A 55,437-nucleotide genomic window follows, 5' to 3' on the forward strand; every position below is an offset into this window, starting at 1 on the left:
CGCTGTGGGTGCGCACCGGCGGACTCTCCGGCTCCCGCATCGCCGAGGTCGGCGAACGCGTGGGCGTACGCGTGCCGTCGGGCCCCCGCTTCGGTGTGGACGGCGCCTTCGAGGGCTACGTACGACTGCCGTTCACCGTGGGCGGCGCGGTTGCCGAGGAGGCGGCGGTGCGGCTCGCGGCGGCGGCCCGGCTGGTGGAGTCGGGGACGGGCGCGGGGTCGGGGGCGGAGGGGCCGCACACGTTCGTGGCGTGAGGAGTGGGGTGTTCGCGGGGCGCGGGGCAGGGCGTTCGCGGGGTGCCGCCGGGGCCCGGGTGGTCCTGCCGCCGCGTGCGAGGGGTGCGCCTGCCGCCGCGTGCGACCCCGGCTTTGGGACGCCCTGACGCCGTGCTCAGCCCTCCGCGACCGCCGGGGCCAGCGCCGCGTCCGCCGGGGTCGTGCGGACCGGGAGCAGGTTCAGGACGGCCCGCCGGTCCGCGTCGCTGGTGGCGTCGTCGTACGGGTCGGGGGTCGCCGGGACCTGGAGGCGGTGCACAGGGCCGGTGCCGAGGCGGGCGTAGCCGCGGCCGGGGGGCATGTCCGCCGTGGGGGTGGTGTGCGGCCGGGCGCCCAGGACCTCCTCGACCTGGTCGGGCGTGGCCGGGCCGAGCACCACGCGCGCGCGGGTGTGCTGGCACACGGCGTCCGTGAGGGCGTCCGCGCTGTCGAGCTGGTCGGCCACGACGACGGTGACGCCCGCGGCGCGCCCGTGCCGCAGCGGCACCTGGAGGAGCGTCTGCGGATCGCGGTGGCCGTCGGCGGCGGCCAGGTGGCCGAGGGTGCTGGGGCGGTCGAGGAGGATCCACAGGGGCCGCTTGATGTCGTCGGGCGGGGGATGGCCCGCCTGCCGCGCCCGGTTGGCCGCGATGAGCCGCCGTTCCGTCTCGTGCGCCGCCCACTCCAGGCTGGCGAGCGCCCCGGCGAGGCCGCACTCGACGGCGAGGACGCCGTCGCGCCCCGTCAGGCAGGCGAAGTCGCCGGTGCCGCTGCCCTCGATGATGACGACGTCGCCGTACTGGAGCGCCTGCAGGGCCACCGAGCGCAGCAGCGTGGTGGTGCCGCTGCCGGGGTGACCGAGGACCAGCAGATGGGGTTCGGTGGAGCGGCCGCCGGTGCGCCACACGACGGGCGGTACGTCGCGCTGCTCGTCGCCGTCCGCCACGGGCAGGGTGCGCTGCACGGCGGACGGGTCGGTGAAGCCCAGCACGGTCTCGCCGGGGGCGGTGACGAAGCGCTGGGCGGAGATGTCGGTGGGCAACGGCGGCAGCACGGTCACGGTGAGCGTGTTGCCCTCCTCGTCCCACGCGAAGTGGTACTCCCGGCCGCGCCCCGACTTGGCGTGCAGCAACTGCTCGATGCGCGCGCGGGATTCGGCCTCGCCGTCGGTGAAGTACGCGGGATAACGCAGCACCAGATGCGAGACGCGGCCGTTGTCGTCGAACGCGTAGTCGGTGAACGCCTTGTCCCACTCGCCGCCGTGCGCGAACAGCGGGCTCGGGTCCTCCGGGACGGAGAAGTACGGGACGAGTGCTTCGTAGAGCGACTGCAACCGCTGGACCTGGGCGTCGTCCGGGCCGGAGGGGGCCGGCGCGGTGCGCTCACGGCCGGTCCAGGCGGCGGCCGCCATCAGGCTGATGGCGGCGAGCAGCGGACCGTAGGGAATGAGCGCCACGACGAGGACCACGGAGGCCACCAGGAACAGCAGGGGGCCCCGCCGGTCCTTGGGGGTCTCGGACCACTTGCGCCGCCCGGCTCCGGCGAGGCGGCGCAACCCGCGCGTGATCGTGATCAGCGGGTGGAGGACGTCGGTGGCACTGTCGGCGGCCGACCGGGCGAGTTCGCGACTGCGCGCGATGTGCTCCCGGCTCCGGGCGATCTGGGCGCTGCCGTTGCTCAGGATGCGGGGGAGAGGGCGCCGAGCCACGTCGTTCTCCTGGGGGTGGTGGTGAGCGGTGAACCGTCGGAAACCGTCAGAACTTGATGCCGCCGAGCAGGCTCGCGAGGCTCGCGCCGCCGGCCTTGATGCTCGGGGCGATGGCGGTGCCCGCGAGGTAGAAGCCGAACAGCGCGCACACGAGGGCGTGGGAGGCCTTCAGCCCGTCTTTGCGGAAGAAGAGGAAGACGATGACTCCGAGCAGCACGACGCCTGAGATGGACAGGATCATGAGGTTTCTCCTGGTCGATGGGGACAGTCACCATGAGTTCTTCCAGGCTCACAGCATGTATCCATACGATAAAGGGTGCAAATGGGGTAAATTTCCGATATTTACCCCGAACGGCGGCGGCCTGATGGGCCGACTGTGCACGTCGGAGGGGGTTTCGGGGCGGGGGTCGTCACCCGACGTGATCTTTGCCGTCGACGCGGTCGGTCATGTGCCGTGACGGGCAGTACTCTGTCGATTCACTCGTACGGCTGCACGGCCGGGCCACCGGGAACCATCCGGGTCCGCCGCGCATCCGGTTCGGCCCTGTCCACGTGGTCCTGTCCGCGCGGAACACGAAAGGCGGTCATCACTGTGAGCGATGAACTCCCCGACACCGGGGGCGCCGCGGCCCTCGACCCGGAGGTCGTGGCGCTCGCGGGCAAGATCTTCGATCTGGCGCGGGCCGGTGACACCGACGCGCTCGCCGCGTACGTCGACGCGGGCGTGTCCGCGGACCTCACCAACGACAGCGGCGACTCGCTCGTCATGCTCGCCGCCTACCACGGCCACGCGGCGGCCGTGCGGGCCCTGATCGAGCGCGGCGCGGACGCCGGACGCGTCAACGACAAGGGCCAGACGCCGCTCGCGGGTGCCGTCTTCAAGGGCTCCGACGACGTGGTCCGGGCGCTGCTCGACGGGGGCGCCGATCCGGCCGCGGGCACGCCCTCGGCGATCGACACCGCGCGCATGTTCGACAAGACCGAACTGCTCACGCTGTTCGGCGCCGCCTGAGCGGGTAGGCGGTCCGGCAGCACGGGGGCGCCGGAAATGTGGTCGCGGCGGGCAGAACCGCTGGGTCATCATGACGACGTGATTCACGGACGCGACGTCGGGGCAGGTGTTGCCGCAGCGCGCGGACCGTGAGCGGCCCGACCCCGGACATGGCGTCCGGGAACCTCCGGGTCACCGACGAGAGGCAGAGGAAGATGGTCTTCAGCAAGCAAGAGACGTGGGGCGGCCCGACGTGTTGGCGCGCGGCCAGGTAGTGCGGATTCCCGGTTGCGTCGACGCTTGATGTGAGGCTGTTTCCCATGTTCGAACCGGTCATAGCGCCCAGCGGTACGCTGCTCGGCCTGCTGCAGCGGGGCCGCGGCGACGGCACCCTGCACGCCCTCACCGCGCCTCGGTCCGAGGCGCTCTCCGCCCTCGACCACTGTGTGCTGCACGACCCGCGGCACGACTGGCAGGTGGAGAACCGCTCGCTGTACTACGCGCGGCTCTACCTCGATCTGAACGGCGGGCTCGGCGCGATCCAGCGCCACCTCTTCGACCCCGACGACACGCACGACCCGGACGACTCCCGCACCGGGCTCGCGCTGTCCGTCCTCGGCCACCTCGCCTCGTACGACAGGCTGGACGCCCTGCGCCTGCTGCGCAGCTACGCCGAGTACGGGGCGAACTGGGCCTGGGCCCTGGACGAGCTGGCCCTGCGCGACGACGACGCGGGCCTGCGCGCCCTCGCCGGTCCCGTCCTCGCCCGCTTCGGCACCGACGCGGAGGGCGAGGCCGCGCTGACCGCGGCCGTGCGGGACGCCTTCGAGCCGCGGCCCTGGCGGCTGTGGGCGGAGGATCCGCGCCCCGAGATCGGCGGCCGGGTGCGTGCCGCCGCCGAGCGGGGCTCCTTCGACCGCTGGCAGCGCCAGCTCGCGCCCGCCGGACCCCGTCCCGGCTGGAGCGTGCGGGCCGTGCTCGCCTGGGCCCAGGAAGGGCTGGAGCGCGGCGCCGCCCTGCATGTGCCGGCCGCCCGCTGCCTGACCGCCGTCGCCGGGCCCGAGGACCGCGCCGAGATCGTCGCGGCCGCCCGCCACGGCGCGGACGCCGAACGCGGCGCGGCCTTGTGCTACCTGGCCGACGCCAACGATCCCGGCATCCTTGACCTCCTGGAGGAAGCGGCGCAGAGCCCGTCGCGCGTCGTCGTCGACATCGCGGCCGAGACGTTCGAGCGGATGCGCTCCGTCGCCGCCGTCGACCGGGCCCGGCAGTGGGCCGGACGCCCTGACGTGCTCGGTGCGGCCGCCGGCCGCCTGCTCGCCTGCAGAGGCGGCGCCCAGGACAGCCAGCTCGTGCTCGCCGCACTGCGCGAGGCGGTGCGCGGCGAAGGCCCGGACGCGCCGACCCTGTGGCCGCTCGTCGACGGCGCGGGCCGCCTCGGTATCGGCTGCGCGGCGCCCGTCCTGCGCCATGTCTACCGCGAGACCGCCTCCTCCCACCTCAGGGGCCGCGCCGCCCGCGCCCTCGCCGCCACCGACCCCTCCTTCGCCGCGGGCTTCGCCGTCGAGTGCCTGTGGGACTGCGAGGAGTCCACCCGCGAAGTGGCCGCCCGCCACGCCGAGACCGGCGACGCCCGCGTGGTCAACCGCCTCCGCAGGCTCGCCGCGGATCCCGCCGAGGAGGACGACGTGCAGTCGGCGGTACGGAGCCGGATCGGGCCGGACGCGCCTGCTGTGTGAGTGTGGGGCGGCGGGGGTGGGGGCGCTCCTCCCTCGCCGCTGCGTCTTGAGTCGGCCTTTCCGCGTCGCCGCCGTGTCTTGAGTCGGCCGTCCTGCGCTGCCACGCGGCCTTGAAGCAGCCCTCCCGCGCTGCCGCACCCTCTCGTAGTCCCCGCGCGCGAGGGCGCCCCGCCTCCACGTACACCCAGAAAACCGGGCCGTCCGCCGCACCCTCCACGCGCAGCAGCGCACCTTCCCCCGAGGCGCGGCCGCACCCTCGTGGTACGGAACGCCCCGCCTGGGGCGCAATGGCGGCATCCCGCGGAGCGCAACGCTCATGGGACGTTCCTCGTCAGGAAAGATCCACGTTGACGTGGGCACGCCCCGTCTGACGACAACACGGGTATGCGTGTCGTCATCGTCACCGAATCCTTCCCGCCCGACATCAACGGCGTGTCGCACTGCGCCCTGCAGACCGCGCGGCAGCTGGTCGCGCGCGGTCACGAGCCCCTCGTCGTCGCCCCCGCCACCGCGGCCGGTGTCGACGCCGCCGCCGACCCTCTGTCCCCGTGCCCCGTCGTGCGCGTACCCTCCCTGCCCCTGCCCGGATATCCGCAGGTCAGGGTCGCGTTGCCGAGTCGACGGCTGGCGGCTGCGCTGAGCGCGCACCAAGCCGACCTGGTCCACCTGGCCAGCCCGTTCGTGCTCGGCGCCCGCGGCATGGCCGCGGCGACCCGCAAGCACCTGCCCACCGTCGCCGTCTACCAGACCGACATCGGCGGCTACGCGCGGACGTACATGGGCCGGGGCGAGGCCACCGCCTGGCGCCGCATCCGCGCGGTGCACGCCGCCGCCGACCGCACCCTCGCGCCCTCCACCGCGGCCCTGACCGACCTGGTCGCGCACGGCGTGCCACGGGTGCGGATGTGGCCGCGCGGCGTCGACACCGACCGCTTCCGGCCGACGCTCCGCGACCCCGCCCTGCGCCGCGAACTCGCCCCCGACGGCGAACTGATCATCGGCTACGTAGGGCGGCTCGCCCCCGAGAAGCACGTCGAACTCCTGGCGCAGGCGTGCGGCCTCGACGGCGTCCGTGTCGTCGTCGTGGGCGACGGGCCGAGCGCGGGCGCCCTGCGCACGGCGCTGCCCGGGGCCACGCTGCTTGGCCGCCGCACCGGCGACGAACTCGCCCGGATCTTCGCCTCCTTGGACGTCTTCGTGCACACCGGCCCCCTGGAGACCTTCTGCCAGACCGTGCAGGAGGCCATGGCCAGCGGCGTTCCCGTGATCGCGCCCGCCGTGGGCGGACCGCTCGACCTGGTGGTCCCCGGGCGCACCGGCATCCTCGTGCCGCCCGGCGACGCCGCCGCCGTGCGGGACGCGGTGTGGGTGATGGCCGCCGACCCGGAGCTGCGGGCCGCGTACGGGGCCGCCGGACGCGCCGCCGTCCGGGGGCGGACCTGGGACGCCATCGGGGACCAGCTCATCGCGCACTACGAAGAGGTGCTCGCCGAGCGCACGGCGGTGGCGGCATGACCGCGACCCTGGGCATGAGCCCGCTCGCCACCGCACGCACCGCGCGGACAACCGGGCCGCTGCGCATCGTGCGACTCGCCAACTTCGTCACGCCGTCCTCGGGCGGACTGCGCACCGCCCTGCGGGAACTGGGCCGCGGCTACCTGGCCGCCGGTCACGACCCCGTACTGATCGTCCCCGGAGAGCGCGCCGACGCCGTCCGCACGGAACAGGGACTCGTCATCACCGTGCCCGGACCCGTGCTGCCCGGCACCGGCGGCTACCGCGTCCTCGCCGACCGGCGGCGCGTCACCCGCCTCCTGGAACGCCTCGCCCCCGACCGCCTCGAAGTCTCCGACCGCACCTCCCTGCGCTGGACCGGCGAGTGGGCGCGCCGTGCCCGGGTCCCGGCCGTGATGGTGTCCCACGAGGCCGCGGACGCCGTGATGCGCACCTGGGGGCTGCCGCCGGGCCTGGCGCGCCGGGCGGCCGACGCGCTCAACACCCGTACCGCGCACGCCTACGCGCGCGTGGTGTGCACCACGGCCTGGGCGGAGCGTGAGTTCGTACGGATCGGGGCGGGCAATGTCGTACGCGCGCCCCTGGGCGTCGATGTGGCGGACCGGCACCCCGGGTTGTGGGACCGACGGATACGCGACCGCTACGCGCGCGGGGACGACGATGTGCTCCTGGTGCTCTGTTCCCGCCTCTCCGTGGAGAAGCGGCCCGGCATGGCGCTCGACACGCTGGAGACGTTGCGCGGGCGTGGCGTACCGGCCGTGCTCGTCGTCGCGGGCGACGGGCCGCTGCGTTCCCGGCTCGAACAGCGGGCACGGGAGCGGCGCCTTCCGGTGACGTTCCTCGGCCACGTCGCGGACCGCGCCGCGCTCGGCGCCCTCCAGGCCACCGCCGACGTGTGCCTGGCCCCGGGCCCCTGCGAGACCTTCGGCCTGGCCGCACTCGAAGCCCTCGCCTGTGGCACCCCGGTGGTGGCCAGCGCCTCGTCCGCGCTGCCGGAGATCGTGGGCGGCGCGGGGGCGGCGGCCGCGGATACGCCCCGCATGTTCGCGCACGCGGTGCGGGCTGTCCTTGAACGCCCGGAGCATGTCCGACGGGGGGCGGCACGGGCGCGGGCGGAGTGCTTTGGGTGGGATGTGGCTGTGGGGGCGTTTTTGGCCGCGCATGGGGTGGATCGGATCGCTAGGGGGAGTGGCCCGGGTTCCGGCGGGCAGGTGGCACCCTCCGTAGCGTCCCCTTCGGCGGGGGACCCGGCGTCGGCGGCGGACGGCCTACGGGGTTTGCGCCTCGTGGTGGGGCCCGGCGCGGCGCCGGACGGGGGCGGTGGCCGATGAGGCCGGTGACGTTCGTGGCGCTCGGGGACTCGCTCACGCAGGGCGTGGGGGACCCTGTGGACGGCGCGTGGCGGGGCTGGGCGGCGCTGCTCGCGGCGGGCCTGGGGACGCCCCGACGGCCCGTGGAATTCCACAACCTGGCCGTCAGCGGCGCGCAGACCTGTGACGTGCACGGCCACCAGACGCCCCGGGCCGTGGCCCTGCGGCCCGACATCGTGTCCGTCGTCGTCGGCGTCAACGACACCCTGCGCTGCACGTTCGACATCCGTGCCGTCGCCCTGCGCCTCGACGAGGTGTACGGCGCCGTCACGGCGGACGGCGCGGCTCTGCTCACCGCCTGCATGCCCGACCCCGGCGCGATGCTGGGCCTGCCCGGCGCGCTCGGCCGCCCGCTGGCCCGACGGCAGCGCGCGGTCAACGCCGTCGTGCACGCGCTGTCCGCACGCCATGGCGCCGTCCACCTGCACGCCGCCGACGAGGAGTGGGTCGCCGATCGCACCCTGTGGAGCGCGGACCGGCTGCACCCCGGAGAGCGCGGCCACCGGGTGTTCGCCGCCCGCTTCCACGCGCTGCTGGCCACGGCGGGCCTCGCAACCGGTCCCGCTCCCGACACCGAGCCCGAACGGCCGCCGCCCGCCCCGTCGGCGATCCTGCTGTGGCTGGCCACGGCCGGTACCGGCTGGGTCGCCCGGCGCTGCACCGATCTGCTGCCGCAGTTGCTCGGCCTCGCCGTGGCGGAGGTACGGCACCAGGTGCGGGGTACGAGCGGCGGGCTGGACGTCCGGGACGCCCACGCCGCGGCGGCGGCACTCGCGGGGCTCGGGGCCGATGAGCGGCGGGTGGAGGCGGCGTGAGCCGGGCAGCCCGCCCGCGTCACCGTGAGGGTTGGCCAGCCCGCCGACCTCACCATGGGGGTCGGCCAGCCCGCCGACCTCACCGTGAGGGCCAGCCCGCCCGCCTCACCCCCGCTCCGACCCGAGCCCCGGCCAACCCCCCACCCCCACGAACCGCACCACCGTCCCCGGCACCGCCTGCGCCGCCGCCGCGAGGTCGCGTTCCCTGACGACACCCACGACCGGATAGCCGCCCGTAGTCGGGTGGTCGGCCAGGAACACCACGGGCCTGCCGTCCGGCGGCACCTGGATCGCGCCCAGGACCATCCCCTCGCTGGGCAGTTCACCGCCCACCGCACGCTCCAGGGGCGGCCCGTCGGTGCGCAGGCCGATGCGGTTGCTCGCTGAGGACACGCGGTACGCGCGCGTGGTGAGCGTCCGCAGGGCCGGGGCCGTGAACCAGTCGGCGCGGGGTCCCGGTGTCACCCGGAGGATCAGCTCGCGTGGCGGCCCGGGCTGCGGAACGGTGTCCACGCGCGCGTGGGCGACGGGCGCGGCACCCAGGGGCAGCACCGCGCCGTCCGTCAACGGCGGCGGGCCGAGCCCGGACAGCAGGTCCGTGGAGCGGCTGCCGAGGACCGGCTCGACGGCCACGCCGCCGCCGAGGGCGACGTAGCCGCGTACGCCGGAGACAGCGGGACCCACCTCCAGGAGCGCATCGGCGGGTACCCGCACCGGTGCGCCCCAGGCCACCGCGCGCCCGTCCACCGTCACCCGGCAGGGCGCGCCGCCGACGGCTACGGTGACAGCGCAACGCGGGCGCAGCGCACAGCCGTTGAGGGTGGTCTCCAGGACGGCCGCGTCGGCCGGATTGCCGACGAGGCGGTTCACCAGGGCGGCGGCGGTCCGGTCGAGCGCTCCGGAGCGCGGCACCCCGAGGTGCGCGTGCCCGGGACGGCCCTCGTCCTGCACCGTGGTGAGCGCCCCGGCCCGTACGACCGCGAAGGCCCGGTCGGTCATCGCCCCTCCGGCACGAAGCGCACCCGCGTACCCGGGGCCAGGAGCGCGGCCGGTACGCGCGCGTGGTCCCACAGCAGGGCGTCCGTCGACCCGATCAACTGCCAACCCCCGGGCGAGGAGCGCGGGTACACGCCCGTGTACGGCCCGGCGAGGCCGACGGAACCCGCGGGCACCGCCGTGCGCGGCGTCGCCCTGCGCGGCACCTCGGGCACCCCGCCGAGACCCGTCAGATAGCCGAACCCCGGCGCGAATCCGCAGAACGCGACGCGGAACTCGGCCGCCGAATGGACGCGTGCCACCTCCCGCACCGGCACGTCCCACAGCGCCGCCACGTCGGCCAGGTCCGGACCGTCGTAGCGCACCGGGATCTCCAGGACGTCGTCCGCGCGCGCGGGCAGCGGCGGGATCTCCCACGTGGGCAGGCGCGCGGCGAGCCGGAGCGGGGTGTCGGGGCCGTCGGGCCCGCCGAGGCCGTCCAGGAGCACCGTGCGGGCCGCGGGCACGATCTCGCGTACGACGAGGTCTCCGGCCGCGCGGCGGCGCAGCAGCTCGGCGTGCAGGGCCGCGGCGGCCGTGCCGTCGGCGAGTTCGACGAGCAGCGCGCGCTCGCCCATGGGCAGGACCCTCATGGGCGGCGTCGAAGGCGTGTCCCCTGACATCGGCGGGGACGCTGCCGCACGGACGCTCATGCGAACGCCTCCACCCGTACGCCCGCCGTTTCGAGGCGCGCCCTGACCTGCCGTGCGAGCCCCACCGCTCCGGGAGTGTCGCCGTGCAGGCACAGCGAACGCGCCCGGACGTCGATGCTCCGCCCGCCGTGCGAGGTGACGGCGGCGAACCGGGCGATGCCGAGGGACCGCTCGACGACGGCGTCCGCCTCCGTGATGACCGCGCCGTCGGTGCCGCGCGGCACCAGCGTGCCCTCGTCGGTGTACGCCCGGTCGGCGAACGCCTCCGTGACGATCGGCAGTCCGGCCTTCTCCGCGGCCTCCAGGAGACGCGACCCGGGCAGGCCGAGGACGGGCAGCCCGGCGTCGGCCAGGAGCACGCCGTCGACGACGGCGGCCGCCTGCTCCCCGTCGTGCACCACGCGGTTGTACAGCGCGCCGTGCGGCTTCACGTACGCCACGCCCGCGCCCGCCGCGCGCGCGAACACCTCCAGGGCGCCGATCTGGTACGCCACTTCGGCGGCGAGCTCGGCGGACGGCACGTCCATCGCGCGCCGCCCGAACCCCGCCAGGTCGCGGTACGACACCTGGGCGCCGATGCGCACTCCGCGCTCGGCCGCGCGCTCGCACACGCGCCGCATCGTGGCCGCGTCGCCCGCGTGGAAGCCGCAGGCCACGTTGGCGCTGGTGACGACGGACAGCAGCTCCTCGTCATCGGTGAGCCGCCACCGCCCGAAGCCCTCGCCGAGGTCGGCGTTGAGGTCGATCGAGGCCCAGGTCATGTGCGTATCGCTCCTGTGGATTCGGGTGCCCCGCGCGCGTGGCGGTCCGTAGTCCCGCGCGGTGGGGTTCTTGGCCTCGCGCGCGGGGGACGTGGTCCATGGCGCGGTGCCGTCGGTCAGGCGACGCGGTACTGCTCGTCGCGGGCGTCGGTGATGAACATCCGGCCCGGGGCGTGCGTGATCGCGAACGGCGGCCGCGACGCCATCACGGCCGCCTGCGGTGTCACCCCGCACGCCCAGAACACCGGGATGTCGTCGGGCTCGGCGTCCACCGGATCGCCGAAGTCGGGCTCGGCCAGGTCGGCGATGCCGAGGCCGCCCGGGTCGCCGCAGTGCACCGGCGCGCCGTGCACCGCGGGCAGCACGGCGGTCTCCCGGATCGCCGTGGCGAGGTCGCGGGGCGGCACCGGGCGCATGGACACCACCAGGGGGCCGCGCAGCCGCCCCGCCGCCCGGCACTGGCGGTCGGTGACGTACATGGCGACGTTGCGGCCCTGCTCGACGTGGCGCAGCGGCACACCGGCCGCCGCGAGCGACCACTCGAAGGTGAAGCTGCAGCCGATGAGGAACGACACCAGGTCGCCGCGCCAGTGCCCGAGCACGTCGGTGGGCTCGTCGACCAGCTCGCCGTCCTCCCACACGCGGTAGCTCGGCAGATCCGTGCGCAGATCGGCCCCCGGGGCGAGCGGCGTGGACCAGGAGCCCGCGTCGGTCACGTCGAGGACCGGGCAGGGCTTCGGGTTCCGCTGGCAGAACAGGAGCATGTCGTACGCCCAGTCGGCGGGGACGGACACCAGGTTCGCCTGGGCGTGGCCGGGCGCCCAGCCGGCGGTCGGCGCGCTGTGGCCCGAACGGAACGCCGCGCGTGCCTCTTCGGGGCTCACAGGAGCTCCCTTCCGCGCGTCTCGGGCAGCCCGAAGAGGGCGATCACGGCGAGCGCGTAACCGAACGCTCCGAAGATGAGCGCACCGCCCACGCCCCAGCTGTCCGCGAGGAAACCGACGGTCGTGGGGAACACGGCGCCCACCGCGCGGCCGGTGTTGTACGTGAAGCCCTGCCCCGTGCCGCGCACGGCGGCCGGGTACAGCTCGCTCAGGAAGGAGCCGAAGCCGCTGAAGATCGCCGACATGCAGAAGCCCAGCGGGAAACCGAGCACCAGGAGAAGGCCGTTGGCGTCGTCCGGGATGTTCGTGTACGCCGCGATGCTGGCCGCGGACAGGAACGCGAACAGCGCGATGTTGCGCTTGCGGCCCAGCTTGTCGGTGAGATAGCCGCCCGTCAGATAGCCGATGAAGGCACCGGAGATCAGGAACGTCAGATACCCGCCCGTGCCGACGACCGTAAGGCCGCGGTCCTCCTTGAGGTACGTGGGCACCCAGGTGGCGAGCGTGTAGTAGCCGCCCTGGACACCAGTGGACAGCAGTACCGCGAACAGGGTGACGCGCAGCAGCCCCGGCTTGAAGATCGCCGTGAACGAGCCCTTCTCCGTGCTCCGTTCGCGTTCGGCCGCCGCTTCCGGGGCGTCCTGCACATTGCGGCGTACGTAGATCACGAGCAGGGCGGGCAGCGCCCCGGTGAAGAACATGACGCGCCAGGCGATGTCGTCGTCCATGAACTGGAAGACCAGGGTGTAGACGATCGCGGCGAGGCCCCAGCCGACGGCCCAGGAGCTCTGGATCGCGCCGAGCGTGCGGCCGCGGTTCTTGGCGGTCGCGTACTCGGCGACCAGGATCGCGCCGACCGCCCACTCGCCGCCGAAACCGAGGCCCTGGAGGGCGCGGAAGACCAGCAGGGTCTCGTAGTTGGGCGCGAAGCCGCAGGCCACGGTGAACACCGCGTACGTGACCACGGTGATCATCAGGGCCTTCACCCGGCCGATGCGGTCCGCGACGACGCCCGCGACGGCGCCGCCCACCGCGGAGACGACCAGCGTGACGGTCGTGAACAGCCCCGTCTGGCCGCTGTTCAGGCCGAAGTAGGCCGACAGCGCGACCATGCTGAGCGGCAGCGTGAAGTAGTCGTACGAGTCGAGTGCGTACCCGCCGAAGGCACCGGCGAACGCGCGGCGGCCGCGCGGGCCGAGCGCGCGCAGCCAGCCGAACGCGCCGTCGTCGTCGGGTGGTTGATCCCCGCGTGGCTGGTCGGCCAGCTCTATCGCGGAAGGCGGGGGAGTCGTGCTCATGGGCACCTCACAGAGGGAGTGGGCGGGGCTGGAGGGTGCTTCTGAGGAGCGGGGGTGTGCTGAGCGGCGCGTGGCCGATGCCTCTGGGGACGGGGGCGGGGTGACGCCTGCCGGACAACGTAGAGGATTGTTCAACGATCCCTCAATACCCATGTTGTCTCGTTCTTGTATCTGCGGTTGAATCCGGGCATGGCTGAGGGGATGGCTGATCATGGCTGAACTGACCGGTCTCGCCGACGACCGCGCGCTCCTGGGGCGCACCAGCACGGCGGAGCGGGTCGCGGACATCCTCCGGAGCCGCATCGCCGAGGGGTACTTCCCACCCGGCACCCGGCTGTCGGAGGACAGCATCGGCGGCGCGCTCGGCGTCTCCCGCAACACCCTGCGCGAGGCCTTCCGGCTGCTCACCCACGAGCGGCTGCTCGTCCACGAACTCAACCGCGGCGTCTTCGTGCGGGTCCTGACCGTCGAGGACGTCGAGGACATCTACCGCACCCGGCGCCTGGTGGAGTGCGCCGTCGTGCACGGCCTCGGCCGCCCGCCGTACGCCGTGGACGCGCTCGCCGGAGCCGTCGCCGAGGGCAGGTCCGCCGCGAGCCGCCGGGACTGGAACGGCGTCTCCACGGCCAACATCCACTTCCACCGGGAGCTCGTCGCGCTCGCCGGGAGCGCCCGCACCGACGAGCTGATGCGCAGCGTCTTCGCCGAACTGCGGCTCGCCTTCCACGTGGTGGACGACCCGCGCCGCCTCCACGAGCCCTACCTGGTGCGCAACCAGGAGATCCTCGACGCTCTCCGGTCCGGTCTGGGCCCGAAGGCCGAGCGGCTGCTCGGGATCTACCTGGACGACTCGCTCCAGGGTCTTGTCGACACGTACGCGCGCCGGGTGGCGGCGGGCGGGGCCGGGGCGGGCTGACGCACGCGAGTCAGGCTGACGTACGCCGGAGGGCTGACGCGCGCGGGGAGGGGCTCGTCCGAGGGGCGGGCCGGGGTTCCGAGGCAGGTCGGGGCGGCGGGGCATCTGCGTCGTTTCGACCGTTGTCAGACCGAGGACCTAGTCTGTGCACCGTGACTTCGCCTGCCGTACCGGACTCCGTTCCGTCCCAGCTCAGCGCGGGGCCGCGGCCCGCGCCGGGCCCGGCCGCCGACGAGGGCCTGGCACGGCGCCTGCGCGCGCTCGCGTGCACCGCGCCGCTGCACGACCTGGACGCCCGCAAGGCGAACCTCGCGGGGGAGTATTCGGTGTACGCGATGGCGGAGGTGGCCCTGTCCGCCATCGACCTCGTCACGCTGAACATGGACTTCGACACCGGCGCCGACCACGACCAGGTCGTCGCCCGGCTGCTGCCCCGCGTCGCCGCCCAGGCCCCGCGCCGCCCCGTCGCCGAGCACGAGCGCGTCGCCCGCTGGGTCCTGGAGAACCTGATCAACGTGGGCAGCGTCGACCGCGGCTTCCGCGCGGTGTACGGCACTTTCGACCCGGATGGGACCTATGTCCGGCGGGACTACGACTTCAAGCTGATCGAGGAGGTTCCCGGGTACGGCGGCGGTGTCTGCCTGCGCACCACCGACGAGGCCGTGAACGTCCTCGTGGGCGCCCTCGACACCGACGTGACCAGCGCCCAGATCGCCGCCGAGGTGAAGCTGGAGGTCCTGATCAGCCGGGGCCGCCTCGCCGACGCCCAGCTCGCCGCCGAACAGGCGCGGTACCGCACCGTGCAGTACTCGGAGACCCTCCGCAGGGCCCTCGACGCGACCCGGCGCAACGTCCGCGCGGTGGACTGGCTGCAGTCCGTGCCGGACATGATCGCCGAGGCCCTGGACCACGTGGCCGACCGGTACCGCCACGAGAACGCGATCCTGACGAACATCCGCAAGGCCCGCGACGAGTCCGAGGACCCCGAGCACAAGCGTCGCGCCGCCGAGCTCGTCGACATCGTCAAGGACTGCATCCGCCGCCACACCCAGCTCCAGTCCCGGCTCCTCGAAGCGGGCCCCCTGTTCCGCGCCGAGCAGGACCGGCAGGCCTTCGCCACGCCCACCGCCCGCGCGGGCCTCGACCTGTACGGCCAGTTGGTCGCCCCGATCCTGCCGCTCCCCGCCGAGCAGGCGATCCGCGTGACCGACGCCTTCTTCGCGCGCGGGACCGGCCTGCGCACGCCCGTGTCGGTGCGGGTCGGCGACCTCGTCGACATACTGCTCACGCCCCCGCAGGAGCGCGAGCACCTGGGCGCGGAGATGCCCGAACCCGACCTCATCGCCACGCCCGACGACAGCCGCTTCAGCGAGGAGCAGCTGGCCAGTGCCATGGAACTGCTCGCGCTGCCGCCCGACGCGCCCCGCCGGCTCTCCGGGCTCCTTGCCGAAGCCCGCCGCCGCGACCCCGAACTGCCCTACCTGGTGGCCCTGCTGGCCGTCCACGCCGCGAGCCCGCCGGTCGGCACCGCCTACCGCCAGGGCGAGCAGCAACTGCTGTTCGCCGTGGACGACGGCACCGACCTCGACGACCCGGAGTTCGGCGGCGCCGACCTCATCGTCGGCACGGCACTGCTCGACGCGGTGGGGATGGCGGCGGACCGGACGGAGGCGGCCTGATGACCGAGCCGACCCCGCACCCCGGACGGACGGCCACGCGCACGACGTCGCGTCGGCCGCGGGCGACCCCGCACCACGTACCAGCGACCCCGCACCACGGACCAGCGACCCCGCCCCACGCCGATCCGACCACCACTCCGCCCCCGCACCACGTACGACCGACCGACCGCACCAAGGAGCCCCAGCCGTGACCGATCACCCCGCAGAGCACGCCGCGTGGGGCGAGCCGGACGCCGCCGCGGCCCCGGCGGCGGCACCCGCGGGCGCCGCCGTCACCCCGGCCGACGCCGCCGACGCGGCCCGCCTCGTCGCGTTCGGACTCCAGCCCAAACTCCAGCCCGCCCGCGACCAGGAGTACGGCGAACTGCTCCGTCGGTACCGCGAGGACCCGCCGTTCGCCCGCCTCGCCGACGCCGTCGCGGCCGGGCTCGGACTCGTCGTCCTGGAGGTGTCCCCGCGCGCGGGGATGGCGGTGACCGCCGCCGAGGACTCCGTGTTCGCCGTCCGCATGGGCGACTACGCACGCCGCGCCGCCGCCGACTCCACCGACCGCTTCCTGCACGGCCTCGCCCACCTCGCCGTCGCCGCCATGGCCTTCCCGCGCCCTGAGGACCTGGCCGACGACGGATACATCGGCCGCGTCACCGTCAACGGAGTGGACGCCTTCGTCCGGCAGGCCTGCCGCCGCCTGGAGGAGCGCGCCGAGGAGCAGGGCGAGAACACCGACCCGGCGTCGGACGCCCCGGGCCTGGAGTCCGCCTGGCGGATCTGGGCGCGCCGCAGCTCCACCGGCGCCACCAAGGACGCGCGCAGGCTCGCGGGATCGACCACCGGCATCGTCGGCAAGGCCGCCGCGTTCCTCACCGACTCCGGGTTCCTGCAGCGCACCGGCGACGACTCCGGAGGGACCTACCGCACCACCGCGCGCTACCAGCTCCAGGTCCGCGACATGGCGGGCACCGCCGCCATGGCCGAACTCCTGGAACTCGGCGTCGTGCCCGTCACCGACGGCTCCGCGACGCTGCTGCCCCCCGACGACACCGACGACCTGGAGCTGGCGGCCGACGCGGGCCTGCCGTTCCACTCCTGACGCACGCGGGACGGCAACCGGCCGCCCCGCCCGAAGCCCCCCCCAAGTACCACTGCCCTTCAACGTTTCACCACGTTTCGTCCCGCACGACTTACGACGAGAGTCCGCCGCCATGTACGAGCTGTCCCGGGTCCGCCTCTACTCCATCGGCCCTGCCGGTGCGCGCTACGCCGACACCGTGCTGGACCTGCGCGGTGTCGGCGACGTGGTGCCCGACCCCGCGCCCGCGCAGGCGGAGTTCTTCGAGGAGGAGCCCGTCGGGCCGCCGCGCCGCCCGGCGCCCGCCGGCGTGCTCTTCCTGGAGAACGGCGGCGGCAAGTCCGTGCTGCTCAAGCTGATCTTCTCGGTGATGTTGCCGGGCCACCGGAACACGCTGGGCGGCGCCAGTTCCGGCGTGCTGCGCAAGTTCCTCCTGGCCGACGACTGCGGACACGTCGCCCTGGAGTGGCAGCACACCCTCACCGGTGAGAGCCTCGTCGTCGGCAAGGTGAGCGAGTGGCGCGGACGGCAGGTCTCCAACGACCCGCGGAAGTTCGCGGAGGCCTGGTACTCCTTCCGGCCCGGTCCCGGGCTCAGCCTGGACTCGCTGCCGGTCGCCGAGGCCACCGCCGTACGCCCCTCCGTGGAGGGCGCGTCCGGCGCACAGGGGCGGCGGCGCACCATGAAGGGCTTCCGGGACGCCGTCATGGAGGCCACGAAGGCATACCCGCACCTCGAAGTGCACTGGGAGGAGATCCACGACCGCTGGAACGAACACCTCGGGGACCTCGGCCTGGACCCCGAACTGTTCCGCTACCAGCGCGAGATGAACGCCGACGAGGGAGAGGCCGCCGGCCTCTTCGCCGTCAAGAAGGACTCCGACTTCACCGACCTGCTGCTGCGCGCCGTCACCGACACCCGGGACACCGACGGCCTCGCCGACCTCGTGCACGGCTTCGGCAACAAGCTCGGCCGTCGCGCCGAGCTGATCGCCGAACGCGACTTCACCGCGGGCTCCGTGGACCTGCTCGGCCGCATCGTCGACGCCGCGGACACCCGGGCACGCGCGCGTGACGTGCACGCGGGCGCGGAACGCCGCACCCGCACCCTCGCCCGGCGCCTCTCCGCCCGCGCCGTCGAGGAGCGCGGCCGTGCCGCCGAACTGGCCGAGCAGGTCACCGCCGCCGCGCACACCGTCACCGCCGCCGAGCAGGCCCGCGGCCGCTCCGCGCTGATCGCCGCCGAACTCGCCTACCGGCACGCCTCGCTGGCCCTCACCGTCGCCGAGAAGGCCGCCGCCGCCCAGCGTCGCGAGCTCGCCGACGCGCGCACTCTGCACTCCGCGTGGCAGGCCGCCGAGGCCGTCCTGCGCCACCGTGCCGCCGCCGACCGCTCCGCGCGCGTGGCCGTCGCGATCCGCGAGGCCGAGCGGGACGCCGCCCCCGCGCTCGCCGCCCGCGCGAAGGCCGCCGCCGACCTCGTCCGCGCCCTGCACACCGCGGCCGAGGGCGCGGAATCCCTCGCCAACGAAGAGGAGGAGCGCTCCGCCGCCCTCCAGGAGACCGGCGAGGTCTCGCACCGCGACGCCACCACCGCCGCGACCGAGGCGCAGCGCGCCCGCAGCGAGGCCGGACACCTGCGCCAGCGCCTCAGCGAGGTCGAGCAGGAGACCGCCGAGGCGGTCCGCGCGGGCTGGCTCGACGACAGCACGCCCGACGCCGACCCGGCCCGCGCCGCACTCGCCGCCAGCGACGCCGAGAAGACAGCAGTCACCGCCTGGGACGAGGCCCGCGAGTCCGCCCGCCGGGCCGCCGACCAGGCCAAGGAGGCCGCCGCGGCCGAGGCCCGCGCCGAGCTGACCGCGGCCCGCGCGGAGGACGCGGCGACGGCCGCCGAGCAGGCGCACGACGCGGAGAGCCGCACCGCCGACTCCCTCGCGCAGGACGAGCGCCTCGCCGAACTCCTGGGGCTGCCGGGCGGGTCCGACGCGAGCGGGCGCGGTGGGGTGCCACAGCCGCGGCACGCCGGGGCCGGGACAGGAGCGGACGGGGGCGCCGTTGACGGGGCGGGGGAGCCTTCGGGAGCCGCCGCCGGGGGTGCGCGCGGCGCCCAGGGGGCGCACGGCGACCACGTCGCCCAGGGCGGAGGCACGGGCCCCGAGGCCCACCACGGCACCACCCCGGGCGACGCCGCCACGACCACCTCCGCGCAGGCCCTCGCTGCCCCCGTCGCCCCCGGCCTCACCTCCGCCGAGCTGGACCGCAGCGCCGACGACCTGAAGACCCTCCTCGACGACGGAGTGGCCGCCGCCGAACGGCAGTTGTTCGAGCTGCGGACCGCCGCCGCCGACGACTCCCGCATCCTCGGCGCGCTCGGCGACGGGGGCCTTCTGCCGCCAGGGCCGGACGTCCTCGCCACCGTCGAGTTCCTCGGCGAGCACGGCATTCCGGCCCTCCCGGGATGGCGTTATCTGGCCCAGGCCGTCGACCCGGCGGACCACGCGCGCGTGCTCGCCGCCCGCCCTGAACTGGTCGACGGCGTCGTCATCACCGACCCGGACACGCACGCCCGCGCGCGCGAAGCGCTCACCGGCGCCGCGCTGCTGCCGCGCTCCACGGTCGCCGTCGGCACCGCCGCAGCCCTCCTCGCCCCGGTGCCACACGCCGACGGCGCCGCCGAGGACTCCGGTGCCGTCTTCCTCGTACCGCCGAACCCCGCCATGCACGACGAGCACGCCGCCGATGAGGAGCGGCAGGCCCTGCGGGCGCGCACCAACCGGCGTGACGACGAGATCCGTACGCTCGCCCTGCGCCTGGCCAAGGACCGGGAGCTGGCCGCGCGGCTCGCCTCCTGGCGCTCCGGCTGCCCCGCGGGACGCCTCGCCGAGCTGGCCACCGCCGCCCGGGACGCGCGCGCGTTCGCGGAGGAGGCGGAGGCCGAGCTGGCCGAGGCTCGCACCGCACGCGCCGAGGCCGACGAGGCCGCGGCCGACGCCGCACGCGTGCGTGACGAACGCCAGGAGGGCGCCCAGCGCGCCCGCCGCGCCGCCGACGCGCTCGCCGGGCTCGCGTTCCGGCTGCGCGAGCGCGCGGGCTGGCAGACCAAGCTGCGCGAACTGGCCGACGACGCCGTGGAGTCGGAGGCCCGCGCCCAGTCCTGCCTGGACCGCGCCCGCGCCGCCGACGAGGACCGCCGCGCCGCCCAGCGCGCCGCCGACGACGCCCGCCGCACCGGGCGTGCCCTGCGTGCCGAGCGCGCCGAGATCGCGGGCGCCCCCGAGGACGTACCGCTGGACCAGGGCGCCCCCAAGACCTCGCTGCCCGCCCTCCGCGAGGCGTACCGCGCGGCCTCGCAGCTCTACGAGAAGGTCGGCGTCGGCGCCGACCTGCGCGCCGAACAGGCCCGCGCGGAGAGCGACGAGAGCGCCGCGCTCGCCGAGCTGGACCGGCTCAGCAACAAGGTGCGCACCCGCGCGGCCCAGCTCCTCGAAGGCACCGACGGCGCGGACGGGCCCTCCCGGCAGGCCGCCGCCGCCCGCGCGGAGGCCCAGGTCCAGCTCATCGAGTCGCGCGCCTCCACCGCAAGCGAACAGCTCGGCCGACTGCGCGGTGAGGCCGAGCGGCACGCCCCCGAGGACGGCGATGCGCACACCGAGCTCCCCGAAGAGCTCGTGCCCGCCGACGCCGAGCAGGCCCAGACGCTGCTGCGCACGGCCACGACCGAACTGGCCACCCACACGGAGGCCTTGGGCCGGGCCAAGGAGGCGCACGCCGCGCTCCTGCACACCCACCGCGCCACGGAGGACGCGGCCGGCGGGTTCGACGAGACGTCGGCGCTCCTGCGCGACCTGCTGCGCGAGCACCACGACACCGAGGACGAAGAGCGGCCCGCGCCCTACCCCGGCACCCTGGAGGAGGCCCGCCAGGCCGCCGCCGAGGCCCGCCGCTCGCTGCGCGGCTGCGCCGCCGACCTGTCCGCCGCCGAGTCGGCCGTCCGCGAGGCCAGCGACGTGCTGGTCCGGCACGCCAACTCCACCCGGTACGAGCAGGTCCGCACCCCCGCCCGCCAGCAGATCCGCGAACTGCCCGCCTCCGCCCTGCCCGAGCACGCCAAGAAGTGGGCCGACGCCTTCGCGCCCCGCCTGCGCGTGCTCACCGACGAGCTGGAACAGCTGGAGCGCAACCGCGACAGCATCGTCGACCGCCTGCGCGGCCTGGTCGAGTCGGCGCTCGCCACGCTCCGCTCCGCCCAGCGCCTCTCCCGGCTGCCCGAGGGCCTGGGGGAGTGGTCCGGCCAGGAGTTCCTGCGCGTCCGTTTCGACGAGCCCGACCAGGCGACGCTCACCGAGCGCCTCGGCGAGGTCATCGACGAGGCCACGCGCGCGGCCGTGAAGAAGAACTCCGACCTGCGCAGGGACGGCATGTCGCTGCTGCTCAGGGGAGTTCAGGCCGCCCTCGAACCGCGCGGCATCGCCGTGGAGATCCTCAAGCCGGACGCCGTCCTGCGCGCCGAGCGAGTCCCGGTCGGGCAGATGGGCGACGTGTTCTCCGGAGGCCAGCTTCTGACGGCCGCCATCGCCCTGTACTGCACGATGGCGGCCCTGCGCTCGAACGACCGGGGCCGCGACAAGCACCGGCACGCGGGCACGCTGTTCCTCGACAACCCGATCGGCCGCGCCAACGCCACGTACCTCCTGGAGCTCCAGCGCGCCGTGTCGGACGCCCTCGGCGTCCAGCTGCTGTACACCACCGGCTTGTTCGACACGACGGCACTCGCGGAGTTCCCGCTGGTCATCCGGTTGCGCAACGACGCGGACCTGCGCGCGGGCCTGAAGTACATCAGCGTCGAGGAGCACCTGCGGCCGGGCCTGCCTCAGGAGCAGCAGGCCCCGGCCGGGGAGACGGTGCACGGGGAGATCACGGCGACACGGATGTTCAAGAAGCCAGCCGCTGGATGAGCCAGTCGTGGAACGCGCCGATGTGATGCTCGGTCGGCACCAGGACACCGCCCTGCCGGTACGCGCGTGAGCCCATCGCGGGCTGCGTGCGCTCGCATGCTGCGAAGTCCTGCTCGTTGACCCGGTGGAACAGCTCGACGGACTTCGACAGGTCCGCTCCGGCGGCGACGACGTCGGGTGCGTACAGCCAGTCGCACTCGACCACCGTGCGGTCCACGGCCAGCGGGAACATGCGGTGCAGGATCACGTGGTCCGGGACGAGGTTGACGAACACGGCCGGTTTGACGGTGATCGCGTAATAGCGGCGGTCCTGGTCCTCGGAGACATCCGGCAGCCGCCCGAAACCCGGTGAACCGTCCACTGTGAATCCGCTGACGTCATCCCCGAAGGCGGCACCGTGTCCTACGTAGTACTGCGCCGCGAAGCCGTCGGCGAACTCCGGCAGGACATCCGTCAGCTCGGGATGGATGGTCGCGCAGTGGTAGCACTCCATGAAGTTCTCGACGATCAACTTCCAGTTGGCGCGCACCTCGTAGCGGACACGGTGGCCGAGCGCCAGGTCCTGGGTGCGGTACCGCTCGATGGACGCCGGGTCACCCAGGCGTTCCCTGGCCTCGCCGATGACCGTGTCCTCGAAGGACGGCGGCGAATCGGCCAGGCACACCCAGGCGTAGCCAAGCCACTCCCGCAGCGCGACCTCGACCAGGCCGTACGCGGTGCGGTCGACGTCGGGCATCCGCGTCAGGTTCGGCGCCGCGATCAGACGACCGTCCAGGTCGTACGTCCAGGCGTGGTACGGGCACTGGAGGCTGCGCCGGACCTGGCCCGCCTCGTCCGCGCACAGGCGGGCGCCACGGTGGCGGCACACGTTCAGGAAGGCGCGCAGGCCGCCGTCGCGGGCACGGGTGATCAGGACGCTCTCACGGCCGACCTGGACGGTGCGGTACGCGCCCGGGCGGTCGAGGTCGGCGGCGCGCACGGCACAGCACCACAGGGCCTCGAACAGGCGCTCCTGTTCCTGGAGGAAGACGTCGGGGTCGGTGTAGTAGTGGCCGGGCAGCGTCGCGATGAGGCTCGCGGAGACCTCTGTCGTCACGTCCGTACTCCTCAGACGGGCGCCGCGGCGGGCGCGGTTCGCTCTGACGGGCGCCCCAGGGGCGCGGGCCGGGTCAGACCGGCGCCGTGGCGGGCGCCGGATCCAGCGGGCCGGTGATCCGGCGGGGGTCGAACAGCTCGATGGGGTGCTGCGTGGTGCCGTCGAGCGCCAGGTCGGCGACGATCTCGCCGACCACCGGCACGAACTTGAAGCCGTGCCCGGAGAAGCCACAGGCCACCGTCACCGACTCCGGGTGAGCCGGATGCCGCGTGATGACGAAGTGCTCGTCGGGCGTCGTCGTGTACATGCAGGTGGCGGCCTTCAGGAGGCGCCCGGGGAGCAGCGGGATGTGCCGCGCCATGTGGCCGGCCATCGCCGCGACCTCGTGCGGATGGACCGTGCGGTCGATGGTCTCCGGAGTGCACACACTGCCGTTCCGGAAGTACGCGACCTTCACCCCGAGGTCGGGGCCGTCGATCGACGGGAACCCGTAGGCCTGGACACCCGCCTGGTCCTCCCAGACGTAGATCGGATGGTGCTCCGGCAGAAACGGGCCGACGCCGCCCGTCGGTTGGAACCAGTACATGATCTGCCGCTCGATGGTGAACGGCACCCCCAGGTCCGCGAGCAGCCCCGGCGCCCACGCGCCCGGACAGATCACCAACTGGCCCGCGGTGTACGTGTCGTCGGGGGTGTGTACGCGCACCCCGTCCCGGTACGGCTCCCAGCGCGTCACCGGCTCCTCGAAGTGCAGGTCGGCGCCCTGGCGGGTGGCGAGCTGCAGATGCGCGGCGACCGTGTGCTCCGGCCGGACGAGACCCGCGCGCTCCTCGTACAGCGCCACCTCGTCGTCGCGCGGCGTGAGCGTCGGGAAGCGGCGGCGGATCTCCTGGGCGTCCAGCATCTCGTGCGGAAGCCCCCAGGTCTCGGCGGAAAGGCGCGCTCCGGAGACCACCTTCCCGTCCGGACGGCCGACCATCACACCGCCGCACAGGGTGGCGATCTCACGGCCGGTGTCCTGTTCGAGCTTTTCGTAGAGCTCGTACGCGCGCAGCAGCAGCGGTACGTACGCGGGGTCCTCGAAGTACGACTGCCGCGTGACCCGGGAGCCGCCGTGGCTGGAGCCCCGCTGGTGCACGGGGCCGAACTTCTCCAGGCCGAGGACGCGGGCACCGCGCGCGGACAGGTGGTGGGCGGCGGCGCTGCCCATGCCGCCCAGGCCGATCACGATCACGTCGTAGCTGGGAGTGGTCGGGGACACGTCGGTCACCTCCGGATCCGGGTCATCTCGGGGTCGAAGAGCGGTTCGTCGGTGACGGTCGCGGAGACCTTCTCGCCGAAGTACTCGATGTGCGTGCTCGTACCGGCGGCCAGCGGCGGCAGCCAGGCGTACGCGACGCAGCGGCCCAGCGTGTAGCCGTACGCGGCGCTGGTGACGTATCCGGCGGGCGCGGTGTCGCCCGGGGCCGCGAACACCGGTTCCTTGCCGAGGACGACGACCGCGGGATCGTCCAGGAGGAGCGCGGTGAGCTTGCGGGTGAGGGGGCCGCGCCGCTCCAGGGCCGCGCGGCCCACGAAGTCGCCCTTGTCCATGCGGACGGCGAAGCCGACGCCCGCCTCGTAAGGGTCGTGTTCGGCGGTCATGTCCTGGCCCCAGGCGCGGTAGCCCTTCTCCAGGCGCAGGCTGTTGAAAGCGCTGCGCCCGGCGGCGACGACACCCAGCTCCCGCCCCGCCTCCCACAGCGTGTCCCAAAGGCGAAGTCCCAGGTCGGCGCTGGTGTACAGCTCCCAACCCAACTCGCCCACGTAGCTCAGGCGCAGCGCCGCCACCGGCACCTGGCCGAGGTGGGTCTCGCGTGCCTTGAAGTAGCCGAAGGCCTCGTGCGAGAAGTCGTCGCGGGTCAGCGGCTGGACCAGGGCGCGGGCCAGCGGCCCCCAGACGCCGACGCAGCACGTCCCCTGGGTGATCTCCCTGATGTGGACGTCGTCGGGCGCGTGCGACTGTAGCCACGTGAGATCGGCAGGGGAGTTGGCGCCGACCTGGAAGCGGCCGGGGGCGAGCCGTGCCACGGTCAGGTCGGAGCGGATGCCGCCCGCCTCGTCGAGAAGGAGGGTGTAGGTGACCGAACCAGGCTTCTTGCGAACGTTGTTGGTGGTCATGCGCTGAAGGAAGCCGAGGGCTCCGGGGCCGGTGACCTCCAGACGGCGCAGCGGCGTCATGTCGTACAGGGCGACCCGCTCGCGGGTGGCGCGCGCCTCCGCGGCGGCGACCGGCGACCAGTACCGGCCGGACCAGGCGTCCCGCTCGGGCACGTCCACCTCGGCGGCGAGCGCGGCGTTGGCCTCGTACCAGTGGGGCCGCTCCCAGCCGCCGCCCTCCAGGAACACCGCGCCCAACTCCTGCTGCCGGGCGTGGAACGGGCTGACCCGCAGGGGGCGCGGCTCGTCCAGGGGCTGCAGCGGATGGATGACGTCGTAGACCTCGACGAACTGCCGGGCGCCGCGCTCGGCGACGTACGCGGGGGAGCGCTGGGCGTCCTCGAAGCGGGTCAGGTCGCAGTCGTGCACGTCGGTGGCGGGCCTGCCGTCGACCATCCACTCGGCGACGGCCTTCGCCACGCCCGCGGAGTGCGTGACCCACACGGCCTCGGCGAGCCAGAAGCCGCGCAGCGCCGGGGCCTCACCGAGCAGCGGCATACCGTCCGGAGTGAAGGAGAAGACACCGTTGAAGCCCTCATCGACAGCCGACTCCTTGAGCGCGGGCAGCAGCCCGCAGCAGTCCTGCCAGCTCGGCGCGAAGTCCTCTTCGGTGAACGGGTACGAGGACGGCATGACCAGACCGCGGGCCGTCGCGTCGTCGTACGCGGGCACGGCGAACGGGTCGACGGGCAGCGGGCGATGGGCGTACGAGCCGATGCCGATGCGGTCCGTGTGCTCGCGGAAGTACAGGTCGCGGTCCTGGAAACGGAGGATGGGACGGGACGCCTCGGTCCGTGGGTCGTTGAGGCCTGCGAGTTCCGGCAGGGGGAGGGTCCGCGCGTACTGGTGGGCGAGCGGCTGCAGCGGTACGTCGACGCCCGCCATCCGGCCGATCACCGGCCCCCAGAAGCCCGCAGCCGAAACGACGTGGTCGGCCGGGAAGGTGCCGCGGTCGGTGACTACGCCGGTGACACGGCCCTCCGCACGCTCGATACCGGTGACGGTGTGCCGCTCCAGGAAGCGGGCGCCGCGGCCGGTCGCCCGGCCGAGCTGTGCACGGCAGGCGAGGACGGCGTGGGCCAGGCCGTCATCGGGTGTGTGCAGGCCACCGAGCACCTGGCCGATGTCGAGCAGTGGCCACAACTCCTTGCAGCGCGCGGCGTCGACCAGTTCGGCGCGGATGCCCCAGGATGCGGCGAGGCCCGCCTTGCGGTGCAGGTCCGCCCAGCGCTCCGGCGTGGTGGCCAGCTCCAGGCCGCCGACCGGGTTGAAGCAGGAGAGCCCGTCCACGGTGAGCTCGCCGAACTTCCGCACGGTGTAGGCGGCGAACTCGCTGAGTGTCTTGGACGGGCTGGTCTGGAAGACGAGCCCGGGTGCGTGCGAGGTGGAACCGCCCGGGGCGGGGAGCGGGCCCTGCTCGAGAACGGTGACGTCGGTCCAGCCGCGGGCGGTCAACTCGTCGGCGAGGGAGCAGCCGACGATTCCGGCGCCGATGATGACGACTCGGGGGGTGGGCGTTTCGCTTTCGCTGGGTGCGGGTGCGGGTGCGGGTGCGGGTGCGGGTGCGGGTGCGGGCGTCGTGGCTGGCGCTTGCGCTGGAGCTGGCGCGTGGGTGGGGAGGGCGCCTCGCCTCGGGGTGTCACCGCGCACTTCGGGGGAGTGCGGGTCGTGTCGTACGCCGGTCACAGGACCACCACCGATCGCAGCACCTCGCCGCGCTGCATCCTGGCGAACGCCTCCTCGACCTCGTCGAGGGCGATCTTCTCCGTCACGAAGGCGCCGAGGTCGAGCCTGCGGCTGAGGTACTGGTCGACGAGCAGAGGGAAGTCCCGCGTGGGCAGACAGTCGCCGTACCACGAGGACTTGAGGGCGCCGCCACGCGAGAACAGGTCGATCAGCGGCAGCTCGACGGCCATCGCCGGGTCGGGCACTCCGACCTGGACGAGCACGCCCGCGTGGTCGCGCATGTAGAAGGCCTGCTGGTACGTCTCGGGGACCCCGACCGCGTCGATGGCGACGTCGACGCCGAAGCCGCCGGTCAGCCCGCGCACCGCCTCGACGGGGTCGGTGCCCCGGGAGTTGACGGTGTGGGTGGCCCCGAAGCGGGTGGCTCCGTCGAGCTTGGCGTCGTCGACGTCGACGGCGATCACGCGCCGCGCCCCGGCGAGCGAGGCCCCGGCGATCGCGGCGCAGCCGACACCGCCGCAGCCGATGACGGCGACCGTGTCGCCGCGGCCGACGTTCCCCGTGTTCACGGCGGCCCCGTACCCGGCCATCACGCCGCAGCCGATCAGGCCCGCCGCCTCCGGCCGGGCCGCCGGGTCGACCTTCACGGCCTGGCCCGCTGCGACGAGCGTCTTCTCGGCGAAGGCGCCGATGCCGAGCGCGGCGCTGAGGGGAGTGCCGTCGAGCAGCGTCATGGGCTGTGCCGCGTTGCGCGAGCCGAAGCAGTACCAGGGGCGTCCGCGCAGGCAGGAGCGGCACGTTCCGCAGGGCGCGCGCCAGGCGATGACCACGTAGTCGCCGGGCACCAGGCCCCCGGCGTCGGCGCCGACCGCCTCGACGGTACCGGCGGCCTCGTGGCCGAGCAGAAACGGGAAGTCGTCGGAGATCGCGCCTTCCCGGTAGTGCAGATCGGTGTGGCAGACCCCGCAGGCCTGCACGGAGACAAGTGCCTCTCCCGGTCCGGGATCCGGCACGACGATCGTCTGCACCTCGACGGGTGCGCCCTTCTTCGCGGCGACGACGCCACGGACCTCGTGTGGCACGGCCAGGCTCCTCGACTCGGGTCGTCTTGTTGCGTACTCCACGATCGGTTGCGCTATGAGAGACATCGTGAGAGCGACATCAAGGAGCCGTCAAGAGGCCGGAGGCAACCCTCGGCAAAACGCTTTGGGTGTCGCGAAACGGGGTCGGCGGGCAAGGGGGCGCGGGCCGGGAAGGTTTGATTCCGCGCGCTGGGGGCGTGCCTGGGTGCCGCCTGGGGTGCGGGGTTCGGTGGGCTCCGTGGAGCGTCGAAAAGGCAGCTCGGCGAGGCACCGGGCAGGCCGCCCGGCGAGGAGGGGCGGTGAGGTGTGTGGCGCCCGGTCTACGGGCGCGGGGACGCCGGGGCGCCTTGAGGCGGGGCGCCAAGGAGGGCGGCCGGGGCGCGCGCCGGACCGCGGGCCGGCCGGGGGCGGGCCGCGCCCCTACGCGGCCCCCGTCCCCGCGGCTCTCAGAAGCCGTACCCCATCCGCCGCGACAGCTCCACCGCCGCCGCGACCGTGCGCTTGGCCAGCTCGGTGAGCCGGTCCTCCGTCAGCCGATACACCGGCCCGGAGGCACTCAGCGCCCCGATGACCTTGCCGTCGTGCGCCCGCACCGGGGCCGCCACGGCTGCCAGCCCCACCTCGAGCTCCTCCACCGCGATCGCGAATCCCTGCTGGACGACGGCCTCCAGGTCGCGGCGCAGCGCCACGGTCCCGGTCACCGTGTGCTCGGTGATGCGGGGCAGCGTGCGGGCGATCTGGCCCTCGCGCAGGGTCGTCGGGAGGTGCGCGAGCAGGACCTTCCCGCTGGAGGTGGCGTGCAGCGGGGTGCGCCGGCCGAGCCAGTTCTGGGCGGTCACGGACGCGGGGCCGCGGGCCTGCATGATGTTGACCGCGGCGTCGTCGTCGAGGACGGCGATGTTGACCGTCTCGCCCAGTTCGTCCGCCAGCTCACGGCAGACCGGGCCGCCCTCCTGCGAGATGTCCATCCGCACGGCCGCCGCTCCGGCGAGACGAAGGACGCCCGCGCCCAGGAAGTACTTGCCGCGGTCCTTCGCCTGCCCGACGAGCCCTCGGTTCTCCAGCACGCCGAGCAGCCGGAACGCCGTCGACTTGTGCACCCCCAGCTCGTCGGCGATCTCCGTGACCCCGACCTCGCCGTGTCGGGCGAGGATCTCCAGGACGCTCACCGCGCGGTCCACGGACTGCACGGAACCGGCGGGCGCCTTGGACTGCGGCTCGCGCGCCTCGCGTGGCTTCTCGGGTTCTTTCGCGCGCCCTTCCCGGCGCTCCTTCGGGGCTGCTTCCTGGTGCGGCTCCTCGTTCTGGCCAGGCTGTTTCCGCGTGCGGGTCATATCTCAACTCTCACCACTCGGCGGCCGCTCGGAGCCGCGTCCCAGGGAGCCCCTTGACGCGATGGGCATCCCACCGGATTCTGTTGCGCATAGCGCTCTCTGGTGCGCCATATGAAACTTCATGCTACCGAAGAGTCCTTGGCCCGAACGGTCCCGGACCGGGCCGACAGATCCAGAGGAGGGCCCGTGATTCCCGTCTGCCGCCTTGAAGACCTCCCTGCGGGCGAGTCCGTCCGTCTCGACACCACACCCCCTGTCGCGGTGTTCAACGCCGATGGCGCGCTGTACGCCGTCGACGACACCTGCAGTCATCAGGACGCCTCCCTCTCCGAGGGTTGGCTGGAGGGCTGTCTGGTCGAATGCCCGCTGCACGCCGCCTCATTCGATCTCCGTACCGGAGAGCCGACGTGTCTTCCGGCCCGCCGCCCGGTGCGCACCCACCGCGTGAGCGTGGTCGACGGAACCATCCATGTCCACCTTGCCGACCCGACGGCAACCCCCGTCCCGGCCTCAGCTCCCCTCACAGCCGCCGCCTCCCTGTCCGCCCCCGCCGCACTCGCCGCCTCCGGCCCCGGGCGAGGCTCGTTGACCGGTGAGGGATCCGCCGCATGAACACCGTCACCGTCGTGGGCGCCTCCCTCGCCGGGCTCTACGCGGCACGCGAACTGCGCGCCCAGGGCTTCGACGGCCGCCTCGTACTCGTCGGCGCCGAGCCCCACCTGCCGTACGACCGCCCACCCCTCTCCAAGGCCTTCCTCACGGACACGGACAGGGCCGCGTCCACGCCCACAGTCACGGACAGCGCCGGGGCCAGCGCCACGGGCACCGGCGCGAGCCCAGACAGGGAGCACAGCCCCGCCACCAGGACCTCACCCACCACTGGTACCGCTCCCGGCACCGGAATCCACGCGCCGTACGAGTCCGCCCCCGAGAGTCAGCTGGCCCTCACCGACCCCGAGCTCGCCCTCACCGACCCCGAGGAAATCACCGACCTGGCCGCCGAATGGCTCCTCGGCGTCCACGCGACCGGCCTCGATCAACACGGCCGCGCCGTCCTCCTCGACGACGGCCGCACCGTCGTCACCGACGGCGTCGTCATCGCGACCGGCGCGTCGGCCCGCCGCCTGCCGGGCCCACAGCCCGCAGGCGTCCACACCCTACGCACGCTCGCCGACGCCCGCGCCCTGCGCGCCGACCTGACCCGCGGCCCCCGCCGAGTCGTCGTGATCGGCGGCGGCTTCATCGGCGCGGAAACCGCGTCGTCGTGCGTCGCTCTGGGCCACGACGTCACCGTCGTCGAGGCCGCCCCGCTGCCCCTGATCCCCCAACTCGGCCCGGACATGGCCATGTTCTGCGCCGACCTGCACCGACAGGGCGGCGCCCGCCTGCTCACCGGAACGGGCGTGGCGGGCCTGCACCGCATGGCCCCCGCATACCCGTCCGGCGACGCATACTCGTCCGGCGACGCGGCCCAGCCCGGCGGCACGGATCCATCGGGTGCCACCGACCGGCCCGGCGCCACCGCCCTGGGGAGTTCCCGGACCCGAAGCTCCAGGACCGAGAGTCGCGGCCCCGCAAACCCCGGCCACGTCACCGCCGTAGAGCTGTCCGACGGCCGCATCCTGCCCGCCGACGTGGTCGTCGTCGGCATCGGCGCCACCCCCAACACCGGCTGGCTCTCCGGCACTTCGCTCGCCGTGGGCGACGGCGTCCTGTGTGACGCCGGCTGCGTCGCCTCTCTCCCGCAGGTCGTCGCCGTGGGAGACGTCGCCCGCGTGGGCGGAGTCCGCGCCGAGCACTGGACGAGCGCGACGGAGCAACCCCGCGTCGCCGTACGCAACCTGCTCGCCGCCCAGACCGTGGAGACCGTCACCGCGCTGCCGTACTTCTGGTCCGACCAGTACGGCTCCCGCATCCAGTTCGCCGGACACCGCCCCGCCGACGCCACCGTGCGGATCACGGAGGGCAGCCCGGACGACGGCGGTTTCCTGGCGCTGTACGAACACGCGGGCCGGGTGGCAGCCGCGCTGGCGGTCAACTGCCCGCGCCCGTTCATGAGGACGCGACGCGAACTGCGGGCCCAGCGGACAGCCACGGTCTGAGCATCACCGCCGACCACCGCCGACCATCCCCGATCGTTGCCGCCGACCCGCCGACCCGCCGACCCGCCGACCCGCCGACCCGCCGACCCGCCGACCCGCCGACCCGCCGACCCGCCGACCCGCCGACCCGCCGACCCGCCGAGATCAGGAGTGCGACAACTGCCCCTGCCCGGCCTGGCTCCGTATGCCCTCCTTGGTGCGGGCGGTCACGCGCGCCTGCCTGCGCGCGCGACGCCGCTCACGCCGCAGCCTGCGTGCCGTGCTGCTGGGCATCGAGACCACGCCATTGCGCTGGTTCCACACCTGGCGGGTCACCCAGACGTCGCACACGGCCCACGTCGCCACGACCGTGCTGGCGACGCTGCTCAACACCATGGGGAAGGCCAACCAGGATTCGGCCATCGCGCAGAAGAACGCCGTCATCGCCTGGATGAGGGTCAAGGACACGATGAGCACGGCCCGCACGGCCGCCTTGCGGACGGGGTCGGGCAGTCGCGGCCGACGCGCGGGCTCGTCGACCCACAAGGGCCGCCGCTCCGCGTACTCCTCGTCGAGCAGTGTCTCGCTGGGAGGCCGCCGCTCCGCCGCCTCGGAAGACTCGCGGCCGTCCGAAGTCCCGGACGCCGCACGCCGCCCCAGAGTCCGCGCGCCCCCGCCCCGCTCAGCCGACTGCTCGCGTTCGACTCGTTCCTTGGCCGCTCTAGCCCCACCGCTCCGGGCGCTGCCACCCTTTCTCCCCGAGAGCCGCGTGGCAGATGTCGCCCCGCCTGTGCGCTTCCCCGTCAACTCCGTGCCCGTGCCCGCCTCGCTGGCGCTCGCGGACTTCTCCGACTTCTCGGACGTCTCGTTCCCGGACGCCCGTTGGCGTTGTGTCGTGCCCATCAACTCGTCCCTCCCCCCGCTGCCTTGCCCCTGCCGCTGTACTGCCCGTGCCTCGCGGCCGGCCGATCGAGAGTTCCCATGTTCGACTCTCCGCCTTGCTGCCCGTTTTACGCTGCTTTACGTCATGCCGCCAGGGCTCCGACGTGCAACCGTCCGCCGCCCCGCTCCCGCCTGCCCCTGCGCCCCCGTGCCGCCCGGCACCCACACCACCCGGTCCTCGCGTGCACCCGCTCTCGTACTGATCGACGAATGAACGACGCGGAAGATTCCCGCCTCCGCCGTTCGGATCCCCCCGGATAGGAGATCCCCATCCGGTGCCAACGGTTCCACGCAGCGAACAGTTCAGGCCAACTGGGCCTACTGGTACGGGTGATGGGGTCGTCTGGCAGGTGCCACATGCGGGAGGCAATCTCCCCCAATGGGCGGACAACTATGGATGCCCCTTTCGCGTCACGGCTGAAAAGCATGCGGACGTGCCTTCGAGTTGCGCGTGTGTCGGTAGTAGGCTCGCGCCGTTTGTTGACGCACATGCGTGCCCCCGGCCAACGCGCGGCTTTGAGGGGCCCGAACTGGGGGAGGCCATGCGCTTTCGCGGGAAGTCAATCCGCCGGAAGATCGTGGCATTGCTGCTCGTGCCGCTCGTGTCCCTCACGGCGATCTGGGGCTTTGCCACCTTCCTCACGGGTCGCGAGGCGAACAAGCTCATCGACACGGCCTACATCCTCGACGACCTGGCCAGACCCCTCCAGGACACCGCGGAAGTGGTGCAGGAGGAGCGGCGCCAGACCCTCGTCTACCTGGCCGACCCCCGTGCGTCGGACGCGCTCGCCGCGCTGCGCCGCAGCCGAGGAGCCACCGACAAGCTGGTCGCCAAGATCGAGTCCAAGGCACGGAATTCCGACGCCCGTGAGGCGCTCGACGGCCAGTCGGAGGAGCGCCTGAACGTCGCGCTGGACGCCTTCAAGGGACTCGACGCGCTGCGCCGCACGGTCGAGGAAGGCACGATCAGCCGGGACAAGGCGTTGGAGATGTACACGCGCCTGACCGACCCCTGCTTCGGCTTCCTGATGACTCTCAACGCCCTCGACGACGTGGGCGTCACTGCGGAAGGCCGTGCGCTCGTCGGTGTCGGCCAGGCCCGTGAAATGCTGTCCCGCGAGGACGCGTTGATCGGCTCCGCCCTGGTCGCGGGCACTGTCACCAAGGGAGAGACCCGTCAGGTCTCCGACCTCGTGGCGCAGCGCGGCGTGCTCCTCGACAACAGCCTCACTCAGCTCCCCGACAACGAGCGGGCCCGCTTCGAGCGGTACTTGAACGGCGCCGAGACGAGCCGTCTGCGCGACGTCGAGCAGTCCCTGCTGGACGCCGACGCCGGCACCCTCCGCGGGATCACGTCCAGCGACTGGGACCGCGAGTCGGACAAGGTCCTCACCGGCCTCGCCGACCGCACCGAGGACGCCGTCGACCGCCTGCGCGACCGCGCCCGCCCGCAAGCCATCAGCGTCATCGTGCAACTCGCCGTCGCCGGTGTGCTCGGCCTCATCGCCGTGCTCCTGTCCATCTTCCTTTCCGTACGCATCGGCCGCAGCCTCATCCGCGACCTGCGCCGCCTGCGCCTGGAGGCCCACGAGGCGTCCGGTGTCCGCCTGCCCGGCCTGCTGCGCCGTCTCGCGGCGGGCGAACAGGTCGACGTGGAGACCGAGGCACCACGCCTGACGTACGACAAGGACGAGATCGGGCAGGTCGGCCAGGCGCTCAACACCCTGCAGCGCGCCGCCGTCGAGGCCACCGTCAAGCAGGCCGACCTGCGCCGCGGTGTCTCCGAAGTGTTCGTCAACCTTGCCCGCCGCAGCCAGGTCCTGCTGCACAAGCAGCTCACGCTTCTCGACACCATGGAGCGCCGGACCGAGGACACGGACGAACTCGCCGACCTCTTCCGGCTGGACCACCTCACCACCCGCATGCGGCGGCACGCCGAAGGCCTCGTGATCCTCTCCGGCGCCGCCCCGTCGCGGCAGTGGCGCAAGCCCGTCCAGCTCATGGACGTCGTCCGCGCCGCCGTCGCCGAGGTCGAGGACTACGAACGCATCGAGGTGCGCCGCCTGCCGCGCATCGCCGTCACCGGCCCCGCGGTCGCCGACCTCACCCACCTGCTGGCCGAGCTCCTGGAGAACGCCACGGTGTTCTCGCCCCCGCACACCGCGGTGCAGGTCCTCGGGGAGCACGTCGCCAACGGCTTCACCCTGGAGATCCACGACCGCGGCCTCGGCATGGCCTCCGATGCGCTCCTGGACGCCAACCTCCGCCTCGCCGAGACCCCCGAGTTCGAGCTGTCCGACACCGACCGTCTCGGCCTCTTCGTGGTCAGCCGCCTGGCCCAGCGCCAGCGCGTCCGCGTCTCGCTGCAGCCCTCCCCGTACGGCGGCACCACCGCCGTCGTGTTCATACCGGAGTCGCTGCTCACCGACGACGTGCCCGACACCGGAGGCGTCGGCTTCCGCCTCGACCGGCCGCAGCCGCAGAAGTCCGTGGGCGCCGACACCGCGAATGACCGCAGCGCCGCGCTCGCCCAGGTGCCCGTCGAACTGCCCGGCCTGCCCGCGTCCCTCCTGGACGGGCCGGTCGAACTGGAGGCGCCCGTCGGCATGGCCGGCCTGGACGGCTTCCCGGGGGCCCTGGAGGACGAGGACAGCGAGCGCGGCGGCCTGTTCCGCCCGCGCCGCCGCGTCGGCGAAACCGCCGGAGAGCAGCACCAGCTGGCCCGCGACGCGCGCGAGCCCGCCCTCGACGAGCCCGCCCGCGCAGCCGACTCCGCCGGTCACGACGCCGTGCACCTCGAAGAGCCCCTGGACGACGAGCCGGTCGCAGGCGGCACCGTGCCCCTGGCACGCCGCCGCACGCCGAAGCTGGTCTCCTCGCACGGCCGCCGCGTGGGCCCCGGCCGCCCCCGAGACACGGACGTGGGCCCCGCCCGCACTCGCGACACCGACCCCGCCGACCCGGACAACGACGACGACCCCGCCCGCCGCGACACCGGCGCCGCGTGGCCCGGCCGCGGCCCCGCCCGGGACTCCCGGCCCCTGGGCCAGGCACCCACCGACACCCGGTCCGGCGCAGGCCCCGCGCGCGGGGGACTCGACAAGCGCGTACGCGACGGACTCGGCATCCCGGCGCGCGCCCCCTTCGACACCTCTGACCCCTCCGGCGGCGCGGGCGTCGACCTGCCGCGCCGCCCCAGGCCGGACGCGGGCTGGCCCGACCTCACGCCGCCGCGCCCCCTGGGCCCGGACACCCCGGCCGACCCGCAGCCCCTCCTGCCCCGGCGCCGCCCGATCACGGACGCGCCGCGCGCCACCACCCGCACCGAGACAGCACCCGGTGCGGACCGGGCGGCAAGGACGGACAGAGGACCCATGGACCGGGCCGCAGGCAGCACGGACACGCCGCCCCGGACGGCGGGCAAGGACCAGGGCGCGCCGACCCCCGGCGGGCTGCCCCGCAGGGTCCGGCAGGCGAATCTCGCCCCCCAGCTGAAGGACAGCCCCGACCGCCGCACAGAGCTGGACACGACCCCGGCGAGGGCCGGAGCGGAGGAGCGCGACGCCGACGAGGTACGCAGCCGAATGGCTTCGCTCCAGCGCGGCTGGCAGCGCGGCCGCGAAGAGAACGCCGTGGGCGATGACGTCCCGGACGGCGCAGCACCAGGAACGACATCTGAGGGGGACGGTCGATGACCGCACCGAAGGCCGACGCACGCACCACCGCGACCGGGGGATCGGGAGAGCTGAACTGGCTCCTCGACGACTTGGTGGAGCGCGTCGCCAGCATCCGCAAAGCACTCGTGCTCTCCGGGGACGGCCTGCCCACGGGCGTGTCGAAGAACCTGACCCGCGAGGACAGCGAGCACCTTGCCGCCGTCGCGTCGGGATTCCACAGCCTGGCCAAGGGCGTGGGGCGCCACTTCAACGCGGGCAAGGTCCGCCAGACGGTGGTCGAGCTGGACGACGCCTTCCTCTTCGTCACGGCGGCGGGTGACGGCAGTTGTCTGGCCGTCCTCGCGGACGCCGACTCCGACGTCGGTCTGGTGGCGTACGAGATGACGCTGCTGGTCAAGAGGGTGGGTGTGCACTTGGGTTCGGCGCCACGCACCGACCTGCCCACGGGAGGGTAGTGGGAGGGCATGAGCGACGACGACGGTCAGGCCGCTATGCCTCACTGGTTCGACGACGACGCCGGTCCGGTGGTGCGCCCGTATGCCATGACACGGGGCCGCACCACCAGCCCCGCCCAGCACCGCCTCGACCTGATCGCGGTCGTGATCGCGGAGTCGCACGCCGAGGAGACGGAGGCCGACCAGACGCTGTCCCCGGAGCACGTGGACATCGTCGGCCTGTGCCGCGACACCCCGCAGTCCGTCGCGGAACTCGCGGCGGAACTGGACCTTCCGATCGGTGTGATCCGCGTGCTGATCGGTGATCTGGTCGACGACCAACTGGTGCACGTGACCCGCCCCGTACCCCCCGCCGAGCTGCCGGACGAGAGTATTCTGCGCGACGTGATCAACGGCCTCCGGGCGCTCTGAACAGCGCGAAAGCGGGGATTGAGACGTGACAGGCTGGCAGTTCTGGGTCGACAGGGGCGGCACGTTCACGGATGTCGTCGCGCGCCGTCCGGACGGCGGACTGCTCACCCACAAACTCCTGTCGGACAACCCCGAGCGGTATGCCGACGCGGCGGTCGAGGGCATCAGGGAACTCCTTGTCGAGGCGGGCGCGCTGGACGCCGACGCGGCCCGCGGAGTCGCCGACGTACCGATCGACGCCGTCCGCATGGGCACCACCGTCGCCACCAACGCCCTCCTGGAACGCAAGGGCGAGCCCACCGCCCTCGTCATCACCCGTGGCTTCCGCGACGCCCTGCGCATCGCCTTCCAGAACCGCCCCCAGATCTTCGCCCGTGACATCGTTCTCCCCGAAGAGCTCTACGACCGCGTCATCGAGTACGACGAACGGGTCGGCGCCGACGGCGAGGTGCTGCGCGCACCCGACCTCGACGCCCTCGCCGGTGCCCTGCGAGGGGCCCACGACGACGGGATCCGCGCCGTCGCCGTCGTGTGCCTGCACAGCCACCTGTACCCGGCCCACGAGCAGGCGGCCGGTGACCTCGCCCGCCGTACCGGCTTCCCGCAGATCTCGCTGTCCAGCGAGGTCAGCCCGCTGATGAAGCTCGTCCCGCGCGGTGACACCGCCGTCGTCGACGCCTATCTGTCGCCCGTCCTGCGGCGCTACGTCCAGCACGTCGCCGATGAACTCCAGGGCGTGCGGCTGATGTTCATGCAGTCCAACGGGGGACTCGCGGACGCCGGCCAGTTCCGCGGCAAGGACGCCATCCTGTCCGGGCCCGCCGGTGGCATCGTCGGGATGGCCCGCATGTCGAGGCTCGCCGGGTTCGACCGGGTCATCGGCTTCGACATGGGCGGTACGTCGACGGACGTGTCGCACTACGCCGGCGAGTACGAGCGGGTCTTCACGACGCAGATCGCGGGCGTACGCCTGCGGGCCCCGATGCTCGACATCCACACCGTCGCCGCGGGCGGCGGCTCCGTGCTGCACTTCGACGGCAGCCGCTACCGCGTGGGCCCCGACTCGGCGGGCGCGGACCCCGGCCCCGCGAGCTACCGCGGCGGCGGCCCCCTGACCGTCACCGACGCCAATGTGGCACTCGGCCGCATCCAGGCGGCCCACTTCCCCCGCGTGTTCGGCCCCGACGGCGACCAGCCCCTCGACGACGCGCTCGTCCGCCGCCGCTTCGCCGAACTGGCACGGGAGATCACCGAGCGGACCGGGGACGACCGCACCCCGGAGCAGGTCGCCGAGGGCTACCTCCAGATCGCCGTCGCCAACATCGCCGCCGCCGTCAAGCGCATCTCGGTCCAGAAGGGCCACGACGTCACGCGCTACGCCCTGACGACGTTCGGCGGCGCGGGCGGCCAGCACGCCTGCATGGTCGCCGACTCGCTCGGCATCCGCACCGTCCTCGTGCCGCCCATGGCCGGTGTCCTGTCCGCGCTCGGAATCGGCCTCGCCGACACGACTGCCATGCGCGAACAGTCCGTGGAAGTGCCCCTGGACGCCGCCGCGATGCCCCAGGTCCACAAGACGGCCGACGACCTGGAGACCGCGGCCCGCGCCCAACTCGCCGCCGAGGACGTGCCGACCGACCGCGTGCACGTCACCCGCCGGGCCCACCTGCGCTACGACGGCACCGACACCACCCTCACCGTGGAACTGACCGAGCCCGCGGCCATGACCCGCGCCTTCGAAGAACACCACCGCGCCACCTACTCCTTCACCCTGGACCGCCCTGTCGTCGTCGAAGCCCTCTCCGTGGAGGCCACCGGCCGTACCGAGCCCCCCGACCTGTCGGTGCTCGGCGGCGCCAGCGCGCGCGGCGCCGCGCGGACCGTGCGGCTGCACACGGGCGGCTCCTGGCGTGAGGTGCCGCTGCACCGCCGCGAGGAACTCCCGCACGGCGAGCGGGTCATGGGCCCGGCGATCATTACGGAGGCCAGTGCCACCACGGTCGTCGACGAGGGCTGGGGCGCGGCCATGTCCGACGACGGGCACCTGGTCATGGAACGGGTGGCGGCGCCCGTGAGTTCCGACGCCGGAACTCAGGCCGACCCGGTCCTCCTCGAGGTCTTCAACAACCTCTTCATGTCCATCGCCGAGCAGATGGGCGCCCGCCTGGAATCCACCGCCCAGTCGGTCAACATCAAGGAGCGGCTCGACTTCTCCTGCGCCCTTTTCGACCCGGACGGCAACCTCGTCGCCAACGCCCCCCACATCCCCGTCCACCTGGGCTCCATGGGCACCAGCGTCAAGGAGGTCATCCGCCGCCGCACCACCATGCGGCCGGGCGACGCCTACGCGGTCAACGACCCGTACCACGGAGGCACGCACCTCCCGGACGTCACCGTCATCACCCCCGTCTTCGACGTCCCCGGAGAGCGGATCCTCTTCTACGTGGCCTCGCGCGGACACCACGCTGAGATCGGCGGCATCGCACCCGGATCCATGCCCGCGCACAGCCGCACCATCGACGAGGAGGGCATCCTCTTCGACAACTGGCTGCTGGTGGAGGCAGGCCGCTTCCGCGAGGCCGAGACCCTGCGCCTGCTGACGGAGACCCGCTACCCCTCCCGCAACCCCACCACCAACCTCGCCGACCTGCGCGCCCAGATCGCCGCCAACCAGAAGGGCGTCGACGAAGTCGCCCGCATGATCGGCGACTTCGGCCTCGACGTCGTCCAGGCCTACATGCGGCACGTCCAGGACAACGCCGAGGACTCCGTACGCCGCGTCATCGACACCCTGGAGGAAGGCGAGTTCTCCTACGAGACCGACTCCGGTGCCGTCATCCGCGTACGCGTCTCCGTAGACCGCGAACAACGCGCGGCGACCGTCGACTTCACTGGCACGTCGGCCCAGCTCGCCACCAACTTCAACGCGCCCTTCGCCGTGGTCAACGCCGCCGTCCTGTACGTCTTCCGCACCCTGGTCGCCGACGACATCCCCCTCAACGACGGCTGCCTGCGGCCGCTGCGCATCATCGTGCCGACGGGCACCTTCCTGTCGCCGCAGCCGCCCGCGGCCGTCGTCGCGGGCAACGTAGAGACCTCACAGGCAATCACCGGCGCCCTCTACGGAGCGCTGCGCGTCCAGGCTGAAGGCTCCGGCACGATGAACAACGTCACCTTCGGAAACGACCGGTACCAGTACTACGAGACCGTGGCCTCCGGATCCGGCGCTGGCGACGGCTTCCACGGCGCGTCCGTCGTACAGACCCACATGACCAACTCGCGGCTCACCGACCCCGAAGTCCTCGAATGGCGGCTGCCCGTCGTCCTGGAGGAGTTCGCGGTGCGCGCCGACAGCGGCGGCAACGGCCGTTGGCGGGGCGGGAACGGTGCCGTGCGCCGCATCCGCTTCCGCGAGCCCATGACGGTCTCCACGCTCTCCCAGCACCGCGTGGTGCCGCCCTACGGGATGGCGGGCGGCGAACCGGGCGCGCTCGGCTCGGGACGCGTGGAGCGCGCCGACGGCAGCGTCGTACGGCTCGACGGCAGCGACTCCGCCGACGCGGGCCCCGGTGACGTACTCGTGATCGAAACACCCGGAGGCGGCGGGTACGGACCGCCACCCCACGCGACCCACGGCCCACCGGCCGCCCCCGCGACACCCCACCCCAACTGACGCACGCGACACCACTGATGACTGATGCAGGAGAAGAGAGCAATGATCTTCAAGCGTTCTGAGCGCGGTACGGCCCCAGTCGAGCCGGTCACGCTGAAGATCCTCGTCGCCGGCGGCTTCGGCGTCGGCAAGACGACCCTCGTCGGCGCGGTCAGCGAGATCAAGCCCCTGCGCACGGAGGAGACCCTCAGCGAGGCCGGCCGGCCCGTCGACGACGTCGACGGCGTCCCCGGCAAGCACACCACCACCGTCGCCATGGACTTCGGCCGGATCACGCTGCGCGAGGACCTGGTCCTGTACCTCTTCGGCACCCCAGGACAGGACCGCTTCTGGTTCCTGTGGGACGAGCTGGCGACCGGCGCGCTCGGAGCCGTCGTACTCGCCGACACCCGCCGCCTGGAGGACTGCTTCGCCGCCGTCGACTATTTCGAGCGGCGATCCATACCCTTCGTGGTCGGCGTCAACTGCTTCGAAGGCGCGACGCGTTACCCGTCCGACGCGGTACGCCACGCCCTGGACCTCGACGAGAGCACCCCCGTCGTACTGTGCGACGCACGCGGCAAGGAGTCCGTCAAGGAGGTCCTGATCGACGTGGTCGAGCACGCGATGGCGGTCGGGGCGGCGGCCAGGCAGCCGGTCACGACCTGACCTCGACCCGGACGGCCCGTACCCCCGCCGACCGGGGTACGGGCCGAGCACCGGCCACGCGCGCGTGGCCGGCCGGGCGGCGATCCACGCGCGCGTGCCTGCCGCGCGTACCTCGGCCGGGGCGAGGGCCTCGGCCGCGCGGCAAGCGCCTCAGCTCTCGTCGTCGTGCCACCCGAAGCTGCGCTCGACCGCCTTGCGCCAGTTGCGGTACTCGCGCTCGCGCTCCGTCTCCGCCATCTGCGGCGTCCACTCGGCGTCGCGCTGCCAGTGGGCCTTCAGCTCGTCCAGGTCGTTCCACACGCCCGTGGCGAGCCCGGCGGCGTACGCGGCCCCCAGGCACGTCGTCTCGGACACCCGCGGCCGGATGACGGGCACACCGAGCACGTCGGCCTGGTGCTGCATCAGCAGGTTGTTCTTGGTCATGCCGCCGTCCACCTTCAAGGTGGTGATGCGCACCCCGGAGTCCTGGTACATCGCGTCGACGACCTCACGGGTCTGCCAGCTCGTCGCCTCCAGGACCGCACGCGCCAGATGGGCCTTGGTGACGTAGCGCGTGAGGCCGGTGACGACACCGCGCGCGTCGGAGCGCCAGTACGGCGCGAACAGGCCGGAGAACGCGGGCACGATGTACGCGCCGCCGTTGTCGTCCACACTCGCGGCCAGGGTCTCGATCTCGTCGGCGCTGCGGATGATGCCGAGCTGGTCGCGGAACCACTGCACCAGGGCCCCGGTGATCGCGATGGCCCCCTCCAAGCAGTACACGGGAGCCTCGGAGCCGATCTTGTAGCCCATGGTCGTGAGCAGGCCGTTCTTGGACGGCACGGGCCGGTTGCCGGTGTTGAGCAACAGGAAGCTGCCCGTCCCGTAGGTGTTCTTGGCCGTCCCGGTGTCGTAGCAGGCCTGTCCGAAGATCGCCGCCTGCTGGTCGCCGAGCGCGGAGGCGACGGGCACGCCCGCGAGCTGCCCGACAGCTGTCCCGTAGACCTCGGCCGACGACCTGATCTCCGGAAGCACCGCTTCGGGGACGTTCATCGCCGACAGGATCGAGGAGTCCCACTGCAAGGTCCCCAGGTTCATCAGCATCGTGCGCCCGGCGTTGGTGACGTCGGTGACGTGCACGCCGCCGTCCGTGCCGCCGGTGAGGTTCCAGATGAGCCAGGAGTCGATGGTGCCGAAGGCGATGTCGCCGCGCTCGGCGCGGGCCCGAAGGCCGGGGACGTTGTCGAGCAGCCAGGCCGCCTTCGGACCGGAGAAGTAGCTCGCCAGCGGCAGACCCGTCTGCTCGCGGAAGCGGTCCTGGCCGTCGACGCCCCCCAGGTCGTTGCAGAGCGCCGATGTCCGGGTGTCCTGCCAGACGATCGCGTTGTGCACCGGCTTGCCCGTGGAGCGGTCCCACAGGACCGTCGTCTCGCGCTGGTTGGTGATGCCGAGCGCGCTCAGCTGGTCCGCGCGCAGCCCGGCCTTGGCGATGGCGCCCGCGACCACCGCCTGCACCTTGGACCAGATCTCGGTGGCGTCGTGCTCCACCCAGCCGGGTTTGGGAAAGATCTGGCGGTGCTCACGCTGGTCCACGGCGACGATCGCGCCGTTCCGGTCGAAGATGATGCAGCGGCTCGAGGTGGTGCCCTGGTCGATTGCGGCGACGAATTTCTCGGAGCTGTCCGTCATGGCTACCCCTTGGAGGAAGGCTGCTCAGAAGGCTGCGTTGTAGATGAGTCCCGCGAGGAGCCCGCCGATCAGCGGCCCGGCCACCGGCACCCAGGCGTAACTCCAGTCGGACGTCCCCTTGTTGGGGATCGGCAGGAAGTGGTGCACGATGCGCGGGCCGAGGTCGCGCGCGGGGTTGATGGCGTAGCCGGTGGGCCCGCCGAGCGAGAGGCCGATGCCGACGACGAGGAACGCGACGATCAGGACCTGGGTGCCGGACTCGCCGAGCCCCTTGGTGAGGCCGAAGGAGAGGAGGGGCAGCACCAGGGCGACCGTCCCGATGACCTCGGTCAGCAGGTTGGCGACCGGGCTCCTGATCTCCGGGATGGTGGAGAAGATGCCGAGCGTCGGCGTGGGACTGTCCGTCCCGGGCTCGCCCTTGGTGCCACGCGTCACGTTGGCGTTGAACTGCGCCAGATACACGAGGTACGCGAGGGCGGCGCCCAGCATGGCGCCGATCATCTGCCCCGCCAGATAGATCCAGACCTTGTCCCACTTGTCGGTGTCGACGGCGATGCCGAGGGTGACGGCCGGGTTGAGGTGGCCGCCGGACAGCGGCGCGGCGGTGTACGCGCCCGCCATCACGCCGAAGCCCCAGCCGAACGCGATGACGATCCACCCGGAGGCCTTGGCCTTGGAGTGGTTGAGAGTGACGGCGGCGCACACGCCGGCGCCGAAGAGAATCAGAATCGCGGTGCCGATGATCTCACCGACGAAGATGTCCCCATTCGAGTACATGGCGGCTCCTAGGCCTTTGCCCGGGGTGGTGGGCCCCGGTACTCCGTGCAGGGTTCGTTTCCCACGACTACTGCCCGGCCAGCGCCAGCCGCGTCAGCCGAAGGCAGGGGAGTCCCGCGCCCCGCCCGGCCCCGGTGACGAGCGTGCCGTCACAGTCGAATCGCCCATGGGGGATGACCCGTTGAACTGGCTCTTTGCGCGGAGCCATGGAGCACACGGGCCCTGAGCGGCGGAGTGCCGAAGAGCGGCGATGCCGACTGACACCGGGAAGTGTTCACCGGCGCTGATGGAGCGTCAAGGTCGCGGACGCCACGGGTTAACCGGGGCGACGTCTTCCGTGGGGGAGGCTCCAGGAAGCCGCCCCAGGGCCTGTCCCGGGGGCCCGCGCGAGGTCCCGCCCAGGCGTTTGCCTCGGAGTCAGCGCACCGCCACCACCGACGAGCCGTGCCCGAACAGCCCCTGGTTCGCGGTGATCCCCACCCGTGCCCCCTCGACCTGACGCGCGCCCGCCTCGCCTCTCAACTGCCGGGTCAGCTCGCAGACCTGGGCGATGGCCTGGGCCGGGACGGCCTCTCCGAAGGAGGCGAGGCCGCCACTGGTGTTCACGGGTATGCGCCCGCCGAGCGCCGTCGTGCCGTCCCGCAGGAGCTTGGCCCCCTCGCCCGCGCCGCACAGCCCCAGGTCCTCGTACCACTGGAGCTCCAGGGCCGTCGACAGGTCGTACACCTCCGCCAGGGAGAGGTCGTCCGGGCCGATCCCCGCTTCCTCGTACGCGGCGTACGCGACGGACGCGCGGAACGGGCGCTCGGCGGGGTCCACGGCCGCCGCCGAGTCCGTGGCGATGTCCGGCAGGTCCAGGACCGTGTTCGGATACGTCGGTGTGACGGTGGACACCGCGCGGATGCGCACCGGCGCGGCCGCGCCGTGTCGACGCGCGAACTCCAGGGTGGAGAGTACGAGGGCCGCCGCGCCGTCCGACGTCGCGCAGATGTCGAGCAGCCGCAGCGGATCGGCGACGACGGCGGATGCGGCGACCTCGTCGGCGGTGACGGTCTTGCGGTAGCGCGCGTGCGGGTTGAGTGCTCCCAGGGCCGCGTTCTTCACCTTGACCTGGGCGAAGTCCTCCAGGGTGTCGCCGTGCACAGCCATGCGGCGGCGGGCGTACAGCGCGAAGTACGCCGGGTTCGTGGCGCCGAGGACGCGGAAGCGCAGCCAGTCGGGGTCGTCGGGCCGGTCGCCCCCGGCGGGCCGGAAGAACCCCTTCGGCGCGGCGTCGGCGCCGACCACGAGGACCGCGTCGGCGAGGCCCGCGAGCAGCTGGGCGCGCGCCGTGCCGATCGCCTGGGCCCCGGAGGCACACGCCGCGTACACGCTCGCCACACGCGCGCCCTGCCAGCCGAGGGCCTTCGCGAACGTCGCCCCCGCCACGTACCCCGGATAGCCGCCCCGCACGGTGTCCGCGCCGACGACGGACGTGATGTCTCGCCAGTCGACCCTGGCGTCGGCGAGTGCCGCGCGCGCCGCGGCCGTCCCGTACTCGACGAAGCCGCGTCCCCACTTGCCCCAGGGGTGCATGCCCACGCCGAGCACCGCCACATCGCCCGTCATGCCGTCACCCCCACCGGTCGCCAGTTCCACGTCGTCCACGTCGTCGACGGGTTCTCGGGGTCCGCGCCGAGCACACCGGGGACGACCTCCACCTCCATGCCGACCTCCAGGTCGGCGACAGTCACTCCGGGAGCCCCCTGCCCGAGCACCACCATGCGCTCCTCGGCCAGCTCCACAGCGATCAACGTGTAGGGATCCCACGGAAGTTCCGGGTCCGAGAGGTACGGCGAGGGCGGGCGGTAGCGCCCATCGGTGAACGACCACACCCGCCCGCGCCGCGACAGCGCCACCTCGGCCAGCTCGCCCCTACCGCAGCCCGGATTGCGGCAGAAGCCGTCCTCGCGCGGGAAGAAGACGGCCGCACACTCGGCGCACCGCGTGCCGAGCAGCCGGAAGCCCTCCCCCTCGCCGTCGAACCACCGCGCCACCACGGGCGTACGCACTCGCGACATGGCCCCTCCCGGACACCGGATCTGACGGAACGTCAGAAGTGTGCCACGGGCAGCGCCCGGCGCGACACCGGGAAGTCGAAGTAGGTGTCGGGGAACGGCTCGGGCTTGTACGTGAAGTGCCACCACTCCTCCGGCAGGTTGACGAAGCCCCTCTTCGCAAGGGCGCCGCGGAGCCGGTCCCGGTTCGCGCGCTGCTTGGCGGTCACCCGGGGATCGTCGGTGTGCGACAGCGTGTCCATGCAGTCGTACCCGGTGCCCATGTCCACGGAGTTGTCGGGGAACCGCTCACTACGGGGCGCGTAACAGGGCTTCAGCGGCTCTCCGGGGATGTACGGCCGCGTCGGCTTCGCCGGGAGCCGCACGATCGTCAGGTCGACCGTGGAGCCCCTGCTGTGCCCCGACTTCTTGGCGATGTAGCCGTCTTCGAAGAGCCTCGACTTGGCAACCCGGGGGTAGAACTCGGCCTTCATGCGTTCGTCGCTCAGATCCTCGCCCCACCGCACGAACTGATCGACCGCCCGCTGCGGCCGGTAGCAGTCGTACACCTTCAAGGAGTAGCCCTCGCGCAGCAGGACGCGCTGCGCCTTGCGCAGGGCCTTGGCGGCGGGTTCGGTGAGGATGCACATCGGCTTGCGGTAGCCGTCGATGGGGTCGCCCACGAAGTTGTGGGGGGTGAGGTAGCGCATCTCCTGGATGATCGTCGGGTCCACGTCGCTCAGGGCCACGAAGCCCTTCGGGGCCTGCGGTTCGGTGGCTGCCTGGGCGGGCGAGGGGGCTGTGGCCGCGGCGAGCAGAGCGGTGGCGGCAACGGCGAGTTTCCGCAGTGATGGGGCGAATGCTGTCATGTACCCGCATCTATCAGGAGGTTGGCACTCCGCGGAAGACCGCCGCGTCGAGATCGGATACAGTCCGCCGCGTGTCCCCATCCCTGCACCCCACCAACCCTGCCCCGGACTCCCACTGCTCGAGCTGTGGCGCCCTCTACGGAGACCACATCACCGGCTGGCCCCGCACCTGCCCGGACTGCGAGACAGTGGCCTACCGGAACCCGCTGCCCGTCGCCATCGCCCTCCAGCCGGTGTACGACACGAAGGGCACCGGCCTCGTCGTCGTGACCCGCTCCATCGCCCCCGCGCGCGGGGACACCGCCCTGCCCGGCGGCTATGTGGACCACCGTGAGGACTGGCGGCACGCCGTCGCCCGGGAGCTCAAGGAAGAGACCGGCATCAGCGTGGCGAGCCACGACGTGCGCATTGTCGAGGTGCTCAGCTCGCCCGACGGACACGTGCTCCTCTTCGGGCTCCTGCCGGAACGCCCCGCGGCCGACCTGCCGCAGTCGTCCCCCACGGACGAGACCGAAGGCTGGGAACTGCTGCACCGACCCGCCGAACTCGCCTTCCCCCTGCACACATCGGTCGTGCGGGCCTGGTTCGACGGGCGCTACATCTGAGACCGGAGGGCACCCGGCCACGGCCGAAGAGCGCCCCGTCGCAACCGACGGCCGTCCGGCCCACGGCGGCGTGACACGAGCTCCTGCCTCACACCCCACGCACCCGCACCGCGTACTCCACGCCATGCCCCGGCTCGTCGCCCTCCTTCTCGACCAGAAGCCGGTCACCGCTCCAGCGCACACCGAAGCGCTGGAGCTCCGGCTCCTCCCACCCGTCACCCGCGTCCGCGATCACCAGACCGCCGCCGGAACGCCCCTTCGCGGGCGCCCACACCTCCAACGCGAGCTGCCCGTCCTCACCCCGGACAGGTAGCACCGCGCCCGCACGCGCGAGCACCGGTATGCGGGACAGCGGAGCGTCGAGAAGCGCCTTTCCAGGGCCCTCGTACACCTTCTCCGTGACGGTGTCGTACCACCGGCCCGGCGGCAGCCGCACGGCCCTCTGGACGGCCCCTTCCCACAGCACGGGCGCGACCAACAGGCAATCCCCGAGCAGGAACGCGTCCTCGCAGTTCCGCAGGTCCCTGTCCTCCGGAGATCCCCACCACAAGGGCCGCGCGTACGGCGCACCGGTGAGCCGCGCCAAGTGTGCGAGCGTCACGAAGTACGGCAACAGCCGACCGCGCTCGCCGAGAGCCACACGCGCGTGCTCCAGCACCTCCGGGCCGAACTCCCAGGGCTCCCTCCGGCCGGCGTGCAGCGCCGCATGCGTACGGAACAGTGGGAGATACGCCCCGAGTTGGAACCAGCGCAGATACAGCTCGGGTGATGGACTGCCGTCGAAGCCGCCGACATCGGGCCCCGAGTACGGCACACCGCACAGACCGAGCCCCAGCACAAGCGTGAGTGAGGCCCGCAGCCCCGGCCAGGTGCTGGCCACATCGCCCGACCACGTCCCTCCGTAGCGCTGCATTCCCGCCCAGCCGGAGCGGGAGAAGAGGAACGGCCGCTCTCCGGGCCGTAGTTCGCGTATGCCTTCGTAGCCCGCGCGGGCCATGCCCAGGGCGTACACGTTGTGCGCCTCCTGATGGTCGCCTCCGCGGCCCTCCAGGGCATGCCGGGCGGAACGGGGGAGTGTGGTCTCCCCGAAGGACGCGAACGACACCGGCTCGTTCATGTCGTGCCAGAACCCCGAGAAGCCCTGCGCGAGGCGCTCGTCGTAGAGACCGCCCCACCACTTGCGCACCCGCCCGGCAGTGAAGTCCGGGAACACCGCCTCTCCGGGCCACACCAGGCCCCGTACGGTCCGCCCGGCAGCGTCCCGCACGAACGCGTCCGCGGCCGCCCCGCCGTCGTACACGGCGTTGCCAGGGCTGGCCTTCACCGCGGGATCCACGATCGACACCAGCCGGATCCCCGCCCCGCGCAGCTCACTCGCCAGCTTCGGCAGTGTGGGGAAGCGCCCCTCGTCCACCGTGAACACCTGGTGCGCGTCGAAGTGGTCGATGTCCAAGTGCACGGCGTCCAGGGGCAGTCCGCGCTCCTGATAGCCCGCGACGATCCGCCGCACCTCCAGCTCGCTGCCGAAGCCCCACCGCGCGTGATGGTGACCGAGCGCCCACGCAGGGGGCACCACGGGCGCACCGGTGAGCGCCGCCCAGGAGTGCAGTACGCGCGCGGGGGTGCCCACCATGACCCAGCAGCGCAGCGGCCCGCCGTCCATGCGGACCTCGCACGACCCTGCTCTGTCGTGCCCGGAACCGGCGCCCTCCTCGCCCTCGCACACGGTCACCGAGCCGTCCCAGGCGTTGTCGTGGAAGACCAGATGGGTCCCCACGTCGGCGACCACCCACTGCACCGGCATCGTGATGTACAGCGGATCGTCCCCGGGCTCGAAGGAGCCCCCGGGATCGGTGTTCCACAACCGGTACGTCCCATTCCGAAGCCGTGGGCCAGCCGCCCGGCCACCAAGACCGAAGAACCGCGCGTCCGGGGCCACCTCCGACCGCTGCACCCAGCGCGCCGCCCCACCGCCCACCGGCTCCCACCAGCGCGGCGGCAGATCGCGCCGCAGCATCACCCCGCCCGGGGTGTGCAGCTCGACCGCACCGTGCCGCGAGACGACCACGGTGGCCCGCTCCGACACCACCCGCCAGCCACCGGCCTTGTCGGGCTCCAGAACAGCCCGCGGGTCCGCCTCCGGGCTGCCGCCCGCCAAGGCGTACGACGGGTCGGGCTCGGCTCCGTCCCAGCCCCAGAACACCGCCCCGCCCAACGTGACCCGCACCCGCAGCTCGGACCGCGCGAACCGCACCACGCCACCGCCTGGACCGGGCTCCACCAGGGTCACGGGGCCGGGCGTCCGGGCCCGCTCGGCACCCCTCGGCGGCAGACCCATCGCGTCGGTCCGCCGCCGACGCCACGCCGAGCGCACCATGCGCAACCTCTGGGCCGTGTCGGACAGACCGACCGCCTTCACCGAACGCACCAGGTCACGACCGTTCATGCTGCTCACCCTGCCATCGAAGGCGCAGCGGGAGTACCGCGTTCAACTGCCGTTCATCCCGAGCGCCGACTAGCGTTACCAACCCTCTCCGTAGACACACAGCACGGCCCCTCCGCGGACAACCCACAACGCGGCCCCAGAGGCGCCCCACCACACCTCTCTGGCGACGACATGGTGTGCCCCTCCACATGGACACCGGCGCCCCTGTGCAAGGACACCCTGGTGCGGAAGTCGATCACGTGGCATCGTCCGTGTCAGCCGTGTCACGCGCACACCCAGCCCGTGCGCACGACAGCCGCCCACGAAGCGCACAGCCCAGGAGCAGCCCCATGTCCTCAGCGAACCCCTCGCCGCTCTGGCAGCCGGACCAGCAGCGGATCGCCGGCGCGCAGGTCACGCGCTTCCAGGCATGGGCGGCCGAGCACCACGGAGCGCCCGCCGCAGGGGGATACGAGGCCCTGCACCGCTGGTCCGTCGATGAACTCGACACCTTCTGGAAAGCCGTCACCGAATGGTTCGACGTGCGCTTCACGACGCCCTACACGCGCGTGCTCGGCGACCGCTCCATGCCCGGCGCCGAGTGGTTCCCGGGCGCCACCCTCAACTACGCCGAGCACGCCCTGCGCGCAGGCGAGGACCCCGCGCGCGCCGACACCCCGGCCATCCTGCACGTCGACGAGTCGCACGACCCGACACCGCTCACCTGGTCCGAGCTGCGCCGCCAAGTGGGCTCCCTGGCCGCCGAGCTGCGTGGCCTCGGCGTGCGCCCCGGAGACCGCGTCAGCGGCTACCTGCCGAACATCCCCGAGGCCGTCGTCGCCCTCCTCGCCACCGCCGCCGTCGGCGCCGTCTGGACGTCCTGCGCGCCCGACTTCGGCGCCCGCAGCGTCCTCGACCGCTTCCAGCAGGTAGAGCCGGTCGTGCTCTTCGCCGTGGACGGATACCGCTACGGCGGCAAGGAGCACGACCGCCGCGACACCGTCGCCGAACTGCGCCGCGAACTGCCCACCGTGCGTGCGGTCGTCCACATCCCCCAGCTCGGCACCCCGGCCCCCGAGGGCGCCCTGGAATGGTCCGCGCTCACCTCGGCCGACACGGCCCCCGTCTTCGAAGCCGTGTCGTTCGACCACCCCTTGTGGGTGCTCTACTCCTCCGGCACGACCGGTCTGCCCAAGGCGATCGTCCAGTCCCAGGGCGGCATCCTCGTCGAGCACCTGAAGCAGGTCGGCCTGCACTGCGACCTCGGCCCCGACGACCGGTTCTTCTGGTACACGTCCACCGGCTGGATGATGTGGAACTTCCTCGTCTCCGGCCTGCTCACGGGCACCACGATCGTCCTGTACGACGGCAGCCCCGGCTATCCCGACACGGCCGCCCAGTGGCGCATTGCCGAGCGCACCGGAGCGACGCTCTTCGGGACGTCGGCCGCGTACGTCATGGCCTGCCGCAAGGCGGACGTGCACCCCGCGCGTGACTTCGACCTGTCCCGCGTGCAGTGCGTCGCCACCACCGGCTCACCGCTGCCGCCCGACGGATTCCGCTGGCTGCACGACGAGTTCGCCAACGCCACCGGAGAGGTGTGGATCGCCTCCGTCAGCGGCGGCACCGACGTCTGCTCCTGCTTCGCCGGAGCCGTGCCGACGCTGCCCGTCCACATCGGCGAACTCCAGGCCCCCTGCCTCGGCACCGACCTGCAGGCCTGGGACGCCCAGGGCAAGCCGCTCGTCGACGAGGTCGGCGAACTCGTCGTCACCAACCCCATGCCGTCCATGCCGATCCACTTCTGGAACGACCCCGACGGCAGCCGCTACCACGACAGCTACTTCGACACCTACCCCGGCGTCTGGCGCCACGGCGACTGGATCACCCTCACCTCGCGGGGCTCTGTCGTCATCCACGGCCGCTCCGACTCGACGCTCAACCGCCAGGGCGTACGCATGGGTTCGGCCGACATCTACGAAGCAGTCGAACGCCTCCCGGAAATCCGCGAGTCCCTGGTCATCGGCGTCGAACTGCCCGACGGCGGCTACTGGATGCCCTTGTTCATCCACCTCGCCCCCGGCGCCGCCCTCGACGACGACCTGCGCGCCCGCATCAAGCAGACGATCCGTGCGGAACTCTCGCCCCGCCACGTCCCGGACGAGGTCATCGAAGTACCCGGCATCCCGCACACCCTCACGGGCAAGCGCATCGAGGTCCCGGTCAAACGCCTCCTCCAGGGCACCCCGCTCGACAATGCGGTCAACGCGGGCTCCGTCGACAACATCGAACTGCTGCGCTTCTACGAGCAGCTGGCCCGCGATCGAGGCTGAGCCCCTCACGCTCCGCGGTCATTGTCAGTGCCTCCCGTTACGGTGAGTGATCACTGATCGACTGACCGCAGGGGGAATCATGGGGCACACCCAGCACGACACGATGCGACGCGTCCTGCGCCGCGAAGTCGCCGGCACCATCGGCCTGCTGGCCGACGCCGAGGACTTCGCGGCGATGCGCCGCTACCGCACCTTCACCTTCGACGACCACGTGACGTATCTGCAGCAGGTGGAGTCCCTGCTCAAGGCCCTGTCCGCGCAGGGCAGGCTCACCAGCGTCGCCCTCTTCGACCCCGAGGCGTACGACGAGTTCTGCGCGGAAACCGGCCTCGACCCGGACACCTCCGCGAGCCGCACCCGCTTCACCGCGGAGCTGGCGACGATCGGCCCGACGATGCCGTACGAGGGCCAGGCCCTGGCCGACATCGTCCCCGAACTCGTCGACGAGACCGTCCGGCAGAGCACGTGGGAGTACGCGACCATGCTCCTGGCCCGCATCGGCGCGTGCGCGGACTGCGGTGTCGACATCGGACGCACGGCCTTCGCCAGGGCCTCCGACCTGCTCATGCGCGCGATCAGCACCAGCGGCCCGGTCACCCGTCACCTCGTATGCAGCATCCCGTGCGAGGGCCAGACCCTCCTCGCCGCACTGCACGTCGAGAGCGACGCCGACGGCAATCCCCAACTGGACGAGACAGAAGCCCTGGAGTTCACCACGGTCCTGGCTGTGGGCATCGCCACCGTGAGCGCCGGCGGCCTGGTGATGCGGACCAGCGACGGCACCCGTGACCGTGTCCACGGCTGGCGTCTGGAGGGCGAGCGGCTGCTCGCGCTCACGGCCGCCGAGGTCTTCGACGCCTACTGCACCGACGCGCTCTCCGGCGACCTCATCGCCCCCGAGTCCGGCGTCGACTACTGCGCCGCACCCGACCTGGGCGACGACGAGCCGTATGAGGGGGGACACCACCACTGAATACGGAAGGGGCGCCCCACCCACAAGGGTGGAGCGCCCCTTCGAAGAGCCGGAACGATGCGGAACGGCCGCCGAACGGCAACCCCCACAACCGACCGAAGCCCGACTATTCGCCGGAGAGCACCGCCTGCGCCGCCTTGCGAGCCTCTTCGGCGCTGTCCGCGGCACGGGCCGCGGCCGCGGCCCGCTCGCACTGGGCCAGCGTGTACTTGCCCAGCGTCGCCCGGACGTAAGGAATCGACGCCGAGCCCATAGAGAGGGAGGTGACACCCAGACCGGTCAGGACACAGGCCAGCAGCGGGTCGGACGCGGCCTCGCCGCACACGCCGCAGCTCTTGCCCTCGGCCTTGGCCGACTCGGCGGACATCGCGACCAGGTCGAGCAACGCCGGCTGCCAAGGGTCCTGCAGCCGGGACACGGCACCGACCTGCCGGTCGGCGGCGAAGGTGTACTGCGCGAGGTCATTGGTGCCGAGCGAAAGGAACTCGACCTCCTGCAGGATCGAACGCGCCCGCAGCGCGGCCGACGGAATCTCCACCATCGCACCGAACTTGGCCTGCAGCCCCGCCTCACGGCACGCGTCGGCGAACGCCTTGGCATCAGCACGGTCCGCGACCATCGGAGCCATGACCTCGAGGTAGACCGGGAGCCCCTCCACGGCCTTGGCCAGCGCGGTGAGCTGCGTCCGCAGCACCTCGGGGTGGTCGAGGAGCGAACGCAGGCCGCGCACACCGAGGGCCGGGTTCGGCTCGTCGGTCGGCGTCAGGAAGTCGAGCGGCTTGTCCGCACCGGCATCGAGCACGCGGACGACCACACGGCCCTCGGGGAAGGCTTCGAGGACCTGGCGGTACGCCTCGACCTGCTTCTCCTCGGTCGGCGCCTTGGTGCTGTCGTCGAGGAACAGGAACTCCGTACGGAACAGGCCGACGCCCTCGGCGCCCGCCTCGACCGCGGCGGGCACGTCGGCGGGACCGCCGACGTTCGCGAGCAGCGGCACCTTGTGCCCGTCCGACGTGGCGCCGGGTCCGGTCGACGCGGCGAGCGCGGCCTTGCGCGCGGCAGCGGCGGCCTCCAGCTCGGCACGCTTCTCCGCGCTGGGGTCGACGAAGATCTCACCGGTGCTGCCGTCGACGGCCACGACTGTGCCCTCGGCGAGCTCACCGGCACCGGGCAGCGCGACGATGGCGGGTACGCCGAGCGCCCGCGCCAGGATCGCGCTGTGGCTGGTCGGCCCACCCTCTTCGGTGACGAAGCCGAGCACGAGCGCCGGGTCGAGGAGCGCGGTGTCCGCGGGCGCGAGGTCACGGGCGATCAGCACGTACGGCTCGTCGCTGTCCGGTACGCCCGGCATGGGGACGCCGAGCAGCCGCGCGACGATGCGGTTCCGCACGTCGTCGAGGTCTGCGACGCGACCGGCCATGTACTCACCCGCGCCCGCGAGGAGCTCGCGATAGTGGGAGAACGCGTCGTAGATGCCGCGCTCGGCCGTGCTGCCGACGGCGACGCGTCGGTCCACGTCGGCCATGAGCTCCGGGTCCTGAGCGATCATCGCCTGGGCTTCGAGCACCGCCTGGGCCTCGCCGCCCGCCAGGTTGCCGCGCGCCATCAGGTCGGCGGCCACAGCCTCGACGGCCTTGCGGGCGCGCCCCTGTTCGCGCTCCGCGTCCTCCGCCGGGATCTGCTTGGCCGGCGGTTCGAGGACTGCCGTGCCCATGTGCCGAACCTCGCCGATCGCCACCCCGTGGCTCACACCGACGCCTCGCAGCGTTGTCTCCATTACACCGTCTCCGCTAGTGCGACGGGCCCAGCCGCCGCGGTGGTTGTCCTACCTGCCGTCGGCCACCGACGGCGCCGACGTCACTTCCAGCTGAAGAGAGCGTCGCCGGCCTTCACTTCGCCGTCCTCGACGAGGTCGGACAGGGACTCGCCCGTCGCCTCGAGCGCCACGATGGGGCACACGGGGGACTTGCCGGCGGCCTCGACGGCGGCCGGGTCCCAGCGCACCACGGTCTGACCGCGCTGCACCGTGTCCCCCTTGTTGACGAGGAGCTCGAAGCCCTCGCCATTGAGCTGAACGGTGTCGATGCCCAGGTGCGTCAGAACGCCGTGGCCTTGGTCGTCCACGACGACGAAGGCGTGCGGGTGAAGAGATACGACGATGCCGTCGACGGGAGCGACGGCATCGGAGGGCTCGCGAACCGGGTCGATGGCCGTACCGGGGCCGACCATCGCGCCCGAGAAGACGGGGTCGGGTACCGCAGCGAGTCCGATGGCGCGTCCAGCAAGCGGGGACGTAACGCTGGTCATGGCAAGCTCCCAGGGGGGTGGAGAATCGTTACCGCCGTCACTACCTGTCCTTGACGACGCACTGTTCAGAAGGGTAAGTCATAGGAAGTCCCGGTTCCGCATGAGAGGTCCCGGTTGGCAGGAGTAGCAGCACTGCACAAACGATTTGCGCCGACCCGAACGCCGTTGTAGAGTCGGACTCCTGCCCAGCGCCGAACGACGCACTCAGCGTCCAGGCCAGGTAGCAACTATCGAGTCGGATCCTATCTCGGGGTCTGGTTCTGCATGTCCACAGATGATCGTGGTCAGAGAGCCGAAAACGACCTGATAGAGTTTGGAAACACCGAAGGGAAGCGCCCGGAGGAAAGCCTCAGTGAGTATCACTGCGGGTGAGTACGAAGGAAGCGTCCGTTCCTTGAGAACTCAACAGCGTGCCAAAAGTCAACGCCAGATATGTTGATACCCCGTCTACCGGAACATTTTTCTGGTGGCGAGGTTCCTTTGAAAAAGTCCTTCTACGGAAGGCACACAGCGAGG

The 55,437-nt window shown here is 72.8% G+C and carries 41 protein-coding genes (1 of these 41 cut by a window edge); 20 read left to right on the forward strand and 21 right to left on the reverse strand.

The window, feature by feature from the left end:
- Positions 1-254, forward strand: the end of a protein-coding gene (locus IE274_RS35095; RefSeq protein ID WP_190119986.1) for an SCO1417 family PLP biosynthesis transcription factor. It extends 1,261 nt beyond the left edge of the window; the window shows 254 of its 1,515 coding nt (coding positions 1,262-1,515); its start codon lies off the left edge, out of view; the stop codon is at positions 252-254.
- Between the two features lie 136 nt (positions 255-390).
- Here the strand turns inward: IE274_RS35095 and IE274_RS35100 are convergent, their stop codons facing one another.
- The gene (locus tag IE274_RS35100) at positions 391-1,962 is read right to left on the reverse strand and encodes a P-loop NTPase family protein (protein WP_190119987.1); all 1,572 of its coding nucleotides are present in this window, start codon (positions 1,960-1,962) and stop codon (positions 391-393) included.
- A gap of 46 nt (positions 1,963-2,008) precedes the next feature.
- The gene (locus IE274_RS35105; RefSeq protein WP_030360399.1) at positions 2,009-2,203 is read right to left on the reverse strand and encodes a hypothetical protein; all 195 of its coding nucleotides are present in this window, start codon (positions 2,201-2,203) and stop codon (positions 2,009-2,011) included.
- Between the two features lie 351 nt (positions 2,204-2,554).
- On the opposite strand from IE274_RS35105, the gene IE274_RS35110 reads away from it, so the two are divergent.
- The 5 genes from IE274_RS35110 (at position 2,555) to IE274_RS35130 (ending at position 8,392) form a co-directional block, all read left to right on the forward strand.
- The gene (locus IE274_RS35110) at positions 2,555-2,974 is read left to right on the forward strand and encodes an ankyrin repeat domain-containing protein (RefSeq protein WP_190119988.1); all 420 of its coding nucleotides are present in this window, start codon (positions 2,555-2,557) and stop codon (positions 2,972-2,974) included.
- 299 nt (positions 2,975-3,273) lie between these two features.
- Positions 3,274-4,692: a HEAT repeat domain-containing protein gene (locus IE274_RS35115; RefSeq protein WP_190119989.1), complete on the forward strand. Its 1,419-nt coding sequence runs from the start codon at positions 3,274-3,276 to the stop codon at positions 4,690-4,692.
- Between the two features lie 384 nt (positions 4,693-5,076).
- Positions 5,077-6,207, forward strand: a complete 1,131-nt coding sequence (locus tag IE274_RS35120) for a glycosyltransferase family 4 protein (RefSeq protein WP_190119990.1) — start codon at positions 5,077-5,079, stop codon at positions 6,205-6,207.
- A gap of 14 nt (positions 6,208-6,221) precedes the next feature.
- The gene (locus IE274_RS35125; RefSeq protein WP_190120024.1) at positions 6,222-7,538 is read left to right on the forward strand and encodes a glycosyltransferase; all 1,317 of its coding nucleotides are present in this window, start codon (positions 6,222-6,224) and stop codon (positions 7,536-7,538) included.
- Positions 7,535-8,392: an SGNH/GDSL hydrolase family protein gene (locus tag IE274_RS35130; RefSeq protein ID WP_190119991.1), complete on the forward strand. Its 858-nt coding sequence runs from the start codon at positions 7,535-7,537 to the stop codon at positions 8,390-8,392. Before IE274_RS35125 ends, IE274_RS35130 begins: the two co-directional genes overlap by 4 nt.
- Before the next feature lie 105 nt (positions 8,393-8,497).
- Here IE274_RS35130 and IE274_RS35135 read toward each other — a convergent pair whose 3' ends face one another.
- The 5 genes from IE274_RS35135 to IE274_RS35155 all read right to left on the reverse strand — a co-directional run bounded on the left by IE274_RS35135 (position 8,498) and on the right by IE274_RS35155 (position 13,023).
- Positions 8,498-9,391 (reverse strand): 5-oxoprolinase subunit C family protein, encoded by an 894-nt coding sequence (locus IE274_RS35135; protein WP_190119992.1) that lies wholly within the window; start codon positions 9,389-9,391, stop codon positions 8,498-8,500.
- A complete protein-coding gene (locus IE274_RS35140; RefSeq protein WP_190119993.1) occupies positions 9,388-10,020 on the reverse strand; it encodes a 5-oxoprolinase subunit B family protein in 633 nt (210 codons plus the stop codon). The genes IE274_RS35135 and IE274_RS35140 overlap by 4 nt, the downstream gene beginning before the upstream one ends.
- Before the next feature lie 56 nt (positions 10,021-10,076).
- The gene (locus IE274_RS35145) at positions 10,077-10,841 is read right to left on the reverse strand and encodes a LamB/YcsF family protein (protein WP_190119994.1); all 765 of its coding nucleotides are present in this window, start codon (positions 10,839-10,841) and stop codon (positions 10,077-10,079) included.
- A 116-nt stretch (positions 10,842-10,957) separates the two neighbouring features.
- A complete protein-coding gene (locus tag IE274_RS35150; RefSeq protein ID WP_190119995.1) occupies positions 10,958-11,725 on the reverse strand; it encodes a putative hydro-lyase in 768 nt (255 codons plus the stop codon).
- Positions 11,722-13,023 carry an MFS transporter gene (locus IE274_RS35155; protein WP_190119996.1) on the reverse strand — a complete coding sequence of 434 codons (1,302 nt, stop codon included), beginning with the start codon at positions 13,021-13,023 and terminating at the stop codon, positions 11,722-11,724. The genes IE274_RS35150 and IE274_RS35155 overlap by 4 nt, the downstream gene beginning before the upstream one ends.
- A 211-nt stretch (positions 13,024-13,234) precedes the next feature.
- Between IE274_RS35155 and IE274_RS35160 the strand changes: the two genes are divergently transcribed.
- From IE274_RS35160 to IE274_RS35175, 4 genes are all read left to right on the forward strand, one after another.
- Positions 13,235-13,939: a GntR family transcriptional regulator gene (locus IE274_RS35160; protein WP_190119997.1), complete on the forward strand. Its 705-nt coding sequence runs from the start codon at positions 13,235-13,237 to the stop codon at positions 13,937-13,939.
- A gap of 152 nt (positions 13,940-14,091) precedes the next feature.
- On the forward strand, positions 14,092-15,618 hold the full coding sequence (locus IE274_RS35165) for a hypothetical protein (protein ID WP_190119998.1): 1,527 nt from the start codon (positions 14,092-14,094) through the stop codon (positions 15,616-15,618).
- 187 nt (positions 15,619-15,805) lie between these two features.
- Positions 15,806-16,708, forward strand: coding sequence for a hypothetical protein (locus IE274_RS35170; protein ID WP_190119999.1), 903 nt, complete (start codon positions 15,806-15,808; stop codon positions 16,706-16,708).
- A gap of 112 nt (positions 16,709-16,820) precedes the next feature.
- Positions 16,821-21,644 carry a hypothetical protein gene (locus IE274_RS35175; RefSeq protein ID WP_190120000.1) on the forward strand — a complete coding sequence of 1,608 codons (4,824 nt, stop codon included), beginning with the start codon at positions 16,821-16,823 and terminating at the stop codon, positions 21,642-21,644.
- Here the strand turns inward: IE274_RS35175 and IE274_RS35180 are convergent.
- The 5 genes from IE274_RS35180 to IE274_RS35200 all read right to left on the reverse strand — a co-directional run bounded on the left by IE274_RS35180 (position 21,622) and on the right by IE274_RS35200 (position 28,897).
- On the reverse strand, positions 21,622-22,740 hold the full coding sequence (locus IE274_RS35180; protein WP_229910007.1) for an aromatic ring-hydroxylating oxygenase subunit alpha: 1,119 nt from the start codon (positions 22,738-22,740) through the stop codon (positions 21,622-21,624). The two genes, IE274_RS35175 and IE274_RS35180, sit on opposite strands and share 23 nt — an antisense overlap.
- A gap of 73 nt (positions 22,741-22,813) precedes the next feature.
- On the reverse strand, positions 22,814-24,001 hold the full coding sequence (gene solA, locus IE274_RS35185) for an N-methyl-L-tryptophan oxidase (RefSeq protein ID WP_190120001.1): 1,188 nt from the start codon (positions 23,999-24,001) through the stop codon (positions 22,814-22,816).
- A gap of 5 nt (positions 24,002-24,006) precedes the next feature.
- Positions 24,007-26,436, reverse strand: a complete 2,430-nt coding sequence (locus tag IE274_RS35190) for a GcvT family protein (RefSeq protein ID WP_190120026.1) — start codon at positions 26,434-26,436, stop codon at positions 24,007-24,009.
- A gap of 185 nt (positions 26,437-26,621) precedes the next feature.
- Positions 26,622-27,707, reverse strand: coding sequence for an S-(hydroxymethyl)mycothiol dehydrogenase (locus tag IE274_RS35195; protein WP_190120002.1), 1,086 nt, complete (start codon positions 27,705-27,707; stop codon positions 26,622-26,624).
- 446 nt (positions 27,708-28,153) lie between these two features.
- A complete protein-coding gene (locus tag IE274_RS35200) occupies positions 28,154-28,897 on the reverse strand; it encodes an IclR family transcriptional regulator (protein ID WP_190120027.1) in 744 nt (247 codons plus the stop codon).
- Positions 28,898-29,227: 330 nt separating this feature from the next.
- Here IE274_RS35200 and IE274_RS35205 point away from each other — a divergent pair, with 330 nt between their 5' ends.
- Together IE274_RS35205 and IE274_RS35210 are read left to right on the forward strand one after the other, a co-directional pair.
- On the forward strand, positions 29,228-29,653 hold the full coding sequence (locus IE274_RS35205) for a bifunctional 3-phenylpropionate/cinnamic acid dioxygenase ferredoxin subunit (RefSeq protein ID WP_190120003.1): 426 nt from the start codon (positions 29,228-29,230) through the stop codon (positions 29,651-29,653).
- Positions 29,650-31,143: an NAD(P)/FAD-dependent oxidoreductase gene (locus IE274_RS35210; protein ID WP_190120004.1), complete on the forward strand. Its 1,494-nt coding sequence runs from the start codon at positions 29,650-29,652 to the stop codon at positions 31,141-31,143. The genes IE274_RS35205 and IE274_RS35210 overlap by 4 nt, the downstream gene beginning before the upstream one ends.
- A gap of 144 nt (positions 31,144-31,287) precedes the next feature.
- Here the strand turns inward: IE274_RS35210 and IE274_RS39820 are convergent, their stop codons facing one another.
- Positions 31,288-32,025 carry a hypothetical protein gene (locus IE274_RS39820; RefSeq protein WP_229910009.1) on the reverse strand — a complete coding sequence of 246 codons (738 nt, stop codon included), beginning with the start codon at positions 32,023-32,025 and terminating at the stop codon, positions 31,288-31,290.
- Positions 32,026-32,606: 581 nt separating this feature from the next.
- Here IE274_RS39820 and IE274_RS35220 point away from each other — a divergent pair.
- The 5 genes from IE274_RS35220 to IE274_RS35240 are packed head-to-tail and all read left to right on the forward strand — an operon-like array spanning position 32,607 to position 40,928.
- A complete protein-coding gene (locus IE274_RS35220; RefSeq protein WP_190120005.1) occupies positions 32,607-35,759 on the forward strand; it encodes a sensor histidine kinase in 3,153 nt (1,050 codons plus the stop codon).
- Positions 35,756-36,196, forward strand: coding sequence for a roadblock/LC7 domain-containing protein (locus IE274_RS35225; RefSeq protein WP_190120006.1), 441 nt, complete (start codon positions 35,756-35,758; stop codon positions 36,194-36,196). Before IE274_RS35220 ends, IE274_RS35225 begins: the two co-directional genes overlap by 4 nt.
- Before the next feature lie 9 nt (positions 36,197-36,205).
- Positions 36,206-36,607 (forward strand): DUF742 domain-containing protein, encoded by a 402-nt coding sequence (locus IE274_RS35230; protein WP_030360376.1) that lies wholly within the window; start codon positions 36,206-36,208, stop codon positions 36,605-36,607.
- A gap of 25 nt (positions 36,608-36,632) precedes the next feature.
- Positions 36,633-40,280 carry a hydantoinase B/oxoprolinase family protein gene (locus tag IE274_RS35235; RefSeq protein WP_190120007.1) on the forward strand — a complete coding sequence of 1,216 codons (3,648 nt, stop codon included), beginning with the start codon at positions 36,633-36,635 and terminating at the stop codon, positions 40,278-40,280.
- Positions 40,281-40,322: 42 nt separating this feature from the next.
- On the forward strand, positions 40,323-40,928 hold the full coding sequence (locus IE274_RS35240; RefSeq protein WP_190120008.1) for a GTP-binding protein: 606 nt from the start codon (positions 40,323-40,325) through the stop codon (positions 40,926-40,928).
- Between the two features lie 150 nt (positions 40,929-41,078).
- On the opposite strand, the gene glpK is transcribed toward IE274_RS35240, so the two are convergent.
- The 5 genes from glpK to IE274_RS35265 all read right to left on the reverse strand — a co-directional run bounded on the left by glpK (position 41,079) and on the right by IE274_RS35265 (position 46,278).
- Positions 41,079-42,596 (reverse strand): glycerol kinase GlpK, encoded by a 1,518-nt coding sequence (gene glpK / locus IE274_RS35245; protein WP_190120009.1) that lies wholly within the window; start codon positions 42,594-42,596, stop codon positions 41,079-41,081.
- 24 nt (positions 42,597-42,620) lie between these two features.
- Complete coding sequence (locus IE274_RS35250) at positions 42,621-43,373, reverse strand: MIP/aquaporin family protein (RefSeq protein WP_190120010.1); 753 nt, start codon at positions 43,371-43,373, stop codon at positions 42,621-42,623.
- 417 nt (positions 43,374-43,790) lie between these two features.
- Entirely contained in the window at positions 43,791-44,981 is a 1,191-nt protein-coding gene (locus IE274_RS35255; RefSeq protein ID WP_190120028.1) for a lipid-transfer protein, read from the reverse strand.
- Positions 44,978-45,412: a Zn-ribbon domain-containing OB-fold protein gene (locus IE274_RS35260; protein ID WP_190120029.1), complete on the reverse strand. Its 435-nt coding sequence runs from the start codon at positions 45,410-45,412 to the stop codon at positions 44,978-44,980. The genes IE274_RS35255 and IE274_RS35260 overlap by 4 nt, the downstream gene beginning before the upstream one ends.
- A gap of 53 nt (positions 45,413-45,465) precedes the next feature.
- Positions 45,466-46,278 (reverse strand): M15 family metallopeptidase, encoded by an 813-nt coding sequence (locus tag IE274_RS35265; RefSeq protein WP_190120011.1) that lies wholly within the window; start codon positions 46,276-46,278, stop codon positions 45,466-45,468.
- Between the two features lie 71 nt (positions 46,279-46,349).
- Here IE274_RS35265 and IE274_RS35270 point away from each other — a divergent pair, with 71 nt between their 5' ends.
- Positions 46,350-46,883: an NUDIX domain-containing protein gene (locus tag IE274_RS35270; RefSeq protein ID WP_190120012.1), complete on the forward strand. Its 534-nt coding sequence runs from the start codon at positions 46,350-46,352 to the stop codon at positions 46,881-46,883.
- An 88-nt stretch (positions 46,884-46,971) separates the two neighbouring features.
- On the opposite strand, the gene IE274_RS35275 is transcribed toward IE274_RS35270, so the two are convergent.
- Complete coding sequence (locus tag IE274_RS35275; RefSeq protein ID WP_190120013.1) at positions 46,972-49,329, reverse strand: glycoside hydrolase family 31 protein; 2,358 nt, start codon at positions 49,327-49,329, stop codon at positions 46,972-46,974.
- A gap of 329 nt (positions 49,330-49,658) precedes the next feature.
- Between IE274_RS35275 and IE274_RS35280 the strand changes: the two genes are divergently transcribed.
- Together IE274_RS35280 and IE274_RS35285 are read left to right on the forward strand one after the other, a co-directional pair.
- Positions 49,659-51,641: an acetoacetate--CoA ligase gene (locus tag IE274_RS35280; RefSeq protein ID WP_190120014.1), complete on the forward strand. Its 1,983-nt coding sequence runs from the start codon at positions 49,659-49,661 to the stop codon at positions 51,639-51,641.
- A 79-nt stretch (positions 51,642-51,720) separates the two neighbouring features.
- Positions 51,721-52,614, forward strand: coding sequence for a DUF8829 domain-containing protein (locus IE274_RS35285; protein ID WP_190120015.1), 894 nt, complete (start codon positions 51,721-51,723; stop codon positions 52,612-52,614).
- Between the two features lie 106 nt (positions 52,615-52,720).
- Here IE274_RS35285 and ptsP read toward each other — a convergent pair whose 3' ends face one another.
- Both ptsP and IE274_RS35295 read right to left on the reverse strand, forming a co-directional pair.
- Positions 52,721-54,391, reverse strand: coding sequence for a phosphoenolpyruvate--protein phosphotransferase (gene ptsP, locus IE274_RS35290; RefSeq protein ID WP_190120016.1), 1,671 nt, complete (start codon positions 54,389-54,391; stop codon positions 52,721-52,723).
- An 80-nt stretch (positions 54,392-54,471) separates the two neighbouring features.
- The gene (locus tag IE274_RS35295) at positions 54,472-54,921 is read right to left on the reverse strand and encodes a PTS sugar transporter subunit IIA (protein ID WP_190120017.1); all 450 of its coding nucleotides are present in this window, start codon (positions 54,919-54,921) and stop codon (positions 54,472-54,474) included.
- Positions 54,922-55,437 lie beyond the last annotated feature (516 nt).

The organism is Streptomyces flavofungini, from assembly GCF_014650815.1.
GTDB lineage: Bacteria > Actinomycetota > Actinomycetes > Streptomycetales > Streptomycetaceae > Streptomyces > Streptomyces flavofungini.

Bases quoted from the DNA above. Each gene is read 5' to 3' on its own strand.
- IE274_RS35210 (WP_190120004.1), top strand. From the start codon at position 29,650: ATGAACACCGTCACCGTCGTGGGCGCCTCCCTCGCCGGGCTCTACGCG.
- IE274_RS35280 (WP_190120014.1), top strand. From the start codon at position 49,659: ATGTCCTCAGCGAACCCCTCGCCGCTCTGGCAGCCGGACCAGCAGCGG.
- IE274_RS35130 (WP_190119991.1), top strand. From the start codon at position 7,535: ATGAGGCCGGTGACGTTCGTGGCGCTCGGGGACTCGCTCACGCAGGGC.
- IE274_RS35225 (WP_190120006.1), top strand. From the start codon at position 35,756: ATGACCGCACCGAAGGCCGACGCACGCACCACCGCGACCGGGGGATCG.
- IE274_RS35120 (WP_190119990.1), top strand. From the start codon at position 5,077: ATGCGTGTCGTCATCGTCACCGAATCCTTCCCGCCCGACATCAACGGC.
- IE274_RS35295 (WP_190120017.1), bottom strand. From the start codon at position 54,921: ATGACCAGCGTTACGTCCCCGCTTGCTGGACGCGCCATCGGACTCGCT.
- IE274_RS35230 (WP_030360376.1), top strand. From the start codon at position 36,206: ATGAGCGACGACGACGGTCAGGCCGCTATGCCTCACTGGTTCGACGAC.
- glpK (WP_190120009.1), bottom strand. From the start codon at position 42,596: ATGACGGACAGCTCCGAGAAATTCGTCGCCGCAATCGACCAGGGCACC.
- IE274_RS35220 (WP_190120005.1), top strand. From the start codon at position 32,607: ATGCGCTTTCGCGGGAAGTCAATCCGCCGGAAGATCGTGGCATTGCTG.
- IE274_RS35265 (WP_190120011.1), bottom strand. From the start codon at position 46,278: ATGACAGCATTCGCCCCATCACTGCGGAAACTCGCCGTTGCCGCCACC.
- IE274_RS35140 (WP_190119993.1), bottom strand. From the start codon at position 10,020: ATGAGGGTCCTGCCCATGGGCGAGCGCGCGCTGCTCGTCGAACTCGCC.
- IE274_RS35155 (WP_190119996.1), bottom strand. From the start codon at position 13,023: ATGAGCACGACTCCCCCGCCTTCCGCGATAGAGCTGGCCGACCAGCCA.
- ptsP (WP_190120016.1), bottom strand. From the start codon at position 54,391: ATGGAGACAACGCTGCGAGGCGTCGGTGTGAGCCACGGGGTGGCGATC.
- IE274_RS35255 (WP_190120028.1), bottom strand. From the start codon at position 44,981: ATGACGGGCGATGTGGCGGTGCTCGGCGTGGGCATGCACCCCTGGGGC.
- IE274_RS35115 (WP_190119989.1), top strand. From the start codon at position 3,274: ATGTTCGAACCGGTCATAGCGCCCAGCGGTACGCTGCTCGGCCTGCTG.
- IE274_RS35160 (WP_190119997.1), top strand. From the start codon at position 13,235: ATGGCTGAACTGACCGGTCTCGCCGACGACCGCGCGCTCCTGGGGCGC.
- IE274_RS35105 (WP_030360399.1), bottom strand. From the start codon at position 2,203: ATGATCCTGTCCATCTCAGGCGTCGTGCTGCTCGGAGTCATCGTCTTC.
- IE274_RS35250 (WP_190120010.1), bottom strand. From the start codon at position 43,373: ATGTACTCGAATGGGGACATCTTCGTCGGTGAGATCATCGGCACCGCG.
- IE274_RS35145 (WP_190119994.1), bottom strand. From the start codon at position 10,841: ATGACCTGGGCCTCGATCGACCTCAACGCCGACCTCGGCGAGGGCTTC.
- IE274_RS35135 (WP_190119992.1), bottom strand. From the start codon at position 9,391: ATGACCGACCGGGCCTTCGCGGTCGTACGGGCCGGGGCGCTCACCACG.
- IE274_RS35125 (WP_190120024.1), top strand. From the start codon at position 6,222: ATGAGCCCGCTCGCCACCGCACGCACCGCGCGGACAACCGGGCCGCTG.
- IE274_RS39820 (WP_229910009.1), bottom strand. From the start codon at position 32,025: ATGGGCACGACACAACGCCAACGGGCGTCCGGGAACGAGACGTCCGAG.
- IE274_RS35175 (WP_190120000.1), top strand. From the start codon at position 16,821: ATGTACGAGCTGTCCCGGGTCCGCCTCTACTCCATCGGCCCTGCCGGT.
- IE274_RS35275 (WP_190120013.1), bottom strand. From the start codon at position 49,329: ATGAACGGTCGTGACCTGGTGCGTTCGGTGAAGGCGGTCGGTCTGTCC.
- IE274_RS35285 (WP_190120015.1), top strand. From the start codon at position 51,721: ATGGGGCACACCCAGCACGACACGATGCGACGCGTCCTGCGCCGCGAA.
- IE274_RS35240 (WP_190120008.1), top strand. From the start codon at position 40,323: ATGATCTTCAAGCGTTCTGAGCGCGGTACGGCCCCAGTCGAGCCGGTC.